The 57,671-nt window shown below is 71.0% G+C and carries 48 protein-coding genes (2 of these 48 running past the window's edge); 27 read left to right on the plus strand and 21 right to left on the minus strand.

Annotation, left to right across the window (positions count from 1 at the left end):
• The 5 genes from AC1QRC_RS12045 to gltB form a co-directional block, all read right to left on the minus strand.
• Nucleotides 1-196: the beginning of a branched-chain amino acid ABC transporter permease gene (locus tag AC1QRC_RS12045; protein WP_484203537.1), read on the minus strand. 674 nt of this gene lie to the left of the window's left edge; the window shows 196 of its 870 coding nt (coding positions 1-196); the start codon lies at nucleotides 194-196; its stop codon lies off the left edge, out of view.
• A gap of 3 nt (nucleotides 197-199) precedes the next feature.
• On the minus strand, nucleotides 200-1,396 hold the full coding sequence (locus tag AC1QRC_RS12050) for an ABC transporter substrate-binding protein (protein ID WP_484203538.1): 1,197 nt from the start codon (nucleotides 1,394-1,396) through the stop codon (nucleotides 200-202).
• A 231-nt stretch (nucleotides 1,397-1,627) separates the two neighbouring features.
• Nucleotides 1,628-2,779, minus strand: a complete 1,152-nt coding sequence (locus AC1QRC_RS12055; protein ID WP_484203539.1) for an endonuclease/exonuclease/phosphatase family protein — start codon at nucleotides 2,777-2,779, stop codon at nucleotides 1,628-1,630.
• A gap of 188 nt (nucleotides 2,780-2,967) precedes the next feature.
• Entirely contained in the window at nucleotides 2,968-4,428 is a 1,461-nt protein-coding gene (locus tag AC1QRC_RS12060; protein ID WP_484203540.1) for a glutamate synthase subunit beta, read from the minus strand.
• Nucleotides 4,421-8,995: a glutamate synthase large subunit gene (gene gltB, locus AC1QRC_RS12065; RefSeq protein WP_484203541.1), complete on the minus strand. Its 4,575-nt coding sequence runs from the start codon at nucleotides 8,993-8,995 to the stop codon at nucleotides 4,421-4,423. The genes AC1QRC_RS12060 and gltB overlap by 8 nt, the downstream gene beginning before the upstream one ends.
• Nucleotides 8,996-9,191: 196 nt before the next feature.
• Here gltB and uvrA point away from each other — a divergent pair, with 196 nt between their 5' ends.
• The 10 genes from uvrA (at nucleotide 9,192) to AC1QRC_RS12115 (ending at nucleotide 20,896) form a co-directional block, all read left to right on the plus strand.
• Entirely contained in the window at nucleotides 9,192-12,131 is a 2,940-nt protein-coding gene (uvrA, locus tag AC1QRC_RS12070; protein ID WP_484203542.1) for an excinuclease ABC subunit UvrA, read from the plus strand.
• Complete coding sequence (gene uvrC, locus AC1QRC_RS12075) at nucleotides 12,128-14,044, plus strand: excinuclease ABC subunit UvrC (protein ID WP_484203543.1); 1,917 nt, start codon at nucleotides 12,128-12,130, stop codon at nucleotides 14,042-14,044. Before uvrA ends, uvrC begins: the two co-directional genes overlap by 4 nt.
• Nucleotides 14,045-14,053: 9 nt before the next feature.
• Nucleotides 14,054-14,953 carry an RNase adapter RapZ gene (rapZ, locus tag AC1QRC_RS12080; protein WP_484203544.1) on the plus strand — a complete coding sequence of 300 codons (900 nt, stop codon included), beginning with the start codon at nucleotides 14,054-14,056 and terminating at the stop codon, nucleotides 14,951-14,953.
• A complete protein-coding gene (locus AC1QRC_RS12085) occupies nucleotides 14,950-15,918 on the plus strand; it encodes a gluconeogenesis factor YvcK family protein (RefSeq protein ID WP_484203545.1) in 969 nt (322 codons plus the stop codon). The genes rapZ and AC1QRC_RS12085 overlap by 4 nt, the downstream gene beginning before the upstream one ends.
• Nucleotides 15,919-15,958: 40 nt before the next feature.
• The gene (gene whiA, locus AC1QRC_RS12090) at nucleotides 15,959-16,939 is read left to right on the plus strand and encodes a DNA-binding protein WhiA (RefSeq protein WP_484203546.1); all 981 of its coding nucleotides are present in this window, start codon (nucleotides 15,959-15,961) and stop codon (nucleotides 16,937-16,939) included.
• A gap of 76 nt (nucleotides 16,940-17,015) precedes the next feature.
• Nucleotides 17,016-18,020 carry a type I glyceraldehyde-3-phosphate dehydrogenase gene (gene gap, locus AC1QRC_RS12095; RefSeq protein WP_484203547.1) on the plus strand — a complete coding sequence of 335 codons (1,005 nt, stop codon included), beginning with the start codon at nucleotides 17,016-17,018 and terminating at the stop codon, nucleotides 18,018-18,020.
• Nucleotides 18,021-18,034: 14 nt separating this feature from the next.
• The gene (locus AC1QRC_RS12100) at nucleotides 18,035-19,237 is read left to right on the plus strand and encodes a phosphoglycerate kinase (RefSeq protein WP_484203548.1); all 1,203 of its coding nucleotides are present in this window, start codon (nucleotides 18,035-18,037) and stop codon (nucleotides 19,235-19,237) included.
• 77 nt (nucleotides 19,238-19,314) lie between these two features.
• Entirely contained in the window at nucleotides 19,315-20,112 is a 798-nt protein-coding gene (gene tpiA / locus AC1QRC_RS12105) for a triose-phosphate isomerase (RefSeq protein WP_484203549.1), read from the plus strand.
• 75 nt (nucleotides 20,113-20,187) lie between these two features.
• Nucleotides 20,188-20,430, plus strand: a complete 243-nt coding sequence (secG, locus tag AC1QRC_RS12110; RefSeq protein ID WP_484203550.1) for a preprotein translocase subunit SecG — start codon at nucleotides 20,188-20,190, stop codon at nucleotides 20,428-20,430.
• 97 nt (nucleotides 20,431-20,527) lie between these two features.
• Entirely contained in the window at nucleotides 20,528-20,896 is a 369-nt protein-coding gene (locus tag AC1QRC_RS12115; RefSeq protein WP_484203551.1) for an RNA polymerase-binding protein RbpA, read from the plus strand.
• Between the two features lie 23 nt (nucleotides 20,897-20,919).
• On the opposite strand, the gene pgl is transcribed toward AC1QRC_RS12115, so the two are convergent.
• The 5 genes from pgl to tkt are packed head-to-tail and all read right to left on the minus strand — an operon-like array spanning nucleotide 20,920 to nucleotide 29,348.
• The gene (gene pgl / locus AC1QRC_RS12120) at nucleotides 20,920-22,770 is read right to left on the minus strand and encodes a 6-phosphogluconolactonase (RefSeq protein WP_484203552.1); all 1,851 of its coding nucleotides are present in this window, start codon (nucleotides 22,768-22,770) and stop codon (nucleotides 20,920-20,922) included.
• Nucleotides 22,767-24,317: a glucose-6-phosphate dehydrogenase gene (gene zwf / locus AC1QRC_RS12125; protein WP_484203553.1), complete on the minus strand. Its 1,551-nt coding sequence runs from the start codon at nucleotides 24,315-24,317 to the stop codon at nucleotides 22,767-22,769. The genes pgl and zwf overlap by 4 nt, the downstream gene beginning before the upstream one ends.
• Nucleotides 24,314-25,966 carry a glucose-6-phosphate isomerase gene (locus AC1QRC_RS12130; RefSeq protein ID WP_484203554.1) on the minus strand — a complete coding sequence of 551 codons (1,653 nt, stop codon included), beginning with the start codon at nucleotides 25,964-25,966 and terminating at the stop codon, nucleotides 24,314-24,316. Before AC1QRC_RS12130 ends, zwf begins: the two co-directional genes overlap by 4 nt.
• The gene (gene tal, locus AC1QRC_RS12135; RefSeq protein ID WP_484203555.1) at nucleotides 25,963-27,093 is read right to left on the minus strand and encodes a transaldolase; all 1,131 of its coding nucleotides are present in this window, start codon (nucleotides 27,091-27,093) and stop codon (nucleotides 25,963-25,965) included. Before tal ends, AC1QRC_RS12130 begins: the two co-directional genes overlap by 4 nt.
• A 41-nt stretch (nucleotides 27,094-27,134) precedes the next feature.
• The gene (tkt, locus tag AC1QRC_RS12140) at nucleotides 27,135-29,348 is read right to left on the minus strand and encodes a transketolase (RefSeq protein WP_484203556.1); all 2,214 of its coding nucleotides are present in this window, start codon (nucleotides 29,346-29,348) and stop codon (nucleotides 27,135-27,137) included.
• A 170-nt stretch (nucleotides 29,349-29,518) separates the two neighbouring features.
• On the opposite strand from tkt, the gene AC1QRC_RS12145 reads away from it, so the two are divergent.
• The gene (locus AC1QRC_RS12145; RefSeq protein WP_484203557.1) at nucleotides 29,519-30,475 is read left to right on the plus strand and encodes a heme o synthase; all 957 of its coding nucleotides are present in this window, start codon (nucleotides 29,519-29,521) and stop codon (nucleotides 30,473-30,475) included.
• Nucleotides 30,476-30,526: 51 nt separating this feature from the next.
• Here AC1QRC_RS12145 and AC1QRC_RS12150 read toward each other — a convergent pair whose 3' ends face one another.
• Genes AC1QRC_RS12150 through AC1QRC_RS12160 form a run of 3 tightly spaced genes read right to left on the minus strand, consistent with a single transcriptional unit; the run spans nucleotide 30,527 to nucleotide 32,924 of the window.
• The gene (locus AC1QRC_RS12150) at nucleotides 30,527-31,429 is read right to left on the minus strand and encodes a COX15/CtaA family protein (RefSeq protein ID WP_484203558.1); all 903 of its coding nucleotides are present in this window, start codon (nucleotides 31,427-31,429) and stop codon (nucleotides 30,527-30,529) included.
• Nucleotides 31,430-31,443: 14 nt separating this feature from the next.
• Nucleotides 31,444-32,223, minus strand: coding sequence for an ABC transporter permease (locus AC1QRC_RS12155; RefSeq protein ID WP_484203559.1), 780 nt, complete (start codon nucleotides 32,221-32,223; stop codon nucleotides 31,444-31,446).
• A complete protein-coding gene (locus AC1QRC_RS12160) occupies nucleotides 32,220-32,924 on the minus strand; it encodes an ABC transporter ATP-binding protein (protein ID WP_484203560.1) in 705 nt (234 codons plus the stop codon). The genes AC1QRC_RS12155 and AC1QRC_RS12160 overlap by 4 nt, the downstream gene beginning before the upstream one ends.
• Nucleotides 32,925-33,049: 125 nt before the next feature.
• Between AC1QRC_RS12160 and AC1QRC_RS12165 the strand changes: the two genes are divergently transcribed.
• From AC1QRC_RS12165 to AC1QRC_RS12205, 9 genes are read left to right on the plus strand one after another with little or no spacing between them, the layout of a single operon-like run.
• Nucleotides 33,050-33,796 (plus strand): helix-turn-helix transcriptional regulator, encoded by a 747-nt coding sequence (locus AC1QRC_RS12165; RefSeq protein ID WP_484203561.1) that lies wholly within the window; start codon nucleotides 33,050-33,052, stop codon nucleotides 33,794-33,796.
• Entirely contained in the window at nucleotides 33,793-35,214 is a 1,422-nt protein-coding gene (gene sufB / locus AC1QRC_RS12170) for a Fe-S cluster assembly protein SufB (protein WP_484203562.1), read from the plus strand. The genes AC1QRC_RS12165 and sufB overlap by 4 nt, the downstream gene beginning before the upstream one ends.
• Nucleotides 35,214-36,440: a Fe-S cluster assembly protein SufD gene (gene sufD, locus AC1QRC_RS12175; protein WP_484203563.1), complete on the plus strand. Its 1,227-nt coding sequence runs from the start codon at nucleotides 35,214-35,216 to the stop codon at nucleotides 36,438-36,440. The genes sufB and sufD overlap by 1 nt, the downstream gene beginning before the upstream one ends.
• Nucleotides 36,437-36,772 carry a non-heme iron oxygenase ferredoxin subunit gene (locus AC1QRC_RS12180; RefSeq protein WP_484203564.1) on the plus strand — a complete coding sequence of 112 codons (336 nt, stop codon included), beginning with the start codon at nucleotides 36,437-36,439 and terminating at the stop codon, nucleotides 36,770-36,772. Before sufD ends, AC1QRC_RS12180 begins: the two co-directional genes overlap by 4 nt.
• Nucleotides 36,773-36,818: 46 nt before the next feature.
• Nucleotides 36,819-37,577: a Fe-S cluster assembly ATPase SufC gene (sufC, locus tag AC1QRC_RS12185; protein ID WP_484203565.1), complete on the plus strand. Its 759-nt coding sequence runs from the start codon at nucleotides 36,819-36,821 to the stop codon at nucleotides 37,575-37,577.
• 3 nt (nucleotides 37,578-37,580) lie between these two features.
• Complete coding sequence (locus AC1QRC_RS12190; protein ID WP_484203566.1) at nucleotides 37,581-38,894, plus strand: SufS family cysteine desulfurase; 1,314 nt, start codon at nucleotides 37,581-37,583, stop codon at nucleotides 38,892-38,894.
• Nucleotides 38,894-39,355, plus strand: coding sequence for a Fe-S cluster assembly sulfur transfer protein SufU (gene sufU / locus AC1QRC_RS12195; protein WP_484203567.1), 462 nt, complete (start codon nucleotides 38,894-38,896; stop codon nucleotides 39,353-39,355). Before AC1QRC_RS12190 ends, sufU begins: the two co-directional genes overlap by 1 nt.
• A 31-nt stretch (nucleotides 39,356-39,386) precedes the next feature.
• On the plus strand, nucleotides 39,387-39,713 hold the full coding sequence (locus tag AC1QRC_RS12200) for a metal-sulfur cluster assembly factor (RefSeq protein ID WP_484203568.1): 327 nt from the start codon (nucleotides 39,387-39,389) through the stop codon (nucleotides 39,711-39,713).
• A gap of 42 nt (nucleotides 39,714-39,755) precedes the next feature.
• Entirely contained in the window at nucleotides 39,756-40,379 is a 624-nt protein-coding gene (locus AC1QRC_RS12205; protein ID WP_484203569.1) for an acVLRF1 family peptidyl-tRNA hydrolase, read from the plus strand.
• Nucleotides 40,380-40,425: 46 nt separating this feature from the next.
• On the opposite strand, the gene ypfJ is transcribed toward AC1QRC_RS12205, so the two are convergent.
• Nucleotides 40,426-41,346 (minus strand): KPN_02809 family neutral zinc metallopeptidase, encoded by a 921-nt coding sequence (gene ypfJ / locus AC1QRC_RS12210; RefSeq protein ID WP_484203570.1) that lies wholly within the window; start codon nucleotides 41,344-41,346, stop codon nucleotides 40,426-40,428.
• A 124-nt stretch (nucleotides 41,347-41,470) separates the two neighbouring features.
• On the opposite strand from ypfJ, the gene AC1QRC_RS12215 reads away from it, so the two are divergent.
• Together AC1QRC_RS12215 and AC1QRC_RS12220 are read left to right on the plus strand one after the other, a co-directional pair.
• Entirely contained in the window at nucleotides 41,471-43,069 is a 1,599-nt protein-coding gene (locus AC1QRC_RS12215; protein WP_484203571.1) for an ABC-F family ATP-binding cassette domain-containing protein, read from the plus strand.
• An 84-nt stretch (nucleotides 43,070-43,153) separates the two neighbouring features.
• On the plus strand, nucleotides 43,154-45,034 hold the full coding sequence (locus AC1QRC_RS12220) for an ABC transporter ATP-binding protein (protein ID WP_484203572.1): 1,881 nt from the start codon (nucleotides 43,154-43,156) through the stop codon (nucleotides 45,032-45,034).
• Nucleotides 45,035-45,046: 12 nt separating this feature from the next.
• Here AC1QRC_RS12220 and AC1QRC_RS12225 read toward each other — a convergent pair whose 3' ends face one another.
• Genes AC1QRC_RS12225 through AC1QRC_RS12235 form a run of 3 tightly spaced genes read right to left on the minus strand, consistent with a single transcriptional unit; the run spans nucleotide 45,047 to nucleotide 46,386 of the window.
• Entirely contained in the window at nucleotides 45,047-45,865 is an 819-nt protein-coding gene (locus AC1QRC_RS12225) for an SURF1 family cytochrome oxidase biogenesis protein (RefSeq protein WP_484203573.1), read from the minus strand.
• 3 nt (nucleotides 45,866-45,868) lie between these two features.
• On the minus strand, nucleotides 45,869-46,096 hold the full coding sequence (locus tag AC1QRC_RS12230; protein WP_484203574.1) for a hypothetical protein: 228 nt from the start codon (nucleotides 46,094-46,096) through the stop codon (nucleotides 45,869-45,871).
• On the minus strand, nucleotides 46,096-46,386 hold the full coding sequence (locus AC1QRC_RS12235; protein WP_484203575.1) for a DUF3099 domain-containing protein: 291 nt from the start codon (nucleotides 46,384-46,386) through the stop codon (nucleotides 46,096-46,098). Before AC1QRC_RS12235 ends, AC1QRC_RS12230 begins: the two co-directional genes overlap by 1 nt.
• A gap of 29 nt (nucleotides 46,387-46,415) precedes the next feature.
• Between AC1QRC_RS12235 and AC1QRC_RS12240 the strand changes: the two genes are divergently transcribed.
• Genes AC1QRC_RS12240 through AC1QRC_RS12250 form a run of 3 tightly spaced genes read left to right on the plus strand, consistent with a single transcriptional unit; the run spans nucleotide 46,416 to nucleotide 50,174 of the window.
• Complete coding sequence (locus AC1QRC_RS12240) at nucleotides 46,416-47,147, plus strand: beta-ketoacyl-ACP reductase (protein ID WP_484203576.1); 732 nt, start codon at nucleotides 46,416-46,418, stop codon at nucleotides 47,145-47,147.
• A 30-nt stretch (nucleotides 47,148-47,177) separates the two neighbouring features.
• Entirely contained in the window at nucleotides 47,178-47,933 is a 756-nt protein-coding gene (fabI, locus tag AC1QRC_RS12245) for an enoyl-ACP reductase FabI (protein WP_484203577.1), read from the plus strand.
• Nucleotides 47,934-50,174, plus strand: a complete 2,241-nt coding sequence (locus AC1QRC_RS12250; RefSeq protein ID WP_484203578.1) for a tetratricopeptide repeat protein — start codon at nucleotides 47,934-47,936, stop codon at nucleotides 50,172-50,174.
• Between the two features lie 29 nt (nucleotides 50,175-50,203).
• On the opposite strand, the gene cphA is transcribed toward AC1QRC_RS12250, so the two are convergent.
• From cphA to glgC, 3 genes are read right to left on the minus strand one after another with little or no spacing between them, the layout of a single operon-like run.
• Nucleotides 50,204-53,074: a cyanophycin synthetase gene (gene cphA, locus AC1QRC_RS12255; RefSeq protein ID WP_484203579.1), complete on the minus strand. Its 2,871-nt coding sequence runs from the start codon at nucleotides 53,072-53,074 to the stop codon at nucleotides 50,204-50,206.
• 42 nt (nucleotides 53,075-53,116) lie between these two features.
• Nucleotides 53,117-54,034 (minus strand): cyanophycinase, encoded by a 918-nt coding sequence (locus AC1QRC_RS12260; protein WP_484203580.1) that lies wholly within the window; start codon nucleotides 54,032-54,034, stop codon nucleotides 53,117-53,119.
• A gap of 43 nt (nucleotides 54,035-54,077) precedes the next feature.
• Nucleotides 54,078-55,334, minus strand: a complete 1,257-nt coding sequence (gene glgC / locus AC1QRC_RS12265) for a glucose-1-phosphate adenylyltransferase (protein ID WP_484203581.1) — start codon at nucleotides 55,332-55,334, stop codon at nucleotides 54,078-54,080.
• A 65-nt stretch (nucleotides 55,335-55,399) separates the two neighbouring features.
• Between glgC and glgA the strand changes: the two genes are divergently transcribed.
• The gene (gene glgA, locus AC1QRC_RS12270) at nucleotides 55,400-56,614 is read left to right on the plus strand and encodes a glycogen synthase (RefSeq protein WP_484203582.1); all 1,215 of its coding nucleotides are present in this window, start codon (nucleotides 55,400-55,402) and stop codon (nucleotides 56,612-56,614) included.
• 126 nt (nucleotides 56,615-56,740) lie between these two features.
• Here the strand turns inward: glgA and AC1QRC_RS12275 are convergent, their stop codons facing one another.
• On the minus strand, nucleotides 56,741-57,490 hold the full coding sequence (locus AC1QRC_RS12275) for a hypothetical protein (RefSeq protein WP_484203583.1): 750 nt from the start codon (nucleotides 57,488-57,490) through the stop codon (nucleotides 56,741-56,743).
• A gap of 76 nt (nucleotides 57,491-57,566) precedes the next feature.
• Between AC1QRC_RS12275 and AC1QRC_RS12280 the strand changes: the two genes are divergently transcribed.
• On the plus strand, nucleotides 57,567-57,671 hold the beginning of the coding sequence (locus AC1QRC_RS12280) for an ABC transporter ATP-binding protein (RefSeq protein WP_484203584.1). The gene runs 687 nt beyond the window's last position; only the first 105 of its 792 coding nucleotides appear in the window; it begins with the start codon at nucleotides 57,567-57,569; its stop codon lies beyond the right edge, outside the window.

Raw genomic sequence — 57,671 nt, forward strand, 5'->3', positions numbered from 1 at the left:
CGAGGATGGCCACCAGGAGCGGGAGCCCGGCGGCGACACCGCTGATCGCGGCCAGACCCGCCAGGGCGGTGTACTCGCCCTGGGCCAGGTTGACGATCTCGCGCACCGAGAAGATCGCGACGAAGCCCAGTGCGACCAGCCCGTACACCGAGCCCTGGGCGAGCCCGGAGAAGACGAGCTGCAGGAAGTCGGTCATCGACTACTGGCCCTCGGCCAGCTGCCACTGACCGTCCTGGACCTCCACGATCACCAGCGCGTCCTTGGTCAGCCCGGAGTGGTCCTCGGGCGTCATCGTGAAGACACCGGACACGCCGGGCCACTCGCTGATGCCGTTCTCCAGGTGGTCCCGGAGCGCCTCCGGGTCCGTGCCCACGGCCTCGATCGCGTCGACGGCGATCATGAACCCGTCGTAGGCGTGACCGGCGAAGGTCGAGGGCGCCTTGTCGTAGGCCTCGGTGTAGTCGGCGATGAAGGTCTGCACGACCGCCTTCTGCGGGTCGTCGTCGGCCAGCTGGTCGGCGATCAGCATCCGGCCCAGCGGTGCCAGCAGCCCGTCGGCGTTGGCGCCGGCCTCGTCCAGGAACACCTGGTTGCCGATGCCGTGGGACTGGTAGACGGGGGCCCCGACGTCCAGTTGCACGTAGGCGTTCTGCGCCAGGGCCGCGGCCGGCGGGATGCCCCAGATCACGACGGCGTCGGCGTCGGCGTTGCGCAGGTTCACCATCTGGGCCGTGAAGTCGGTCGCGTCGGGGGCGAAGCTCTCCTGGGCCACGACCTCGATCCCGGCCTCCTCACCGATCTCGACGAGCATCTCCGGGATGCCCTCGCCGAACCCGGAGGCGTCGCGGGCGATGGCCACCTTGGTGTAGCCCTTGGCCGACATGTCGTCGACCATCTTCTCCAGCACGACACGGTCGTTCTGGGCGGTCTTGAAGACCCACTCGGAGCCGTCGATGATCGCCTGGTTGGCGGCCAGCGAGATCATCGGGATCTCGGCCTCCTCGGCCAGCGGGCGCATAGCGAGGCTCGGGCCGGTCCGGGAGGCACCGATGAGGATGTCGACCTCCTGGGTCGACAGCAGCGAGCTGGTGACCTTGGCCGCGCCGTCCTCGGTGGACTGGTTGTCCTCGATCAGGACCTCGACCTCGCGGCCGTTGATCCCGCCGTCCTCGTTCACCTGGTCGGCCAGCATCTCGATGGTCTCGCGCTCGGCCACGCCGAGGCTCGCCCCGGCGCCGGTGATGTCCAGCACCACCCCGATCTTGATCGGCCCCGACTCGTCGCCGCCCCCTCCGGTGGAGCCGTCCCCGTCGCCTCCCTCGTCCTCCGCGCAGCCGGCGGCGGTGACCGCCAGTGCAGTGACCATGAGCAGGGTCCAGACCTTGCGGTTCCGCATGGGTTCTCCTCGGGGGCGTCGTTGACCTGGGGCAGTCGAGGTCTGGACACATCTGGCAGCCCGGGCGCGCCCGGTGCGTTCGGTATGCGGACAGGAGGCCCCGATAGCGGGTCCAACTTAGGGTGGACCCCCGCCGATGACAACCCTTCGCCGCGGCGTTTCCTCCCCGGGTGCGTTGGAACGCCCCGCACGGTTGGGAAGCGGCGCTCCTACACAGGACCTAGACCTCGACTAGAGGTCGAAGGTTGCGGTGACGGCGGCGTGGTCCGAGGCCTGGTGGATGCCAGCGGTCATCTCGGGGTAGGTCTCCCACGCAGTGGGGCGGGTCTTGCGCTGGCCCCACAGCCCGGCCCGGTGGACGGTGCCGCGGCGGAAGGCACGGGCCAGCGTGGTGGAGTAGAGCAGGTAGTCGAGCCGGTTGCGGATGCTGCAGGTGTCGAAGGTTCCCGGACGTGGCCCGACGTCGAACTCGGGGTGGTCGAAGCAGGACCGTAGCGGCCCGTCGGGATCGAACAGCGGCGCCAGGTTCGCCGCCGGCGTCTGTTCGTCCGGTTGCCCCTCGTTCAGGTCACCCAGCACGATCACCCGCTCCCCGGCATACACCAGGTCGTCGGCGATGGCGCGCACCGCCTCGGCCTGCCTGCGCCGCGTCGCTCCGCCGCCGCCGGACTGGCTCTTGAAGTGGTTCACGGCCAGGTGGACGGCGCCGCCCGGGGTGATCACCCGAAAGACCGGGCAGTCCCGGCTGAAGACCTGCCCCCGGGCGTCGGTCAGGTCCACGTGGGAGCGGATCGAGCGGATCTCGAAGCCTGGTTTGGTCAGCAGGCCCACGTCGATGCCGCGGGCGTCGTTGCCGTCCACCAGCATGACGTGGCGGTACATCCCCGCGAGGAACTCGGTGTTGAACCGTTGCAGCGAGGGTCGGTCCTCAGCCTCGACGATGGCCAGGATGTCTGCGTCGATGTCCCGGATCACCCGGGCCGTCATGGCGATCCCGATCTCGTCGCTGACGGATGTCGCCAGCTCCACCCAGCCGATCCAGTCGCCGCGACCGGCTGCCACGATCTGCACGTCCTGCGTCGGGTCCGCGGGCTCGCGGTCGAAGCTGCCGCGGTTCTTGCGCAGCCAGGCCCACGGTGGATCGGCGCTGAACCGGCGGCGGATGGCTCCGTGGCAGTTGCGGTAGTAGATCTCCAGCACGAGCAACAGCTCCCGCAGGCGTGTCCGGTCCGCGTCGTCATACGTGGTCTTCGCGCTGAGGTCGGTGAACTCGCGGTAGGCGGCGAGGACGGGCTCGCCGACCGACCAGTCGGAGGTGTCGAACGCCTTGGGCCGGGCGAACAGGTTCTCCACGTTGAAGGTGCCGACCGTCACGGTGCCCATGGGTCCATCATGCCCACCGTGCGCCCGCGGCGACAGGGTTGCAGCACCTCCCTGTATGCCGTGTGGTCGCCAGACGACCCGTCCGGTGCCGGCTGGGACCGCCAGACGACGCGTCCGGTGCGGGCTGGGACCGCCAGACGACGCGTCCGGTCGAGGGTGGGGTGGGGGTGGGGGGTGGGGGGGTGGGGCTAGACCGAGATGGGCTGGTCGCTGGGGCGGACGGGGAAGGGCAGGGAGGTGCTGCCGATGAGGTACTCATCGACCGCGGCGGCGCAGGCGCGGCCCTCGGCGATGGCCCACACGATGAGTGACTGACCGCGCCCGGCGTCGCCGGTCACGAAGACGCCGTCGTGGGCGGTGGCGTACCGCTCGTCCCGGGCGAAGTTGCCGCGGGAGGTGCGCTCCAGCTCGAGGTCGCCGGCGACCTCGGGCTCGGGGCCGGTGAAGCCCAGCGCCACCAGGACCAACTGCGCGGGCAGGTCCCGCTCGGTGCCCGCATACGGGTCGAACCGGCGGTCGATGCGTTCGCCGTCGACGACCCGGACCCCGCTGACCCGGCCGTTGCCGTCGTCGTGCAGCTCCAGGGTGTTGACGCCGAAGACCCGTTCGCCCCCCTCCTCGTGGGAGTCGCCCACGCGGTGGATCAACGGGTACATGGGCCACGGGTGGTGCTCCGGCCGGTCGGTCGGCGGCTGCGGCCTGATGTCCAACTGTGTGACGCTCCGGGCGCCCTGCCGGATCGCTGTGCCGTAGCAGTCGGCGCCGGTGTCGCCCCCGCCGATGATCACGACATCTAGGCCCTCGGCGCTCGGGCCCGGCTCGCCGCCGAGCGCCTCGCGGTTGGCAGGGACGAGGTACTCCATCGCGGGCATGACGCCGGCCAGGTGTTCGCCGGGGGTGCCGACCGGGCGGGGGACGGTGGAGCCGGTGGCGAGCACGACCGCGTCGAACCGCTCCTGCAGGTCGGTCAGGGACATGTCGTCCGGGCCGTCCCCGCCGATGGCCACGCCGGTCTTGAACCGGATGCCCTCCCCGCGCAGCTGGACCAGCCGCCGGTCCAGCACCGCCTTCTCCATCTTGAACTCCGGGATGCCGTAGCGCAGCAGCCCGCCGACCGCATCGTCCCGCTCGAAGACGACCACGGTGTGACCGGCACGTCCCAGCTGCTGGGCGGCCGCCAGGCCCGCCGGGCCCGAGCCGACGACGGCCACCGTCTTGCCGCTGAGCCAGTCCGGCTCCTCCGGGGTGACCAGGCCGTTGTCGAAGGCCCGGTCGATGATCGAGACCTCGACCTGCTTGATCGTCACGGGCGGCTGGCTGATCCCCAGCACGCAAGCAGTCTCGCAGGGCGCCGGGCAGAGCCGGCCGGTGAACTCCGGGAAGTTGTTGGTGGCATGCAGTCGCTCGATGGCCTCCCGGAAGTTGCCCCGCCGGGTCAGGTCGTTCCACTCCGGGATCAGGTTGCCCAGGGGGCAGCCCTGGTGGCAGAACGGGATGCCGCAGTCCATGCAGCGCGATGCCTGTCCGCGCAGGACGCGGTCCTCCTGGGAGGTGTGGACCTCGTGCCAGTCCTGGATCCGGATGGGGACCGGTCGGGACGGCTGCTCGGAACGGTCGCGGTGCTTCAGGAAGCCCTTCGGGTCAGCCATGGGACTCCTCCAGGATCAGCTGCCAGGCGTGCGGACCGTCCGGGTCCTCGCCGCGTTCGCGGACCTGCTCACGGATCCGGGTGACGCTGGCGTACTGGCGCGGGGTGACGTGGGTGAACCGGCTGGCCCAGGCGGCCTCGCCCATGTCGAGCAGGGCCTGGGCGACGGTGGACCCGGTGAGCTGCACGTGCCCCTCGAGCAGCTCGCGCACGGTGGCGGCCTCGGCGGAGCCGGGCTCCACCTCGAGCAGCAGCAGGTCACCGCCCAGTGCCTGCGGGTTCACCCGGTCGCGGTCCAAGTCGAGCACGTATGCCGTGCCGCCGGACATCCCTGCGCCGAGGTTGCGACCGGTCGGCCCGAGGACGACGACGGTGCCCCCGGTCATGTACTCGAGCGCGTGGTCGCCCACGCCCTCCACGACGGCGATGGCGCCGGAGTTGCGCACGCAGAACCGTTCGCCGACGACGCCGCGCAGGTTGAGCTGGCCGGACGTGGCCCCGTAGGCGATGACGTTGCCGGCGACCACCTGGGCCTCGGCGCCGTCCTGGGTGAGGAACCCGGCCCCGTCGGCCGGGCGGACCACGATGCTGCCGCCGGACAGGCCCTTGCCGACATAGTCGTTGGCATCGCCCACGAGGCGCAGCGTCACGCCGCGGGGCAGGAAGGCGCCGAAGGACTGGCCAGCGGACCCGGTCAGGGTGAAGTCGATCGTCCCGTCGGGCAGCCCCTCCGGGCCGGCGGCGCGGGTCACCCGGTTGCCGAGCATCGTGCCGACGGTCCGGTTGACGTTGCGCACCGCGAACTGTGCGGTGACGGGGGTGCGGTCGATCAGGGCCGGCTCCGCGGCGGCGATCAGCTGGTGGTCCAGCGCCCGGTCCAGGCCGTGGTCCTGCCCCGTGGTCCGGCGGCGGGACGCGCCGTCGGAGAGCTCGGGCAGGTGCAGCAGCGGCGTGAGGTCCAGGCCGTCGGCCTTCCAGTGGTTCACGGCGCGCACGGCGTTGAGCAGGTCGGTCCGGCCGATGACCTCGTCGAGCGTGCGGTACCCGAGCCCGGCGAGCAGCTCCCGCACCTGCTCGGCGATGAACTCGAAGAAGGTGACCACGTGATCGGCCTTGCCCTGGTAGCGCTCCCGCAGCTCCGGGTTCTGGGTGGCGACCCCGACGGGACAGGTGTCGAGGTGGCACACCCGCATCATCACGCAGCCGGAGACCACCAGGGGAGCGGTGGCGAAGCCGAACTCCTCCCCGCCGAGCAGCGCGGCGATCAGCACGTCGCGGCCGGTCTTCAGCTGGCCGTCCACCTGGACCGTGATCCGGTCCCGCAGGCCGTTGGCCAGCAGGGTCTGCTGGGTCTCTGCCAGGCCCAGCTCCCACGGGGTCCCGGCATGCTTCAGCGAGGTGAGGGGACTGGCCCCGGTGCCGCCGTCGTGCCCGGAGATGAGGACGACGTCCGCGTGTGCCTTGGAGACACCGGCGGCGACGGTCCCGACGCCGACCTGGCTGACCAGCTTCACGTGCACCCTGGCGTCCGGGTTGGCGTTCTTCAGGTCGTGGATCAGCTGGGCCAGGTCCTCGATCGAGTAGATGTCGTGGTGCGGGGGAGGGGAGATCAGGCCCACCCCGGCGGTGGAGTGCCGGGTCGCCGCCACCCACGGGTAGACCTTGCCGGGCGGCAGTTGTCCGCCCTCGCCCGGCTTGGCTCCCTGGGCCACCTTGATCTGGATGTCGTCGGCGTGCACCAGGTAGGCGCTGGTCACGCCGAACCGCCCGGAGGCCACCTGCTTGATCGCGGAGCGGCGCTCCGGGTCCAGCAACCGGTCGACGTCCTCGCCGCCCTCACCGGTGTTGGAACGGCCGCCGAGCCGGTTCATCGCGATGGCAAGGGTCTCGTGGGCCTCCCGGGAGATGGACCCGTAGCTCATCGCGCCGGTGGAGAAGCGGGCGACGATGGCCGATACCGGCTCGACCTCCTCCAGCGGCACGGGCTCCCGGTCGGGGCTCAGCTGGAGCAGGCCGCGCAGGGTCATCAGGTGCTCGGACTGGTCGTCGACCAGGTCGGTGTACTGCCGGAAGATGTCGTAGCGCGCCGTCCGCGTCGAGTGCTGCAGGCGGAACACCGTCTCGGGGTTGAACAGGTGCGGCGGTCCCTCACGGCGCCACTGGTACTCCCCGCCGATCTCCAGGTCACGGTGGTAGGGCGCGATGCCGGACAGGGGGTAGGCGACGGAGTGCCGCCGCGCTACCTCCTCGGCGATGACGGACAGGTCCGCGCCGCCCAGCTGGCTGGAAGTGCCGGTGAACCAGCGGTTGACCAGGTCCTGGGCCAGGCCGACCGCCTCGAAGGTCTGGGCGCCCCGGTAGGAGGAGACCGTGGAGATGCCCATCTTGCTCATCACCTTCAGCACACCCTTGCCGAGTGCCTTGATGAGGTTGGCGATGGCCACGTCGGGGTCCAGACCATCCAGTTGGCGGCCCGAGCGGCAGAGGTCCTCGACGGACTCCATCGCCAGGTAGGGGTTGACCGCGGCGGCGCCGTAGGAGACCAGGGTGGCGACGTGGTGCACCTCCCGCACGTCGCCGGCCTCGACCAGCAGCCCCACCCGGGTGCGGGTGCGCTCGCGGACCAGGTGGTGGTGCACCGCGCTGGTCAGCAGGAGCGAGGGGATCGGGGCGTGCTCCCGGTCGGAGTGGCGGTCGGAGAGGACGACGAAGAACGCGCCGCGCTCCACCGCCTCCGACACCTGGGCGCAGATCTCCGCGAGTCGCTCGGCCAGGGCCCGCGCACCACCGTCGACCCGGTAGAGGCCGCGGACCACCACGGGGGCCAGGTCGGGGTGCAACCCCTCGAGGTTGATGTGGCGGAGCTGGGCGAGCTGGTCGTTGTCGATGACCGGGAAGTCGAGCACCACCTGGCGCGCGTGCTCCGGGGACTCGTCAAGAACATTCAACTCGGGTCCGGTGGAGGAAGCGAGCGAGGTCACGACCTCCTCGCGGATGGCGTCCAGCGGCGGGTTGGTCACCTGGGCGAAGGCCTGCACGAAGTAGTCGAACAGGAGGCGGGGGCGGTCCGAGAGCGCCGCGATGGGGGTGTCGGAGCCCATGGCGCCGAGCGGTTCGGTGCCGGACTGCGCCATCGGGGCGAGCATGACGCGCAGCTCTTCCTCGGTGTAGCCGAAGATCTGCTGGCGCCGGGTGACCGAGGAGTGCGTGTGCCGCACGTGCGCTCGCTCGGGCAGGTCGGACAACCGCACCAGGTGATCGTCGAGCCACTCCCGGTAGGGCTGGGCCGCGGCGAGCTCCGCCTTCAGCGCGCGGTCGTCGACGACCTCGCCGGCCTCGGTGTCGACCAGGAACATGCGGCCCGGCTTCACCCGCCCCTTGCGGACGACCCGATCCTCGGGCAGGTCCAGCACACCCGACTCGCTGCCCAGCACGACCAGGCCGTCGTCGGTGATCCAGTAGCGCGACGGGCGCAACCCGTTACGGTCCAGCACCCCGCCCACCGAGGTGCCGTCGGTGAAGACCAGGTTCATCGGGCCGTCCCATGGCTCCATCAGGATGGAGTGGAACTCGTAGAAGGCCCGCAGCTGCGGGTCCATCGCCTCGTCGTTCTCCCACGACTCCGGCACCATCATCAGCACCGCGTGCGGCAGCGAACGGCCCCCTAGGTGGAGTAGCTCAAGGACCTCGTCGAAGGTCGCGGAGTCGCTCGCCCCCGGAGTGCAGATGGGCAGGACGGAGGAGAGGTCGGCGGGGAAGTCGTCGCCCGCCAGGTTGCTCTCCCGGGCGTTCATCCAGTTGCGGTTGCCCCGCACGGTGTTGATCTCCCCGTTGTGCGCGATCACCCGGTACGGGTGAGCCAACGGCCACGACGGGAAGGTATTCGTGGAGAACCGGGAGTGCACCACGGCCAGGGTGCTGGCGAACCGTTCGTCGTGCAGGTCGGGGAAGAACGCGGGCAACTGGTCGGTGGTCAGCATCCCCTTGTAGGTGATGGTCCGGGAGGACAACGACACCGGGTATGCCGTGGTGGCCCGCTCGATCCGCTTCCGGGCCACCCAGGCGCGGCGCTCCAGCGCCAGGCCGCTCTCACCTCTCTGCGAGGCCACGAACAGCTGGCGCATCACCGGCATGGTGCTGCGGGCGATGGGGCCGAGCGGCTCCGGGTTGACCGGCACCTCGCGCCAGGCCACCACCGTCAGCCCGGACTCGTCGATGATCTGCTCGATCGCCTCGGTCAGCTGCGCCACGTCCGAGCCGACCGGGAAGAACACCGTCCCCACGGCATACCGCCCCGCCTCCGGCAGGTCGACGGGCAGGACCCCGCGGAAGAAGTCGTCCGGGACCTGCGTGAGGATGCCGGCCCCGTCGCCGCTCGCCGGCTCCGCCCCGACGGCACCCCGGTGGTCCAGGTTGTGCAGCGCCGTGAGGGCGTGCTGCACGATGTCGTGACCGGGGGTGCCGCGCAGCGTCGCGACGAACGCGACACCGCAGGCGTCGTGCTCGTACGTGCGGTCATAGAGCCCCTGGTCGGGGGCCTGCGCAGGAGCGGGCGTCAGAGAGGTCATAGCACCGTCCAGGTCGTGGGTTGGGGGCGCCAAAGCGCGCGAGGAGGCACGGGACGGCGTCGGCCCGACGAGTTGCGTGATGATACCGATAACGCTCGGTCATCGGGAAACCCCACCCACCGGGGCGCCGGGCCGGCGCGTTGTCGAGGGGCGGCGATCGGCGTTCGTGCGGCCTCTGTCGGTGGCGGCACCTACCATGCTGTACGTGCCGTCCAAGTCCCAGACCAGCCCCGCCGTCCTCGGCCGCCCGCGCCACGACCGTCTGGTCGTGCGGGGTGCCCGCGAGCACAACCTGAAGGACATTTCGGTCGATGTGCCGCGTGACGCGCTCGTGGTCTTCACCGGCCTCTCCGGCTCCGGCAAATCCTCGTTGGCGTTCGACACGATCTTCGCCGAGGGGCAACGGCGCTACGTCGAATCGTTGTCCGCCTACGCCCGGCAGTTCCTGGGGCAGATGGACAAGCCGGACGTCGACTTCATCGAGGGGCTGTCCCCGGCGGTGTCGATCGACCAGAAGTCGACCAACCGCAACCCGCGCTCGACCGTCGGCACCATCACCGAGGTCTACGACTACCTGCGTCTGCTGTATGCCCGGGCCGGCAGGCCGCACTGCCCGGTGTGCATGGAGCCGGTGACCCGGCAGACCCCGCAGCAGATCGTCGACCGGCTGCTGGAGCTGCCGGACCGCACCCGCTTCCAGGTGCTGGCGCCGGTCGTGCGGTCGCGCAAGGGTGAGTTCGTCGAGCTCTTCACCGAGCTCCAGGCCAAGGGCTTCGCCCGAGCCCGGGTGGACGGTGACGTGGTCGCGCTCACCGACCCGCCCGAGCTGGAGAAGCAGAAGAAGCACACCATCGAGGTGGTGGTGGACCGGTTGGTCGCCAAGGGGCCGGACGACGCGGGCGCACGGCGCCGCCTCACCGACTCGGTGGAGACCGCGCTCGGACTGGCCGGGGGCATGCTGGTCGTCGACTTCGTGGACGTCTCGGCGGAGGGTGCGGGGGAGTTGCCGCCGGAGCGCCGCTTCTCCGAGCGCATGGCCTGCCCCAACGACCACCCGCTGGCACTGGACGAGGTGGAGCCGCGGTCGTTCTCGTTCAACAGCCCGTTCGGCGCGTGTCCGGCCTGCACCGGGATCGGAGTGGAGCTGGAGGTCGACCCCGAGCTGGTCATCCAGGACCCCGATCGCAGCATCCTGGAGGGCGCGATCGCCCCCTGGTCCAACGCCCAGGGCATCACCGACTACTACCTGCGGGTGCTGGGCGGCCTGGGGGAGGACCTGAAGTTCTCCCTCGATTCCCCGTGGCGCTCGCTGCCGGGCCGGGCCCGGGACGCCATCCTGCAGGGCTACAAGCACAAGGTGCATGTGCGCTACCGCAACCGGTTCGGCCGGGAACGGTCCTACTCGACCGGGTTCGAGGGGGTCATCCCCTACGTCAAGCGCAAGCACGCCGAGACCGACTCGGACTCCAGCCGGGAGCGCTACGAGGCCTACATGCGCGAGGTCCCGTGCCCCACGTGCCAGGGTGCCCGGCTCAAGCCGGAGATCCTGGCGGTGTTGCTGGGCGGACGCAGCATCGCCGAGGTGTGCTCCCTGCCGATCGACCAGTGCCGCGACTTCCTGGCCACGGTGGAGTTCACCGAGCGGGAGCGGCAGATCGCCGAGCGGGTGATCAAGGAGATCGACTCCCGGCTCGGCTTCCTGCTGGACGTCGGCCTGGACTACCTGGCGCTGAGTCGACCCGCCGCCACCCTGTCCGGCGGTGAGGCGCAGCGGATCCGGCTGGCCACCCAGATCGGGTCGGGGCTCGTCGGCGTCCTCTACGTGCTGGACGAGCCGTCGATCGGGTTGCACCAGCGGGACAACCACCGGTTGATCGAGACCCTGACCCGGCTGCGCGACCTCGGCAACACGCTGATCGTGGTGGAGCACGACGAGGACACCATCGCCGCGTCCGACTGGGTCGTCGACATCGGGCCGGGCGCCGGCGAGCACGGCGGCCAGGTGGTGCACTCCGGCACGGTGCAGGACCTCCTGGCGCACCCCGACTCGATCACGGGGGAGTACCTCTCCGGGAGGCGCGTCATCCAGACTCCTGCCGAGCGGCGCCCCCAGGACGGTCGCGCCGTCACCGTGATCGGGGGCCGGGAGAACAACCTCGACAACGTCACGGTGTCCTTCCCGCTGGGCAACCTCATCGCGGTCACCGGCGTGTCCGGCTCCGGCAAGTCGACGCTGGTCAACGACATCCTCTACACGGTCATGGCCAACCAGCTCAACGGTGCCCGGAGGGTCCCGGGGCGGCACACCCGGGTCGAGGGACTCGGCGAGCTGGACAAGGTCGTGCACGTCGACCAGAGCCCCATCGGGCGGACCCCGCGGAGCAACGCCGCGACCTACACGGGCGTGTTCGACCACATCCGCAAGCTCTTCGCCGAGACGACCGAGGCCAAGATCCGCGGCTACCTGCCCGGGCGCTTCTCGTTCAACGTCAAAGGCGGGCGCTGTGAGTCGTGCTCCGGCGACGGCACGCTCAAGATCGAGATGAACTTCCTGCCCGACGTCTACGTCCCCTGCGAGGTCTGCCACGGGGCGCGCTACAACCGCGAGACCCTCGAGGTGCACTTCAAGGGGCGCACCATCGCCGAGGTGCTGGACATGCCGATCGAGGAGGCCGCGGAGTTCTTCGCCGCCGTCCCGGCCATCGCGCGTCACCTCAAGACGCTGGTCGCCGTGGGCCTGGGCTACGTGCGGCTCGGGCAGCCCGCCCCGACCCTGTCCGGCGGCGAGGCGCAACGGGTCAAGCTGGCAGCCGAGCTGCAGAAGCGGTCCTCCGGGCGCACCAGCTACGTGCTCGACGAGCCGACGACCGGCCTGCACTTCGAGGACATCCGCAAGTTGTTGGGGGTGCTGCAGGGACTGGTCGACAAGGGCAACACCGTCATCGTCATCGAGCACAACCTCGATGTCATCAAGAGCGCCGACTGGGTTATCGACCTGGGGCCCGAGGGCGGAGTCGGAGGTGGCCGCGTGATCGCCGAGGGCACCCCGGAGCAGGTGGCGCAGCAGGCCAACAGCTACACCGGTCGCTTCCTCGCGCCCCTGCTGGCGCGGACCCGCCGCTCCTCCTCGGCATGACCGACCCCTCCAGCTACCGGCCGAAGCCCGGGGAGATCCCCACCGACGCGGGCGTCTACCGGTTCCGCGACCAGCACGGCCGGGTGATCTACGTCGGCAAGGCCAAGTCGCTGCGGCCCCGGCTGAGCTCCTACTTCCAGGACCTGTCGGCACTGCACCCGCGCACCCGGTCCATGGTGCTCACCGGGGCCAGCGTCGAGTGGACCGTGGTGCGCAACGAGGTCGAGGCGTTGCAGCTGGAGTACTCCTGGATCAAGGAGTTCGACCCGCGCTTCAACGTCAAGTACCGCGATGACAAGTCCTACCCCTACCTGGCGGTCACGATGGGCGAGGAGTTTCCCCGCGCCCAGGTGATGCGGGGGGCGAAGAAGCCGGGCACCCGCTACTTCGGGCCCTACGCCCACGCCTGGGCCATCCGCGAGACCCTGGACCTGCTGCTGCGCGTGTTCCCGCTCCGCACCTGCAGCAAGGGTGTCTTCCGGCGGGCCGGCCAAGTGGGGCGCCCGTGCCTGCTGGGCTACATCGACAAGTGCGCCGCCCCGTGCGTGGGCACGGTCAGCGCCGAGGAGCACCGGGCCATCGCCGCAGAGTTCTGCGACTTCATGGCGGGCGACACGGGCCGGTTCGTCAAGCGCCTCGAGCAGCGGATGAAGGCCGCCAGCGCCGAGCTGGACTTCGAGCAGGCGGCCCGGCTGCGGGATGACATCGCCGCGCTGCAGAAGGCCCTGGAGAAGTCCGCGGTCGTGCTCCCCGACGCGACCGACGCCGACGTGTTCGCCCTCGCCGAGGACGAGTTGGAGGTCGCCGTCCAGGTCTTTCACGTGCGCGGCGGCCGGGTGCGTGGGCAACGGGGCTGGGTCAGCGAGAAGGGCGCCGAGGACACCGCCGAGGTCATGGAGCACCTGCTGCAGCAGGTTTACGGCGGGGAGTCTCCCGAGGCGGTGCCCCGGGAGGTCCTCGTCCCCATCCTGCCCGCAGGCGTCGACAACCTCGTGGCGTGGCTCGGGGGCCTGCGGAGTGCACGGGTCGACCTGCGGGTGCCGCGGCGCGGCCCGAAGCGGACCCTGCTGGAGACGGTGGGACGCAACGCCCAGCAGTCCCTGGCTCGGCACAAGGTGGCCCGCTCCGGTGACCTCACGCTGCGCAGCCAGGCCCTGCAGGAGCTGCAGGACGTGCTCGAGCTCGACGAGGCGCCGCTGCGGATCGAGTCCTTCGACATCAGCCACGTGCAGGGCACCGACGTCGTGGGTTCGATGGTGGTCTTCGAGGACGGTCTGGCCCGCAAGTCCGAGTACCGGCGTTTCATCGTGCGCGAGGGCGACTCCGACGACACGGCCGCGATGCATGAGGTGCTGACCCGGCGCTTCCGGCACCTGGCCGAACCGCAGGACCAGACCGGGGACGACGGTCGCCCCGCACGGTTCGCCTACCCGCCCAACCTGGTGGTGGTGGACGGTGGCCTGCCCCAGGTGAACGCCGCGCAGGCGGCGATGACCGAGGTGGGCGTGACGGACGTCTCGGTGATCGGGTTGGCCAAGCGGCTGGAGGAGGTGTGGTTGCCCGGGCAGGAGTTCCCGGTCGTCCTACCCCGCACCAGCGAGGGGCTCTACCTGCTGCAACGCGTGCGGGACGAGGCCCACCGGTTCGCCAACACCTTCCACCGGCAACGACGCTCCAAGAGCATGACGGCGAGCCAGCTCGACGGCATCCCGGGCCTCGGGCCGGCCCGCCGGAAGGCGCTGCTGCGCCGGTTCGGCTCGGTGAAACGGATCCGGCAGGCCCGGGCCGAGGACCTCGTGGAGGTGCCGGGGATCGGGCCGGCCCTGGCGGAGGCCATCCTGGTCAAGCTGAGCGCGGACTCGGAGACTGCCGTCCCCGCCGTTAACCTGACCACTGGCGAAGTTGTCGACTGAGGAGGGCGCATGGACCGGGCCACGACCACAGGCAGCGGCGAGGCCGGGCCGACGCACCAGTTCGTCCTGCTCACCGGGATGAGCGGAGCCGGTCGCACCACAGCCGCCAACCTGCTGGAGGACCGCGGCTGGTATGTCGTGGACAACCTGCCGCTGCGGATGCTGCTGCCGCTGGTCGAGCTGATCGGTGAGGACCCCCGCGAGCAGAACGTCGCCGCGGTGATCGACGCCCGCAGCCGCGACTTCTCGACCGAGCTGCAGGGCACTGTCCGGGAATTGCGGTCCCGCGGGTGGAATCCCCGGATCGTCTTCGTGGACAGCTCCGACGAAGCGCTGGTCCGGCGGTTCGAGTCGGTGCGCCGCCCCCACCCGTTGCAGGGCGACGGGCTGTTGCTGGACGGCATCCAGCGCGAGCGCAGTGTGCTCGGGGACATGCGCTCGATGGCTGACGTCGTGGTCGACACCACCGGCTACAACGTGCACCAGCTCACCGCCAAGGTCGACGACCTGCTCAACGCGGACGCGAGCGTCCGGCTCCGGCTGGTGGTGCTCTCCTTCGGCTTCAAGTACGGCATCCCCCTGGACGCCGACATCGTCTTCGACCTGCGGTTCCTGCCCAACCCGTACTGGGATCCGGAGCTGCGGCCCTACAACGGCAAGGACCCGCAGGTCCGCGACTTCGTGCTCTCCCGCCCGGGCGCTGCCGAGTTCGTCGAGACCGCCTGCCGGATGCTGGACATCGCCACGGCCGGCTACCTCGCCGAGGGCCGCCGGTACGTCACCATCGCGGTCGGGTGCACCGGCGGCAAGCACCGCTCGGTGGCCGTCTCCGAGGCCATCGTCGCGCAGATGAACCTGCCCGAGGGGGTCGCCGTGACCGCCCTCCACCGTGACCTGGGGCGGGAATGAGCACCAGCGTGCAGGGGCCGCAACGCGTCGTCGCCCTGGGCGGTGGCCACGGGCTCTCGGCATCGTTGCAGGCGCTGCGACACATCACCGAGGCGATCACCGCGGTCGTCACCGTGGCCGACGACGGCGGGTCCAGCGGCCGACTCCGACGGGAGTTCGACATCCTGCCGCCCGGGGACCTGCGGATGGCATTGGCCGCGCTCTGCGAAGACACCGTCTGGGGCCACCAGTGGAGCGCCGTGCTGCAACACCGGCTGTCCGGCCAGTCCGACCTGGCCGGACACCCCATCGGCAACCTGCTGATCATGGGGCTGTGGGAGCTCCTGGACGACGACCCGGTGCGCGGCCTCGACCTGGTCGGCCGGTTGCTGAACACCCGGGGCCGGGTGCTGCCCGTGTCCTCCATCCCGCTCGACATCGAGGCCACCGTGGCCGGCCTCGGCGACACCGAGGACGACGAGGACCTGACGGTGGTGCGCGGCCAGTCGACCGTGGCCAAGACCTCCGGTCGGGTGGTCAGCGTCCGCCTGCTCCCGGAGGATCCGCCCGCCTGCGCCGAGGCGGTGGAGGCCGTCAAACTGGCCGACTGGGTGATCCTCGGGCCCGGTTCGTGGTTCACTTCCGTGATGCCCCACCTCCTGGTCCCCGACATGCAGCAGGCGCTGGTCGACACCCCGGCGCGCCGGATCCTGACCCTGAACGTGGGCACCGACGACGACGAGACCCATGGCTTCTCGGCGGCCGAGCACCTGGAGGTGCTCTCCGCCCACGCGCCCGACCTGCAGCTCGACTATGTGGTGGTCGACCCCACGGTGGTGCGGTCCGACGACCGCGTCCTGCGTGAGGTCGCGGCCGGGGTCGGGGCCGACCTGATGGTCGCGCCGGTCCGCAAGATGCGGTCCCGGGCCGAGCACGACACCCTGCGCCTCGCCGCTGCCTACCGGGACGTGATCCTGGGTGGCTGAACCAGTCTCGGGTCGCACACGCAACGGGAGGATGACGGCGATGGCGATGACCGCCAAGGTCAAGGACGAGTTGAGTCGGCTGCCGGTCACCAAGACCTGCTGCCGCAAGGCCGAGGTCTCCACGATCCTGCGCTTCGCCGGGGGACTGCACATCATCGGGGGCCGCATCGTGATCGAGGCCGAGGTGGACACGGCCCAGGCAGCCCGGCGGCTGCGTGCCTTCATGGGGGACGTCTACGGCGCGACCAGCGAGCTGGTGGTGATGAGCCCCGGCGGGTTGCGCAAGGGCACGCGGTACGTCGTGCGGGCCACCTCCGACGGGGAGGCGCTGGCCCGACAGACGGGACTGATCGATCATCGGGGCCGGCCCGTGCGGGGATTGCCGCCACGCATCGTGGGCGCCTCCGTGTGCGACGCCGAGGCGGCTTGGCGCGGCGCCTTCCTGGCGCACGGCTCGATCACCGAACCGGGCCGTTCGTCGGCCCTGGAGATCACCTGCCCCGGTGCCGAGTCGGCGCTGGCGCTGGTCGGGGCGGCGCGCCGCCTGGGGATCGCCGCCAAGGCCCGCGAGGTCCGCGGGGTGGACCGTGTCGTCATCCGGGACGGCGACGCTATCGGGGCCATGCTGACGCGGCTGGGCGCCCACGACGCGGTCCTGGCCTGGGAGGAGCGCCGGATGCGCCGCGAGGTGCGGGCCACGGCCAACCGGCTGGCGAACTTCGACGACGCGAACCTGCGCCGCTCGGCCCGCGCTGCGGTCGCGGCGGGCGCCCGTGTCGAGCGGGCCCTGGAGATCCTGGCCGACGAGGTCCCCGAGCACCTGCGGGTCGCCGGGATGCTGCGGGTGCAGCACAAGCAGGCCAGTCTGGAGGAGCTGGGGCAGCTGGCCGACCCGCCGATGACCAAGGACGCCGTCGCGGGTCGGATCCGCAGGCTGCTCGCCATGGCCGACCGGCGGGCGGAGGACCTGGGCATCGATGGCACCGACGCCAACCTGACCCCGGAGATGTTCGACGACTGATCCATCCCCTAGGTTTGGACCAGGACGACCCATTCCACCGCGGCTCCGGCCGCACCCACTGCCACGGGAGGCAACCATGACCGTTCGTGTTGGTATCAACGGCTTCGGCCGGATCGGCCGGAACTACGCTCGGGCCGTCCTGGCCTCGGGGGCCGATGTCGAGATCGTGGGGGTCAACGATCTCACCGACAACGCCACGCTGGCGCACCTGCTGAAGTACGACTCCATCCTGGGGCGGCTGGAGGAGGAGGTGACCTCCACCGACGACGAGATCAAGGTCGGCGGCCAGTCCTTCAAGGCCTTCGCCGAGAAGGACCCGGCGGCCCTGCCGTGGGGCGACCTGGGCGCCGACGTGGTGGTGGAGTCCACCGGGATCTTCACCGACGCCACGAAGGCGAAGGCACACATCGACGGCGGGGCCAAGAAGGTCATCATCTCCGCCCCCGGCAAGAACGAGGACCTCACGGTGGTGCTCGGGGTCAACGACAGCGAGTACGACCCGGCGCAGCACCACATCATCTCCAACGCCTCCTGCACCACGAACTGCCTGGGCCCGATGGCCAAGGTGCTGCACGAGGAGTTCGGCATCGTCAAGGGCCTGATGACCACCATCCACGCCTACACGGCCGACCAGAACCTGCAGGACGGGCCGCACAAGGACCTGCGTCGCGCGCGGGCCGCGGCGCTCAACATCGTGCCGACCTCCACCGGGGCCGCCAAGGCCATCGGCCTGGTGCTGCCCGACCTGGTCGGCAAGCTGGACGGCTACGCCCTCCGCGTCCCGGTGCCGACCGGCTCCGCGACCGACCTGACCTTCGAGGCGGGCCGCGAGACCACCGTCGAGGAGGTCAACGCGGCGGTCAAGGCGGCCGCCGAGGGTGCGCTGCAGGGGATTCTGCGCTACACCGAGGACCCGATCGTGTCCAAGGACATCGAGACCGACCCGGCCTCCTGCATCTTCGACGCCGGCCTGACCAAGGTGATCGGCAACCAGGTCAAGGTGGTCGGGTGGTACGACAACGAGTGGGGCTACTCCAACCGCCTGGTGGACCTCACCGCCCTCGTGGGCGCCTCCCTCTGAGGCGGACGGGAGCCATGAAGACCGTCGAGGACCTGGGAGACCTGCGCGGCCGTCGCGTCCTGGTCCGCAGCGACCTGAACGTTCCGCTGGACGAATCCGGCACGATCACCGACGACGGCCGGGTCCGGGCCTCCGTCCCGACGGTGCAGGCACTGGCCGAGGCCGGGGCCCGGGTCATCGTCTGTGCCCACCTGGGCCGCCCCAAGGGCGTGCCGGAGGCGCGCTACTCGCTGCGGCCCGTAGCGAGCCGGCTCTCCGAGCTGCTGGGCGCCCCGGTGGCCTTTGCCGACGACACCGTCGGCAACTCGGCGCGGGACCTGGCCGCGAGCCTCCAGGACGGGCAGGTGCTGCTCCTGGAGAACCTCCGCTTCAACGCGGGCGAGACCGCCAAGGACGACGACGAGCGCGGCGCGTTCGCCGACGAGTTGGCCGCCCTGGCCGACGTCTTCGTCAGCGACGGCTTCGGTGTCGTGCATCGCAAGCAGGCCAGCGTCTATGACATCGCGCAGCGTCTGCCACACGCCGCCGGTGGCCTGGTAGGCACCGAGGTGGACGTGCTGCGTCGCCTCACGCAGGATCCGGAACGCCCGTATGCCGTGGTGCTGGGCGGGGCCAAGGTCAGCGACAAACTCGGGGTGATCGAGAACCTGCTGGGCACGGCCGACCGCATCCTGGTCGGTGGCGGCATGGTGTTCACCTTCCTCAAGGCCCAGGGCCATGAGGTGGGCACGAGCCTGCTCGAGGCCGACCAGGTGGACACGGTGCGGGGCTACCTCGAGACGGCGCAGCAGCGCGGGGTCGAGATCGTGCTGCCCACGGACGTCGTCGCGGCGACGGAGTTCTCCGCCGATGCCGACCACGAGGTGGTGCCGGTGGAGAACATCCCGGCGGACCGGATGGGCCTGGACATCGGGCCCGACTCGGCCCGGGCGTTCGCCGAGCGTCTCGCGGACACCCGCACGGTGTTCTGGAACGGGCCGATGGGCGCCTTCGAGATGGCCCCGTTCGCCGCGGGCACCGAGGCCGTCGCTCGTGCCCTGGTGGTCATCACCGCGGACGGTGCCCTCACCGTCGTCGGTGGCGGGGACAGCGCCGCCGCCGTGCGCCAGCTGGGGTTCTCCGACGAGGACTTCGGGCACATCTCGACCGGGGGCGGCGCCTCCCTGGAGTTCCTGGAGGGCAAGGAACTGCCCGGCCTCACCGTGCTGGAGGACTGAGGCCCCGGACCACACCATGCCCCGGCGTCGCCGCCGGGCCCGACTGACGACATACGCGAGAAGAGAGCCGAGGACCGATGGCCGAGCGCACCCCGCTGCTGGCGGGCAACTGGAAGATGAACCTGGACCACCTCCAGGCCACGCACCTGGTGCAGAAGCTGGACTGGGGGCTGCGGGACGGCAAGCACGACTTCGGTGCGGTGGAGGTCGCCGTGCTGCCGCCGTTCACCGACCTGCGCTCGGTCCAGACCATCGTGCAGGGCGACAAGCTCGAGCTCCGCTACGGCGGTCAGGACCTCTCCCAGCACGACGCCGGGGCCTACACGGGGGAGATCTCCGGGGCGTTCCTGGCCAAGCTGGGATGCACGTATGTCGTGGTGGGACACAGCGAGCGCCGTGCGCTGCACGGGGAGGACGATGCGACGGTCGCGGCCAAGGTGCGGGCGGCGCTGCGGCACGGGCTCAGCCCGATCCTGTGTGTCGGGGAGGCGCTGGAGGTGCGCCAGGCCGGTGAGCAGGTGCCCCACGTCCTGGCCCAGCTGGACGCCGCGCTGGAAGGACTCTCCGCCGAGGAGGTCGCCACGATCGTCGTGGCCTACGAGCCGGTCTGGGCGATCGGGACCGGCGAGGTGGCCACGCCGGCCGACGCCCAGGAGGTGTGCGGCGCAATCCGGACCCGGCTCGCGGAGCTGACGAGCGGTGACACCGCCGACGCCGTGCGGGTCCTGTACGGCGGGTCGGTCAAGCCCGGCAACGTCGCGGCCATCATGGCCGAGGAGGACGTGGACGGTGCGCTCGTGGGCGGCGCCTCGATCGAGGTGGAGGACTTCGTCTCCATCTGCCGCTACCGGGACCACCACGGCGGGCAGGGGTGACACGGAGACCCCGTCCTCGTGGGTTACCCTGTTCTTCGCGCTCGTTCTGATTCCGTCCCTACGTAAGGTGTTGCAGTGACCGCTGTCCGGATCTTCCTCGATGTGCTGCTCGCACTGAGCAGCATCTTCCTGGTGCTGCTGATCCTCATGCACAAGGGTCGGGGCGGCGGTATGTCCGACATGTTCGGCGGGGGCATGTCCAGCAGCCTCGGCGGCTCCTCCGTCGCGGAGCGCAACCTGAACCGCATCACCGTCGCGGTCTCGGTCATCTGGGTCGCTTCCATCGTGGGCATCGGCCTGCTGATCCGCTTCGCCTGACCGACGCGTGCGCCACTCCGGGTGCCCGGAGACCCTTCAAACCCGCAGGTCACTGGGGTAGTGTGCCCACACAACCCCTGTGACGTGAGGAGCAACGGTGGTCGGGACGAACGCCATCAGAGGGAGCCGGGTCGGAGCCGGACCGATGGGGGAGGCCGAGCGCGGTGAGACCGCGCCCCGTGTCGTCATCTCCTATTGGTGCGCCAACGGCCACGAGACGCGGCCGAGCTTCGCCAACGACGAGGCCCTGGAGGTCCCGGAGGAGTGGGACTGCCCGCGGTGCGGGTTCCCGGCCGGCCAGGACGAGCAGAACCCGCCCGCGCCGCCGCGCACCGAGCCATACAAGACGCACCTGGCCTACGTGAAGGAGCGCCGCTCCGAGCAGGCGGGGGCGGAACTGCTCGAGGAGGCGCTGCGCACCATGCGGTCCCGCGGGGTCGGGCAGGGGAGCCGCGCCCGGGACTGACCCGGTCCGCCACCTTCAGGGAGTCAGTCGATGGCCTCGGCGATGGCGCGGTCCAACCACCACACCGTCTCCAGGGTGCCCTGGGGCCAGGACGCGGGCACCTGAGGGTCCTCCCTGACCTCCCGCGCGGCACGGACGGCGTCGGCCTTGTCGGCCCCTGCGACGGTGAACCACACCCGCCGCGCCGCCCGGATCGCCGGAACCGTGAGGGAGACCCGCAACGGCGGGGGCTTGGGCGACCCCGAGACCGGCACCGTCGTCCGGTCGGCCACCAGCAGTTCCTCACGGCCCGGGAAGAGGGAGGCGACGTGGGAGTCCGGTCCCACCCCGAGCAACAGCACGTCGAACTCGGGGACCGGGACCACCGCGTCGGAGGGTGCGTGCTCGGCCAGCGACACGGCATACGCCAGGGCCGCCTGCGGCAGGTCGGACTCGCTGTCCCCGGCCGGGACGGCGTGGACCTGGTCCGCGGGGACCGGGAGACGTCCCAGCCCCGCGTCGAGGGACTGCTGGACGTTGCGGTCCTCGTGCCCCTCGGGCACGAACCTCTCGTCGCCCCACCAGAGGTGCACCTGCTGCCAGACGTCGGGGTCAGGATCGAGGTCGGCCAGTGCGGCCACCGTGGCGATCCCCAGGGAACCACCGGTCAGGACCAGATGGGCGACGCCGCGCTCGGCCACTGCCTCACGCACCACCCGGTCCACCTCCCGCGCCACCTCGGCCGCCACCGCCGGTGCGTCCTCGCCCACCCGCACGCGACCGCGGTCGAATCCCGCCAGGCCCTGGCGGATCCGCTGCTGGAGGGCATCGCCCTGCACCCGGTCGCTCGGGGCGGGCGCGTTCTCGAGGGACTCGGGCGCCAGGTCGGGGCGATCGCTTTCGGCCACCGGCGCGGGCCCCTCGGGGGCGTGGCCCCGGCGGATGGCCTCGCTGCGGGTGGTGGGTTTGCCGACCCGTGGCAGGCCCTCCCCGAGCGCGCGGGCGTAGACCTCGTCGGCGTCCAGCCTGCGCAGCTCGGCCGCCAGGAGCTGGGGCAGGGGAGCGTCGGGCAACGGCACCTGGCGGGTGGGTTGGCCGGGCTGGCTCAGCGTGCCCACGCGCTGTCCAGTGCGTGAGCCGTCCGCGACCACCAGGTCGACCGGTCCGCCGGGGCGCTCCAGCCGGACCGAGACCAGGCCTGTCCCGGGGGTGCTGCGCGCCCGGCGCACCGGGACCCCGAGGGCCGCAGCGAGCCAGCCGCCCATCAGGTCGGTGCTGGGGCTGTCCGGCTCGCCGGTGACGGTCGCGGCGGTGATGTCGTCGTAGGGCGGTTGGTCCAGTGCGGCCGCCAGCACCCCGCGCCAGCGGGTCAACCGGGTCCAGGCCAGGTCCGTGTCCCCGGGCCGGTAGTGCTTGGCCCGGCGGCGCAGCTCGGTGCGCGGGCTGCTGCCCCCCGCCGCATCGGTGATCCTCCGGTGCGCGATCTGGCCCAGGGCACTGCCGGCGACATCTTGCGGCGGATCCTGCGGCCACCACCCCACGATGGGGGAGTCCGGGAGGAGCAGGGCCGTGACGACCGACTCGGAGTGGTCGGCGAGCTGGCCATAGAGGCGCAGCACCACGATCTCACTGGCACCGGCGTCGCCGCCCACCCGGACCTGCGCGTCCAGGCGGTTCGAGCCGCGGCGGTTCGCCCGGACCACGACGATGATCCGCGCCGGATGCTGGCGGGTGGCATCGTTGGCCGCGCGGATCGCCGCGTCGGCCCCGGTGTCGTCGGTGACGACCAGCAGCGTCAGCACCCGGCCCATCGCCATGGCGCCGACCTCGTTGCGCAACTGGAGCAGCTTCTTGCTGATGTCCTTCGTCGTGGTGCTGGGCAGGTCGACGATCACGGCAGCCTCCACTCGCGCCCGTCCCGGCGCATCATCTCGTCGGCGCCCGCCGGCCCCCAGGTCCCGGCCCGGTACTCCTCCGGTGGCGTCTTGCTGCGGCGCCAGTAGTCGATGACCGGGTCGAGGATCTTCCAGGAGAGCTCGACCTCCTCGTGCCGTGGGAACAGTGGCGGGTCACCCAGCAGGACGTCCAGGATGAGGCGCTCGTAGGCCTCGGGGCTGGACTCGGTGAAGGACGCCCCGTAGCCGAAGTCCATGGTCACGTCGCGGACCTCCATCTGGCTCCCGGGGACCTTGGAACCGAACCGCATCGTGACACCCTCGTCGGGCTGCACCCGGATGACGACGGCGTTCTTGCCCAGCTCCTCGGTGGAGGTGCTGGAGAACGGCAGGTGCGGGGCCCGTTTGAAAACCACCGCGATCTCGGTGACGCGCTTGCCCAACCGTTTGCCAGCCCGCAGGTAGAACGGGACACCCGCCCAGCGGCGGGTGTCCACCTCGAGCTTCAGTGCGGCATACGTCTCCGTGCGGGAATCCGCGGCCACCCCGTCCTCGCCGAGATAGCCGACCACCCGCTCACCGCCCTGCCAGCCCGCGGCGTATTGGGCCCGGCTGGTGGCGTGGCGCAGGTCGTCCGGCAGTCGCAGCGAGGTGAGCACCTTCTCCTTCTCGGCGCGCACGGCGTGGGCGGTGAAGGACACCGGCTCCTCCATGGCGGTGAGCGCCAGCAGCTGGAGCAGGTGGTTCTGGATGACGTCCCGTGCGGCCCCGACGTCGTCGTAGTATCCGGCGCGGCCGCCGATGCCGATGTCCTCGGCCATCGTGATCTGCACGTGGTCGACGTAGTTGGCGTTCCAGATGGGCTCGAAGAGCTGGTTGGCGAAGCGCAGCGCCAGGAGGTTCTGCACCGTCTCCTTGCCCAGGTAGTGGTCGATCCGGAAGATCGAGTCGGCGGGAAACACCGACTCGACGATCTCGTTGAGCTCCTGGGCGCTGCGCAGGTCGTGGCCGAACGGCTTCTCGATCACCACCCGGCGCCAGGTGCCCGGCTGGGGGTCGCTCAGCCCGGAGGTCTTGAGCTGGTCGCAGACCGGGGCGAACCAGTCGGGCGGGATCGAGAGGTAGAACGCGTGGTTGCCCCCGGTGCCGCGTTCCTCGTCCAGTGCCCGGACCGTGCGCGCCAGGAGTCGGAAGGCCGCGGGGTCGTCGAAGGCACCGGGGACGAACCGGAACCCCTCGGCCAGGCTGCGCCAGACCTCCTCACGGAAGGGGGTGCGGGCATGCTCCCGGACCGAGTCGTGCACCACCTTGCTGAAGTCCTGGTCCGCCCAGTCCCGTCGGGCGAACCCCACGAGCGAGAAGCCGGGGGGCAGCAGCCCCCTGTTGGCCAGGTCGTAGATGGCCGGCATCAGCTTCTTGCGGGCCAGGTCTCCGGTCACCCCGAACATGACCATGCTGCAGGGGCCGGCGATCCGGGGCAGCCGTTTGTCGCCCGGGTCGCGCAGCGGGTTGTGGTCGGCGCTGACCCGTGCGGCGGCCGCGCTCACTGGCCGGCCAGGGCCTGACGCACCTGGGCCAGGCCGGCGTCCTGGTCGGTCAGGTGCAGCCGCAGCACCGGTCGGCCGTGTCCGGCAAGCACCTGGGCGTCCCCGGCGGCCTGCGCCGCAATGAACGACCCGAACGTGTAGTCCTTGCCCGGCACGGGGTAGTCGGCCGCGGGTGTGCCGGTCACCTGGAGGTAGGCGCCGACGGCCGGTCCGCCCTTGTGGAACTGCCCGGTGCTGTGCAGGAAGCGTGGACCCCAGCCGAAGGTCACGGGCCGACGCAGCGAGCTCGTCAACGGGTCGACGACGTCGGCCAGGTCGGCGTGGGTGAGCCGGTCCAGGTAGACCATGATCGACAGGTATCCCTGGTGGGGGTCCAGGCTGTCCAGCAGCGCAGCCACGGCCTGTCCAAGGCCGCCTCCGACGGACTCCGGGTCAAGGTTCGCCGCGCGGATCTCCAGGGCACCGTCGACGGCCAACGGGGCGTCCTGGGCGCCGCCGCCTGCCGCCATCACCTCGCGTGCGGCCTGCTTGGCGCTCTCCACGTCGGGCTGGTCGAAGGGGTTGATCCCCAGGACCCGGCCCGCGACCGCCGTGGCTACCTCCCACAGCAACAGCTGGGCACCCAGCGGGCCGCCCACCCGGACCAGCGAGGCTGCTCCGGTCGGCTCGTCCCAGTCGGCAGACTCGTCGTCGCCGTCCTCACCGTCGTCGCCGTCGGCCACCAGGTGCACCACGGTGACGTCCGCCGCGTCCTGCAGGACGGTCTCGGCCGTCGGGTCGGCCACCACCGGGAGCAGCCCGGTGCCCTCCTTGCCGGTGCTCTCGGCGATGAGTTGCTCGGCCCAGTCGGGGAATCCCACGATGCCGGAGCCACGGTCGACCAGGAGCACCTTGTCCCGCAGCGGGGTGCTTCCCGCCAGGGCAGCTCCCAGCACCAGGCCCGGGTTGTTGCGGTCGTCCTCCGACAGCAGGTCGACGATTTCCTCGGCCTCGTCGAGCAGGCCACCGATGTCGACGCCGGCCAGCCCGGAGGGGACCAGACCGAACGCGGTGAGGGCCGAGTAGCGCCCCCCGACGTCCGGATCGGCGTTCACGACCCGATAGCCGTCGGCGCGGGACTGTTGGTCCAGCGGGCTGCCCGGGTCGGTGACCACCACGATCCGCTCCGTGGGGTCGATCCCCGCGTCGGTGAACGCGCCGACGAACGCCCGGCGCTGACTGTCCGTCTCCACCGTCGAGCCGGACTTGGAGGAGACCACGACGGCGGTCCGCTCCAGGCCCTCCTCGACTGCGGCCCGGACCATGTCGGGGTCGGAGGAGTCCAGCACCACCAGGTCGACCCCGGCGGTGGCACAGATGACCTCGGGGGCCAGGGAGGACCCGCCCATGCCACACAGCACGATGCGGTCCACCCCGCGGGAGCGCAACTCCTCGCGCAGGGCCTCGACCTCGCCGACGAGCGGTCGGGAGGTGCGGTGCAGGGTCACCCAGGACAGCCGCTTGCCGGCCTCCTCCTCGGCGGCTTCACCCCAGAGGGTGGGATCCTGGGCGAACAGGCGGGAGGCGAAACGGTCCTCGACCAGCCCCGGGACGACCGCGTCCAGGGCCTGTGCCGCGGCGCGCGAGGCCTGGAGCAGGAGTGCGCTCACGGTGCCTCCCCGGAGAACCGGTCCAGCTCCTGCTGCACGTCGGACAACAGCTCCTCCCAGGACTTCTCGAACTTGTCGAGCCCCTCGGTCTCCAGGGTCTCCACCACCTGGACGTAGGACACCCCCGCCTGCTCCAAGTCATCGAGCACCTGCTGCGCCTCGGCATACCCGCCCGTGACGGTGTCACCGGAGATCTGGCCGTGGTCGGCCGTCGCCTGCAACGTCTTGGCGGGCATCGTGTTCACCGTGTCGGGGGCCACCAGCTCGGTCACGTAGAGGGTGTCGGGGTAGTCGGGGTTCTTCACCCCGGTGGAGGCCCACAGCGGGCGCTGCCGGTGCGCGCCGTCGTCGGCGAGGTTCTGCCAGCGGGGGGTGCTGAAGACCTCCTCGAACGCCTGGTAGGCCAGCCGAGCGTTCGCCACCCCGGCCTTGCCCTTCAGCGCGGTCGCGGCCTCGCTGCCCAGCGCGTCCAGCTGCGCGTCGATCTCGGTGTCTACCCGGGAGACGAAGAAGGAGGCCACCGAGTGGATGGTGGACAGGTCGTGCCCATTCTGGCGGGCCTGCTCCAACCCGGTGAGGAAGGCGTTCATCACACCCCGGTAGCGGTCCAGGGAGAAGATCAGGGTCACGTTGACGCTGATGCCCTCGGCCAGGGTCTGGCTGATCGCGGGCAGACCCTCCACCGTGGCGGGGATCTTGATGAACAGGTTGGGGCGGTCGATCTCGGCCCACAGTCGCTTGGCCATCTCCACCGTGGCGTCGGTGTCCGCGGCCAACCGGGGATCGACCTCGATCGACACCCGACCGTCCACCCCGCCGGTGCGGTCGTAGACGGGCCGCATGACGTCGCAGGCGTTACGCACGTCGGTCGTGGTGAGGGCGAACACCGCCGCGTCCAGGTCGGCGCCCGCCGCCGCCAGCTCCTTGACCTGGTCGGTGTAGGCCTCCCCGCCGGAGAGGGCGTTGGCGAAGATCGTGGGATTGGTGGTGACCCCCACGACGTACTTCTCATCGATCAGGGACTGCAGGTCACCGCCGGTGATCATCGGCCGGTTCAGGTCGTCGAGCCAGATCGAGACCCCCGCCTCGGACAGGGCTGCCAGGGGGTTGCTGTGCTGCTGGGTCATCGGTGTCTCCTTGGGCGAGTCAGGTCGTGGGGGTGCCCGGATCAGGCGTCCCCGAGGGTTGCTTCGCTGCCGGTGGGGTCGGGCGGGGTGCTCTGCGCCGGGGCTTCGTCCCCACGCGCTGCGGCGATCGAGTCCCGTGCCGCGGCGGCAACCGCCTCGGCGGTGATCCCGAACTCGGCAAACAGGCGTTGGTAGTCGGCCGAGGCGCCGAAGTGCTCCAGGCTCACGATCCGGCCGGCGTCCCCGACCAGCTCGCGCCATCCCTGCGCGATGCCGGCCTCGACGCTGACCCGGGCCCGGACCTGCGGGGGGAGCACCTCGTTGCGGTAGGACTGGTCCTGGGCGTCGAACCACTCGCGGCAGGGGAGCGAGACGACCCGGGCGGCGACTCCCTCGTCGGCGAGCAGTCGGCGGGCCTCGACCGCCAGCTGGACCTCCGAGCCGGTGCCGATCAGGACGACGTCCGGGGAGTCGCCGTCGGCCTCGGCCAGGACGTACCCGCCCCGGGCCACCCCGTCTACCGAGCCGAACTCGTCCCGGTCGAAGGTGGGGACGTTCTGGCGGGTGAGGACCAGTGCGGTGGGGCTCTCGGTGTGCTCCAGCGCGGCCTTCCAGGCGGCTGCGGTCTCGTTGGCGTCGGCGGGCCGGACCACATCGAGGCCCGGGATGGCCCGCAGCGCCGCGAGGTGCTCGACCGGCTGGTGCGTCGGGCCGTCCTCGCCGAGCCCGATCGAGTCGTGGGTCCACACGTAGATGACCGGGAGCTGCTGCAGCGCCGCGAGCCGCACGGCCGGGCGCATGTAGTCCGAGAACACCAGGAAGGTGCCGCCGTAGGGACGGGTGAGCCCCTCCAGCGCGATGCCGTTGAGGATCATCCCCATGCCGTGCTCGCGGATGCCGAAGTGGAGGGTCCTGCCGTGCAGGTCGCCGGGGAACTCCTTGGTGGCCTTCGCCGGCGGCACGAAGCTGGGCTGCCCCTTCATCGTGGTGTTGTTGGACCCGGCCAGGTCCGCAGATCCGCCCCACAGCTCGGGCAGGACATCGGCCAGAGCGGTCAGCACGTCACCGGATGCAGCCCTGGTGGCCTTGCCCTTCTCGTCGGCCGGGAAGACGGGCAGTGCCTCATCGAGGTTGTCCGGCAGCCTGCGCTCGACCAGCCGGTCCAGCAGCGCCGCGCGCTCCGGGTTGGCGTCCCTCCACCCCTGGTATCGCGGCTCCCACTCGGCGTGGGCCTCCTGGCCCCGCTGCACGACAGTGCGGGCGTGGGCCAGTACCTCCGGCTCCTCCGGGAAGTGCACCTCCGGGTCGAAGCCCAGGAGCTTCTTGGTGGCCGCCACCTCCTCGTCGCCGAGGGCGGACCCATGGGACCCTCCGGTGTCCTGCTTGGTGGGCGCCGGCCACGCGATGACGGTGCGCAGGATCACCATCGTCGGGCGGTCCACGCTCGCGCGGCTCTCCTCCAGGGCTGCCAGCAGCGCGTCGACGTCCTCGGTGTAGGGCTCGGTGGCCCGCCAGTCGACGGTCTTGACCTCCCAGCCGTAGGACTCGTAGCGCTTCGCGACGTCCTCGGAGAAGGAGATGTCGGTGTCGTCCTCGATCGAGATGTAGTTCTGGTCGTAGACGACGGTCAGGTTGCCCAGCTCCTGGTGGCCGGCCAACGAGCTGGCCTCCGAGCTCACGCCCTCCATCAGGTCACCGTCGGAGGCGATCACCCACACGTGGTGGTCGAAGGGGGAGTCGCCCGCCGGGGCGTCCGGGTCCAGGAGGCTGCGCTGGCGCCGCTGCGCCATCGCCATCCCCACCGCCGACGCCATCCCCGAGCCCAGCGGACCGGTGGTGATCTCGACGCCGGTCGTGTGGTGCACCTCCGGGTGACCGGGGGTCTTGGACCCCCAGGTCCGCAGCGCCTTGAGGTCCTCCATCTCCAGGCCGTAGCCAGACAGGTAGAGCTGGATGTACTGCGTCAGGCTGGAGTGTCCCGCGGAGAGCACGAAGCGGTCGCGGCCCAGCCAGTGGGGGTCGCTGGGGTCGTGCCGCATCACCTGCTGGTAGAGCAGGTAGGCCAGCGGGGCCAGGCTCATCGCCGTCCCCGGGTGGCCGTTGCCGGTGTTCTGGACGGCATCGGCGGCCAGGATCCGTACCGTGTCGACCGCCCGGACATCGAGGTCCGACCAGCCGGCGTTGGTGGCCACCGGCCGGGTCAGACCCTCGTCACGACCTCCGGTCACCTGGGCATCGACTACGTGATCGGACATCGGGACTCCTTGCTCCGTGGGCCGGATACGCGGCGGTGCCGGGCAGCACCTCGTACGGTGTCGACTCTAGTGCGCGGGCCCGGCCGACGCAGCACCCCGGTGCGGGTACCATCGAGTCGCACGCCCCGGCATACCGCCAGACCCAACCCGACCCACCGCGAAGGGACACCGTGACCGCCTTGGACCGCCGCCCTTCGACCGTCGGGGAGCAGGCGCCGGGACGCCCGTTCAGGCAGGTCGTGGGCGACTACGTCTCACTCACCAAGCCGCGGATCATCGAGCTGCTCCTGGTGACCACGTTCCCGGTGATGTTCCTGGCCGAACGCGGCGTCCCCTCGGTGTGGCTCATCCTCGCCACCCTGGTCGGGGGATCGCTGGCCGCCGGGTCGGCCAACACGCTGAACTGCTACCTGGACCGCGACATCGACGCGCGGATGCACCGCACGGAGAACCGCCCGCTGGTCACCGGAGCGATCAGTCCCCGCAACGCACTCATCTTCGGCGTCACGCTGGGGGCGGCGTCCGTGGCCTGGCTCGGGCTGCTGGTGAACTGGCTGTCCGCGTGGCTGGGGCTGGCCGCGATCGTGCTCTACGTCGGGTTCTACACGGTGGTCCTCAAGCGACGCACGAGCCAGAACATCGTCTGGGGCGGGGTTGCCGGGTGTATGCCGGTGCTCATCGGCTGGTCCGCGGTCACCAACAGCCTCGACTGGCCGGCGCTCGTGCTGTTCCTCGTCGTCTTCTTCTGGACCCCGCCGCACTACTGGCCGCTGTCCATGCGTTTCAAGGAGGACTACGCCAACGCCGGCGTGCCGATGCTGCCCGTGGTCGCCGAGGACATCGCCGTGGGTCGCCAGGTCGTGGCCTACTCCTGGGCGACGGTCCTGGTGTCGCTGGCGCTGGTGCCGGTCGGGGGGATGGGCTGGGTGTATGCCGTGACCGCCGTGGTCGCCGGCGGGGTCTTCCTGGTCGAGGCGCACGCGCTGCTGTCGCGCGCCCGGCGTGGCGTCACCGGGACCGGGCTGCGTGCGATGCGCCTGTTCCACTACTCGATCAGCTACCTGACGCTGCTCTTCCTCGGCGTCGCCGTCGATCCGCTGCTGCACTGGGCGCTTCCCCTGGCCTGACGTCTCGCTCGCTCGCGCCGAATGGACCTGTTTGTCGCGCTTCCGGGAAGGTCAGGCGCTGAGGTCAGGGGTGGGGCGGCGCGTCGACAGGGTCAGCACGCCGAGGGTGACTGCCACCGTGAGGAGGGCGGCGCCGAGCATGTGGATGAGGACGAGGGCCTCGGGGAGCCCCGCGAGGTACTGGGTGTAGCCGACCAGGCCCTGGGCCAGCGAGATCAGCATGACGTAGCCCCAGACCTCCCGGGAGCGGGAGGCCCCCTTGACGAGGCTGGTCGCCACCAGCATGGCCAAGACCAGGCCGATGAAGAGCATGACCGAGTCGGCGTGCAGCCAGGAGATCGTCCGCGGGTCGAACCCGAACCGGGCCGGCTGCTCGGCGTCCCCGGAGTGGGGACCGGAGCCGGTCACGACGGTTCCCAGGACCAGCACGGCGGCCAGGACTGCCGCAGTGAACAGGGCGAGACGCCGCACGATCGGCGGGACCAGGTGCTCGACCGGGCCGTCGTGCTGACGCTCCCGCCAGACGAGGGCGGTGCTGATCGCCACCAGGGTCATCGAGATCAGGAAGTGCGCCATCACGGTGGTCGGGTGCAGCCCGGTGCGGACGGTGATGCCCCCGAGCACCCCCTGGGTGACCGTCAGCGCCAGCACCGTCCCGGACAGCAGCAGCATCGGCGGGCGGGCCCGGGCCCACCGGAAGACGGCGACGACGGTAGCCAGCGCCGCGAACCCCACGAGGATGCTGAGCAGGCGGTTCCCGAACTCGATGTAGGGGTGGTAGCTCGCCGAGTCCTCCAACACAGGGGTGTAGGAGCCCGGGTGGCACTCCGGCCACGTCGGACACCCCAGCCCGCTGCCGGTGAGCCGCACCAGGCCGCCGGTGACCACGATCAACACCTGCAGGGTCAGGTTGGCGAGCAGGATCCGGCGGAGCCAGGGGGAGGGGTGGGTCACTCCGTCAGGATAGGTCAGTCGCTCCAGCGCAACACACGGGTCACCAGCGCCGCCGCGGCGGCCGCCCAGACCGCCAGGACCAGGACGGCGACGAGGTCGAGCCGGCCCTCCACCAGGGCGGCACGCATCCCGTCCCCGAGCGCGCCGGAGGGAAGGAGTCGGGCGAGGCCCGGGAGCGGTCCCGGCAGCTGCTCCGTCGGCACGAGGACGCCACCACCGGCCACCAGCAGGATCCAGACGAGGTTCGCCAGGGCGAGCACCCCCTCGGCTCGCAGGGTGCCGCCGAGCAGCAGCGCCAGGGCGGCGAAGCACGCGGTGCCGAGCAGCCCGAGGACCACGGCCAGCGGGACCCCGAGCGGGTCAGGACGCCAGCCCAGGGCCAGCGCCACCGTGCCGAGCACGAGCACCTGCACCGCGAGGACCACCAGGACCGAGATCGCCTTCCCCGCCAGCAGGCCGGACCGTCCGAGCGGGGTCGTGCCCAGCAGGCGGAGTACTCCGTAGCGGCGTTCGAACGCGAGCAGGATCGCCTGGCCGGTGAACGCGGTCGAGAGGATGGCCATGGCGGCCACACCGGCGGTGACCACGTCGATGCGACGGCCCTCGCCCAGGTCCGGGGTCGAGCTGATGGCCAGGCCGACGAGCGCCAGGAGCGGCAGCGCGACCGAGACCAGGAGCTGTTCGCCGTGGCGGAGCAGGCCCAGGGCCTCGAAGCGCGCCTGGGCCAGCACGCGCTGGTGCGAGGTCGCGGGACCGGCGTGGTCGGAGCGTGCGGTGTCGGCGCCCGCGCTCATCCCGTGCCCTCCAACTCGGTCAGCGCGAAGTAGGCGTCCTCGAGGGTCCCGGCACCTGCCACCTCGGCCACGCTCCCCTCGGCGACGGCGCGGCCCGAGGTGACGACCACGACACGGTCGGCGAGGCGGCCTGCCTCCTCGAAGGAGTGGGTGGTCACCAGGACGGTGACCCCGTCCTCGGCGGCGCGACGGACCAGGGCCCACACGTCGCGCCGCACGTGCGGGTCGAGCCCGGCCGTCGGCTCGTCCAGGAAGAGCACGTCCGGCCGGCCGACCAGGGCTGCCGCGAGGGCGACCCGTTGGCGCTGCCCACCGGAGAGCCGGCGGATCGTGGTGCCGGCGAATTCGGGGATGCGCAGGGTCTCGGCGAGGTCGGCGACGTCGGCCGGCCGCGAGTAGAACGAGGCGAGGTGCTGCAGCAGCGCCATCGGTCGCACCTGCTGGGGGAGCCCCCCGTCCTGGAGCATGACGCCGACCCGGGACCGGTGTGCGGCGTCCGCCCGCCAGGGATCGCGACCCAGCACCTCGACCCGGCCGGAGTCGGCCTGCTGCAGGCCCTCGGCGATCTCGACCGACGTCGTCTTGCCGGCGCCGTTCGGGCCCAGCAGCGTGGTGACCTGGCCGGGTTCGGCCGTCCACGACATACCGTCGAGGGCACGCACCGCACCGAAGTGGCGCGTCACCTCGTGCAAGCGGATCACGAGGGGTCACTGTAGGCGACCGACGGGCAACCGCAGGCACCGGATCGGCCCACACGATGCCCGTGAGGTTAGGCTTCCCTGGCTTTGTGGCAGGTCAGCAAATAGGTCACACTGATCTTGTGTTTATGGCCGACGGTGCTGCCGAGTCCCGGACCAGGGACCGCGTCCGTCGTGCGATCGGTGAACAGGGCCCCGTGTCGGCCCGCGATCTTGCCAAGGTTCTCGGGCTGACCCCCGCCGCCGTGCGGCGCCACCTCGACGCGTTGTGCGAGGCCGGGATGATCGCCGAGCACGAGGCCGTCCGACCGGCCGGCACCCGAGGTCGGGGCCGTCCGGCCCGCAGTTTCGTGCTCACCGACGTGGGCCAGGAGCAGTTCGAGACCACCTACGACGGCATCGCCACCGCCGCGCTGCGCTTCCTGGGCACGCACGCGGGGGAGGATGCCGTTGCCGCGTTCGCCGAGGAGCAGATCGCCGAGCTCGAGGAGCGGCTCGTCGCGGCGGTGGAGGCCGCCGGGGACGACGTCGCGGCGCGCACCGAGGCGTTGGCCGGCGCACTGTCGGCCGAGGGCTTCGCAGCCAGCACCCGCCCCGTGGGGCAGGGAACAGGATTGACCGGCCTACAGTTGTGCCAAGGGCACTGCCCGGTGCGCAACGTGGCCACCGAGTTCCGCCAGATCTGTGACGCGGAGACCGAAGCGTTCTCCCGCCTGCTGGGCGTGCACGTGCAGCGCCTGGCCACGCTCGCTGGCGGCGAGCACGTCTGCACCACATTCGTCCCCACCGGCGCGCTGGCACACGCCCAGTCCGCTGGTCCCGTCCAGGAGCCACCGGCCACCGACTCGACTCACGAAGGAAGGTCCTCGCGATGAGCACCAACATTGAAGAGCTGAACCCAGGTCTGAAGGACCTGGGCCGATACGAGTACGGCTGGGCCGACAGTGATGTCGCCGGCGCCACCGCCCGCCGCGGCCTCAGCGAGGACGTGGTGACCGAGATCTCGGCGCTGAAGAACGAGCCGGAGTGGATGCTCAAGGAGCGCCTCAAGGGACTGCGTCTCTTTGAGAAGAAGCCGATGCCGACCTGGGGTTCGGACCTGTCCGACATCGAGTTCGACAACATCAAGTACTTCGTCCGTTCGACCGAGAAGCAGGCGACCACCTGGGACGAGCTCCCCGAGGACATCAAGAACACCTACGACCGGCTGGGCATCCCCGAGGCCGAGAAGCAGCGGCTTATCGCCGGCGTAGCCGCGCAGTACGAGTCCGAGGTGGTCTACCACCAGATCCGCGAGGACCTGGAGGAGAAGGGCGTGCTCTTCCTCGACACCGACACGGCACTGCGCGAGCACGAGGACCTCTTCCGGGAGTACTTCGGCTCGGTCATCCCCGTCGGTGACAACAAGTTCGCCGCGCTCAATACCTCCGTGTGGAGTGGCGGCAGCTTCATCTACGTGCCGCCGGGCGTCCACGTGGACATCCCGCTGCAGGCCTACTTCCGGATCAACACCGAGAACATGGGTCAGTTCGAGCGGACCCTGATCATCGCCGACGAGGGCTCCTCGGTGCACTACGTCGAGGGCTGCACCGCCCCGATCTACCAGTCCGACAGCCTGCACTCGGCCGTCGTGGAGATCGTGGTGAAGAAGAACGCCCACGTGCGCTACACGACGATCCAGAACTGGTCGAACAACGTGTACAACCTGGTCACCAAGCGCGCCACCTGCGCCGAGGGCGCCACCATGGAGTGGATCGACGGCAACATCGGGTCCAAGGTCACCATGAAGTACCCGGCCGTCTACCTGCTCGGCGAGCACTCCAAGGGCGAGACCCTGTCCGTCGCCTTCGCCGGCGAGGGCCAGCACCAGGACGCCGGCGCCAAGATGGTGCACGCCGCCCCGCACACCTCCTCGACGATCGTGTCCAAGTCGGTCGCCCGCGGTGGCGGTCGGACCTCCTACCGGGGCCTGGTGCAGGTCCTCGCGGGCGCGGCCCACAGCAAGTCGAGCGTCGTGTGCGACGCGTTGCTGGTCGACCAGATCTCCCGGTCCGACACCTACCCCTACGTCGACGTCCGCGAGGACGACGTCCAGATGGGTCACGAGGCCACCGTCTCCAAGGTGTCCGAGGACCAGATGTTCTACCTGATGTCCCGCGGGATGTCCGAGACCGAGGCCATGGCCATGATCGTGCGCGGGTTCGTCGAGCCCATCGCCCGTGAGCTGCCGATGGAGTACGCCCTCGAGCTGAACCGCCTGATCGAGCTGCAGATGGAAGGAGCCGTCGGCTGATGACCCTGGTCACCGACACCACAACCCCGTCCTCCGGGACGGACCACACTGACCCGCAGTCCCAGGTGGGGCGGGTCCCGGACGAGTCGCGGGCAGCCCGGACCCGTTCCTTCGACGTGGCCGAGTTCCCCGTCCCGAGTGGTCGCGAGGAGGAGTGGCGATTCACTCCTGTCGACCGGCTCGGCGGTGTGTTCGCCGACGAGGCCACCGACGACCGTCCCGGTGACAACGCCGCGGACTTCGACGTGCAGGCCCCCGCGGACGTGACCGTGGGCACCCTGGCCCAGGGCCAGGCCCCCCGCGGCAGCGTCCTGGTCCCCGAGGACCGCGGCGCCGCCGTCGCCTCGGCGAACACGGCAGAGGCGCTGCACCTGGCGGTTGCTGCGGACGCCGAGGTCGCCGAGCCGGTGCGGGTCGCCGTGCACGGCAACGGCGCGGGCCGCCGCAGCAACGCCCACTACGTCCTGGAGACCGGGGCGCACAGCAAGGCGCTGGTCGTGCTGGACCACACCGGCAGCGCCGACCACACCGGCAACCTCGAGGTCGTCGTCGGCGATGGATCCGACCTGACGGTCGTCAGCCTGCAGCGCTGGGAGGACGACGCGGTGCACCTGGGCCAGCACGAGGCCCGGGTCGGACGCGACGCCACCTACAAGCACATCGCGGTCACCCTCGGTGGCGCGATCGTGCGGGTGAACAGCAACGTCAGCTACGCGGGCAACGGCGGTGACGCCACCCTGCTGGGTGTCTACTTCGCCGACGCCGGGCAGCACCTGGAGCACCGCTCCTTCATCGACCACAACGCGCCGCGGTGCGACTCCCTGGTCACCTACAAGGGTGCCCTGCAGGGGGAGACCGCGCGGACCGTGTGGGTCGGTGACGTGCTGATCCGCAAGGAGGCCGAGGGGATCAACACCTACGAGCTGAACCGCAACCTGGTCCTCACCGACGGCGCCCGCGCCGACTCGGTGCCGAACCTGGAGATTGAGACCGGCGACATCGCCGGCGCCGGTCACGCCAGCTCCACCGGCCGGTTCGACGACGAGCAACTGTTCTACCTGATGTCCCGCGGGATCGACGAGACCGAGGCACGGCGCCTGGTGGTGCGCGGCTTCTTCGCCGACATCATCGCCAAGATCGGCGTGCCCGAGGTGGTCGACACCCTGATGACGGCCATCGAGGAGGAGCTCGCCAAGGACATGGGCAGCCAGGAACAGCCTGCATGAGCGCCGTGCCCGAGGACCAGGGATACGTGCGGGTGTGCACGTTGGCGGACCTGCCGGAGACCGGCGCCGTGCGCGCCGACTTCGACGGCCGCATGGTGACGATCGCGAGGGACTCCCACGGGAGCGTCCACGCCTTCGACGACACCTGCACCCACGAGAACATCTCCCTGTCCGAGGGCGAGGTGGAGGACTCCACCATCGAGTGCTGGTTGCACGGCTCCCGGTTCGACATGGTCACCGGCCGCGCGCTCAGCCTGCCGGCGACTCAACCGGTCGTCGTGCACACCGTCAAGATCCAGGGCGACGACGTCTACGTCGCCATCAACGACTGAAGACCTGCCGCGACACGGCATACCGACACACGAGGACGAAGAAGACATGACCACTCTTGAGATCCGTGACCTGCACGTCAGCGTCGAGACCGAGGCCGGCCCCAAGCCGATCCTCAAGGGCGTCGACCTGACCGTGCACTCCGGTGAGACCCACGCCCTGATGGGCCCCAACGGCTCGGGCAAGTCCACGCTGGCCTACTCGATCGCCGGCCACCCCAAGTACACCGTGACCAGCGGCACCGTCACCCTCGACGGTGAGGACGTGCTGGAGATGGGGGTCGACGAGCGCGCCCAGGCCGGGTTGTTCCTGGCCATGCAGTACCCCGTCGAGGTGCCCGGCGTGACCGTCTCCAACTTCCTGCGGTCGGCCAAGACCGCGATCGACGGCGAGGCCCCCAAGTTGCGCACCTGGGTCAAGGACGTCAAGGGCGCCATGGAGCAGCTGCGCATGGACACCACGTTCGCCGAGCGCAACGTCAACGAGGGCTTCTCCGGTGGTGAGAAGAAGCGGCACGAGATCCTGCAGATGGAGCTCCTGCAGCCCAAGATCGCCATCCTGGACGAGACCGACTCCGGCCTGGACGTCGACGCGCTCAAGGTCGTGTCCGAGGGCGTGAACCGGGTCAAGGAGACCACCGGGCTGGGCGTCATGCTGATCACCCACTACACCCGGATCCTGCGCTACATCCAGGCCGACTACGTGCACGTCTTCATCGAGGGCCGGATCGCCGAGTCCGGTGGCCGCGAGCTGGCCGACCGTCTTGAGGAAGAGGGCTACGACCGCTACCAGACGGTGCAGGCCTGAGCAGTGACGGCCTTCACGGATGTGGAGTTGGCCCGGATCCGGGCCGACTTCCCCATCCTGTCCCGGACGGTCCGTGACGGTCGCCCGCTGGTCTACCTGGACAGCGGCGCGACCTCACAGAAGCCGTTGTGCGTCCTGGACGCCGAGCGGGAGTACTACCTGACGCACAACGCCGCGGTGCACCGCGGGGCGCACCAGCTCGCGGAGGAGGCCACCGACGCCTTCGAGCAGGCCCGGGCGACGGTCGCCGGCTTCATCGGTGGACGGCCCGAGGAGGTCGTCTTCACCAAGAACGGCACCGAGGCCATCAATCTGGTGGCCTATGCGATGAGCAACGCCGGGGCGCCGGGGGCCATCGAGGGGGCAGACCCCGAGGTGGCGGCCCGGCTCCGGCTGGGACCGGGTGACGAGATCGTGGTCACCGAGATGGAGCACCACGCCAACCTGGTGCCCTGGCAGGAGTTGGCACGCCGGACGGGGGCGACCCTGCGCTGGATCGGGTTCGCCGACGACGGCACCCTGCTGGACCCCACGGAGGTGATCGGCCCGCGCACCAAGGTGCTGGCCTTCACCCACGTGTCCAACGTGCTCGGCACGGTGAACGACGTCGCCGCCCTGGTGGCGGCGGCCCGTGCCGTGGGAGCGCTGACGGTGCTGGACGCCTGCCAGTCCGTCCCGCACCTGCCCGTGGACGTTCGGGCCTTCGGCCCGGGCGGAGTGGACAACGGTCCTGATTTCGTAGTCTTCACGGGGCACAAGGTGCTCGGCCCCTCGGGCGTGGGGGTGCTCTGGGGACGACCCGAACTGCTGGCGGCGATGCCGCCGTTCCTGACGGGCGGCTCCATGATCGAGCTGGTCCGGATGGAGGGGTCGACCTACGCCCCGCCGCCGCAACGGTTCGAGGCCGGGGTGCCGATGACGGCCCAGGCCGTGGGGCTGGCGGCGGCGTGTGACTACCTCGCCGAGCTCGGGATGGAGCGGGTCGCCCAGCACGACCGTGACCTCACGGCATACACCCTTGAGCGCCTGGCCGAGCGGGCGTGGGTCCGCCCCATCGGTCCGACCGACCCGGCGCTGCGGGCCGGCGCGGTGGCCTTCACCGTGGACGGGGTGCACCCGCACGACGTGGGCCAGATCCTGGACGAGCACGGCATCGCCGTGCGGACCGGTCACCACTGCGCGTGGCCGCTGCACCGGCGGCTGGGGATCCCGGCCACGACCCGCGCCAGCTTCCACGTCTACAGCACGACCGCGGACGTCGACGCTTTCGTCGCCGCGCTTGACCGGGTCCCCGAGGTCTTCGGGGTGAGCGCCTGATGGAGCTGTATGCCGAGCTGATCCTCGAGCACTCCAAGCGCCCCCAGCACGCGGGCCTGCGGGAGCCGTACGCCGCCGAGGTGCACCACATCAACCCGACCTGCGGCGACGAGGTGACCCTGCGCGTCACGCTGGACGGCGACACCGTGCGCGACGTCTCCTACGACGCCGTGGGGTGCGCCATCTCGATCGCCTCCACCTCGGTGCTCGCCGAGGAGACCATCGGCCACAGCGTCGAGGAGGCGCTGGCCACCTACCGCGCGATGCGGGCGATGCTGACCAGCAAGGGCCAGGACGCCGGTGACCCCGAGGAGATCGGGGACGGCGTCGCGTTCGCCGGCGTCGCCAGCTACCCGGCCCGGGTCAAGTGCGCCCTGCTGGGGTGGTCCGCCTTCACCGATGCCCTCACCCGGGCGGGCGTGCCGGAGGCCACCGCCGTGACCGCCGACGTGAGACCCTGAGAGCAGTAGTACCTCGTCCTGAGGAGGAGCGATGAGCCAGACCGCAACCCCGCCCAACGTCGCGGATGTCGAGGAGGCGATGCGTGACGTCGTGGACCCCGAGCTCGGGATCAACGTCGTCGACCTCGGCCTGGTCTACGGGGTGACCGTGGACGCCCAGTCGCACGCGGTCATCGACATGACCCTGACCAGCGCGGCCTGCCCGCTGACCGACGTCATCGAGGAACAGACCGACCAGGCGCTCGAGGGGCTGGTCAGCGGCTACCGGATCAACTGGGTCTGGATGCCGCCGTGGGGTCCGGACAAGATCACCCCCGAGGGTCGCGAGCAGTTGCGCGCCCTCGGCTTCAACGTCTGAGCCCTGGACCGCTCGGAGGGGGCACCGCCCCGGCTCATCGAGGTGGACCAGCACCGCCTGGGACGGTGGGTCGACGGGTTCGCCGACCGGCACGGCCCGTTGCGCTGGCCCGACGACGACGTGAGCGCGGACGGGACTCCGACGCTGCGGCTCGTGGCCGCCGACGGCTCAGTCGCCGACCTTGAGACCTGGCCCGTCGAGGGCGCGGTCCCCGTGCCCGTGAATCGGCGCGGGTTGGTCGGGTGGGGCGCCCCGCCGGCGCGGCTCGCGCTGGTGCTCGTCCGCAGGGGAGGGTATGCCGTGGGGTCGGCCGAGGGGGACCGGCTCACCGACCACAAGTGCGGCACCCGCTACGTGCAGTCGCGGACCGCCGCGGGCGGATGGTCCCAGCAACGGTTCTCTCGCCGGCGGGGCAATCAGGCCGATGCCCTGGCCGCCACCGTCGCGGGCCTCGCGGCCGACCGGGTGCTGCGTCCCCGTCCCGGCGGCCTGGTCGTGGGGGGCGACCGGGCGCTGGTGCGGCAGGTGCTGGGCGAGCCGCGACTCGCCCCCCTGTCGGCCCTGCCACGGCGAGAACTCTATGACATCCCCGACCCGCGGCTCAGCGTGCTGGAGACCGCGCTGCGCCGAGGGCGAGCGGTGCGGATCCGGCTGCGCGAGGCCTGACCCCGGTGGCCTGTCCCCGGCCCGAGGTGCTGGGCCCGCCCGCTGCTCAGCCCAGGTCGTCGGTCCCGAAGGTATCGCACGTGTTGGGGTCACCGGACTCATAGCCGGTCATGAACCAGTGCTGCCGCTGTGCAGACGATCCGTGCGTCCAGTTCTCGGGGGTCACCCGGCCCTGGGCCTGCTCCTGGATCCGGTCGTCACCCACCGCCTCCGCGGCCGAGAGGGCCGAGTTGATCTGGTCCCGGGTCACCGGCTCCAGCATGGCTTCCGACTCCGAGCCGGTCCGGGTGCCGTCGGCGTGCGCCACCCACACCCCGGCGAAGCAGTCGGCCTGCAGCTCGACCCGGACCGCCCCGGACTCCGGCCCCTGCGGGTCCTGCTGGGCCCGGGAGAGGGCACCGGTGTGGTTCTGCACGTGGTGCCCGTACTCGTGGGCGACGACGTACATCTGCGCCAGGGCGCCGCCGTCGGCACCCATCGCCTCCAACTGCTCGAAGAAGCTGACGTCGATGTAGATCTGTTGGTCGAGCGGGCAATAGAACGGGCCGACCTGGCTGTTGGCGGTGCCGCACCCGGTGTCGACGACGCCGGAGAACAGGATCGTCCGGGTCGGCTGGTAGCCCTCGAGGGCTCCGCGCCAGTACTGCTGGACGCTGTTGACCGTGCCGATCATCCGGCAGTCCGTGTGCTCATTGGCGTCCGCCCCCGTCTGGCAGTGCGAGAAGTCCTCCGTCGCGCCCTCCTGGGCGTCGGAGACCTGCATGGGGCTGTAGTTCCACGGCGAGCCGCTGCTGCCCGTGCCGCCACCCCCGTCCCCGCCCAGGCCCTGCAGCAGCATGTAGAGGATCACCAGCAGCAGGCCACCGACGCCACCACCCACGGCGATGCCCCCGCCGCCGCGGCCGCCTCCCCGGCCGCCCCCGCCGACCTGGGACGTGTCCAGCCGGGCATTCTCCTTGAACGTCATCCTGCCTCCGTGAGGTCTCGTCCGCGGCACCGGCGCCCCGGAAAGGTTGCGACAGCATCCTCCTGTCCCGCGTAGACTAGTCAAACGACCCGTTCTGGACACGATGTTGAGGAGTTGCGTTTCGGTGATCGTGGCGACGGGTGTGGAACTTCGCGCGGGCTCGCGCCTGCTGATGGAGGACGTGAACTTCCGGGTGGGGCCGGGTGACCGGGTGGGTCTGGTCGGCCGCAACGGCGCGGGAAAGACCACCCTGACCAAGGTGCTGGCGGGGGAGGCGCTGCCCGCCGCAGGAGGGGTGACCCGGTCCGGTGAGGTCGGCTACCTGCCGCAGGACCCGCGCACCGGGGACCTTCAGGTGCTCGCCCGGGACCGGATCCTGTCGGCCAGGGGGCTGGACGGCATCCTGCGGGACCTGCGCCAGGCCGAGGCGACGATGGCCAGCGGTGAGGACACCGTCCGGGAGAAGGCGATGAACCGGTACGCCCGGCTGGACGCGGAGTTCACCGCGCGGGGTGGGTACGCCGCCGAGTCCGAGGCCGCCACGATCGCCTCGAGCCTGGGCCTTCCGGACCGGGTGCTGGGGCAGCCGCTGCAGACCCTCTCCGGTGGACAGCGACGCCGGGTGGAGCTGGCCAGGATCCTGTTCTCCGGCGCCGGCACGCTGCTGCTGGACGAGCCGACCAACCACCTGGACGCCGACTCCATCGTCTGGCTGCGGGATTACCTGCGGACCTACCCCGGCGCGTTGTTGGTGATCTCGCACGACGTCGCGCTGATCGAGACCATCGTCAACCGGGTCTTCCACCTGGACGCCAACCGGGCCGAGATCGACCAGTACAACATGGGGTGGAGGCAGTACCTCACGCAGCGGGAGACCGACGAGCGCCGCCGCAAGCGGGAGCGGGTCAATGCCGAGAAGAAGGCCGGGGCCCTGCTCGCCCAGGCCGACAAGATGCGTGCCAAGGCGACGAAGGCGGTCGCCGCACAGAACATGGCGCGCCGGGCCGAGCGGCTGCTGGCCTCCGTCGAGGGGGATCGGGCGCAGGACCGCGTTGCCAAACTGCGCTTCCCGACCCCGGCGTCCTGCGGCCGGACCCCCCTCACCGCCCAGGGGCTGTCCCGCTCCTACGGGTCGCTGGAGGTGTTCACCGACGTCGACCTGGCCATCGACCGTGGCTCCAAGGTGGTCGTGTTGGGGCTCAACGGGGCCGGCAAGACGACGCTGCTGCGGATCCTGGCCGGGTTGGACGACCCGGACACCGGCGAGGTGACCCCCGGCCACGGGCTCAAGCTGGGCTACTACGCCCAGGAGCACGAGACCCTCGACGTGGAGCGGACCGTCCTGGAGAACATGAAGTCGGCCGCTCCGGACCTCGGGGAGACCGAGACCCGCAAGGTGCTCGGGTCGTTCCTGTTCTCCGGCGACGACGTGGAGAAGTCCGCCGGCGTGCTGTCCGGCGGAGAGAAGACCCGGCTGGCGCTTGCCATCCTGGTGGTGTCGGCCGCCAACGTGCTGCTGCTGGACGAGCCCACCAACAACCTGGACCCGGCCAGCCGCGAGGAGGTGCTGGCTGCGCTGCGGTCCTACGCCGGGGCCGTCGTCCTCGTCAGCCACGACGAGGGGGCGGTCGCGGCACTGGAGCCCGAGCGGGTGCTGCTGCTCCCGGACGGGGTGGAGGACCACTGGGGTCCGGACTACCTGGACCTGATCGCCCTCGCCTGAGATGCGTGGTGCGACCTCTCGGCTCCGGAATGGCACACCCCTGATCGGGGTTGGTAGGGCAGTGGCCGGCGAGAGGAGGACTCCGTGACGCTGGGGCGCGGGCCGGGGGCGACAGTCCGGGGCTTCACCAAGGACCGCACGGTGACCGAGCACCGGCTGCAGCCGGGCACGGTCCGGCGCGTGTCGGCATACGGCCGTGCCTTCCTGCCCCAGATCACGGTGTTCCTGGTGCTCACCGTGCTGGGGGCCGCCCTGATCACGGCCGTGCCGCTGGTGCTGCGCGCGATCATCGACGACGGGGTGGTCCCCGGCAACCGGGGACTGGTGATGGTGCTCGGTGGGGTCGTCGCGGTCCTCGCCATGCTGGAGGCGCTGCTCACGGTGGCGACCCGTCTGTATTCCGCGCGGATCGGCGAGGGGTTGATCCTGGACCTGCGCACCGAGGTCTTCGCCCATGTGCTGCGCCAGCCCATCGCGTTCTTCACCCGGGCCCAGACCGGCGCGCTGGTCAACCGGCTGAACACCGACGTCATCGGGGCCCAGCAGGCGTTCACCAGCATCCTGTCGGGGCTGGTCAGCAACCTGGTCGCGCTCGCGCTGACGCTCGCCGTCCTGATGACGATGTCCTGGCAGATCACGCTGTTGGCGTTGCTGCTGCTGCCGGTCTTCCTGGTCCCCGCGAAGCTGATGGGGGACCGGCTCTCCGCGCTCACCCGCCGGCAGATGAACCTCAACGCCGACCTGGCCACCCGGATGACCGAGCGGTTCAACGTGGCGGGGGCACTGCTGGTGCGGCTGTTCGGCCGCCCGGAGCAGGAGAACAGGGAGTATGCCGAGCGCGCGGCGGGGGTGCGTGATGCCGGCGTCTCGATCGCGCTGAACCGGGCGGTCTTCACGGCCGGTCTGGCGCTGGTGGCCTCGCTGGCGACGGCGCTCGTCTACGGCATGGGCGGCCTGATGGCGGTGGCCGGCGAGCTCTCGGTGGGGACGCTGGTCGCGATGGCCGCACTGATCGGGCGGGTCTATGGCCCGTTGACCGCGCTGTCCAACGCACGCGTGGACGTGATGACTGCGCTGGTCTCCTTCGAGCGCATTTTCGAGGTGCTCGACCTGGCGCCGCTGGTCACGCAGGCTGCCGAGCCGCGGGACATCCCGGACGGGCCCGTGGGGATCGAGCTGAAGGGCGTGACCTTCGCCTACCCCCGGGCCGAGGAGGTCTCCGTCGCCTCGCTGGAGCAACGGCCCGGTGTGGAGCACGAGGACGGTCGCGCGGTGCTGCAGGAGGTCACCGCGCGGATCGAGCCCGGTCAGATGGTCGCCCTCGTGGGCCCCAGCGGCGCCGGCAAGACCACGCTCACCAGCCTGGTGTCCCGCCTCTACGATCCCGTCGAGGGGACGGTGCGCGTCGGAGGTGTGGACCTCCGGGAGGTCCGGATGAGCTCGCTGCGCGAGACCGTGGGAGTGGTGACCCAGGAGGCCCACCTGTTCAACGACAGCATCCTGGCGAACCTGCTCTACGCCGACCCCGGCGCCTCCGAGGAGCAGGTGTGGGCGGCGTTGCGGGCTGCGCAGGTGGAGGACCTCGTGGCGGGGCTCCCGGACGGACTGGACACCGTCGTGGGCGACCGGGGCCACCGCCTCTCCGGCGGCGAGAAGCAACGCCTGGCCCTGGCCCGGTTGCTGCTGCGGTCGCCTCGGGTGGTCGTCCTCGACGAGGCGACCGCCCACCTGGACAGCGAGTCCGAGGCGGCCGTGCAACGTGCCCTGGAGACGGCGCTGCAGGGCAGGACGTCACTGGTGATCGCGCACCGCCTCTCCACCGTGCGGGACGCCGACCAGATCCTGGTGATCGACGGGGGACGGGTCGTCCAGCAGGGGAGCCACGAGCAGCTGCTCGCCGAGGGCGGGGTCTACCGGGTGCTCTACGAGACGCAGTTCCGGGAGGGCGGGACGGACTCCGACTGAGTGTCGACGGAGTCAGCCGTCCTCCTCGTCCCAGATGCGCACCTTCTTGGGCCGCGGCGGCCGCGCGGTCGCGTCCCGGGTCCAGTCGCCGTCCCCGCCGGCCGCCAGCGCGTCCAGGTGGTCGCGGCGCACGAAGACGTAGACCAGGACGAAGCCGACGGGCGAGGTGAGCCACCACTGGAGGGCGTAGGCGAAGTGCGGGCCGAGATCGGTGCGCGGGCTGGCCAGCGGCCTGGGACGCTCCGCCTCGGGATCCTCCTCGCCGAGCACCAGGTAGCCGCCCAGCAGCGTGGTGTCGTCGGGCATCGCGGCCTGCGCCTCGGGGACGTTGATGGAGGCGAGTTGGCCCTGCGGGAGGGAACGACCCAGGCTGGGCTCGCCGGGCCGCAGCCACCCCGTGACGGTGACCTGGTCCTCCGGTGGGGCTGGCACGTCGGGCAGGGTGGCCGCGTCCTCGGCGTTGGGCACCCACCCGCGGTTCACCAGGACGGCGGGGGAGCCGTCGTCGGGAGCCAGCGGCACCAGGACCTCGTAGCCGAAGGTGCCGTCGTAGGGCCGGTTGCGGACCATGAGCTGCTCGTCGGTCAGGTAGCGTCCCGCCACGCTCACCCGGGTCCACTCCTGCTCCTCGGTCAGGTCTCGGTCGGTGGTGAGGACGTCCTGGAGCGCCACGGGGGCGGCGTCGTAGTGCGCCTCCACCCGGTCCCGGTTGGCGACGCGCTCGACGTGCTTGGAGTACTGCCAGTTGCCGAGCAGGACCGCCGCGACGGCGAAGACCAGGGCGAGGACCAGCGCGCCGGCCCAGGCCCGGCTGAAGAGACGACGCAGCACCGCTCAGCCGTCCCCGGGACCCAGGTCCTCGACCGGCAGCACCTCGATCAGGAACCCGCGCAACGACAGGAACGCGGCAAGCGACTCCCGGTGCTCCCCGCAGGCCAGCCAGACCTTGCGGCGCTCGGGTCGGTGCACCGAGGGGTTGTTCCACACCACGCCGTATGCCGCGCGGTCACGACAGGCGCGCGCGCTGCAGACGAGCTCGTGGGCGGGTCCGGCGGCCGTCATCACTGCGCGGGCGGCAGGGATCGCAGGGGCGACTCCACCGGGCCCGCGGGCCTACGCCGCTGGTCGACCGCGTTGGCCAGCATCACGGCCAGGGACGGCATCACGACGGCGACGATGCCCAGGATCCACCCCGCCACCACCCAACCGCTGACCAGCGCCCAGACCGCGAGGGGGAAGCAGACGGTCCGGAAGGCCATCGCGACCAGGTAGGTGCGCATCCGCTTGCGACGGTCCTCCGCGGGAGAGGAGCCGACACTCGTGACGGACTGGGGGGAGTGAGACCTGCGCACCACTCCACGATACGACTACCGTGTGCGGTGTGAGCACCCAGCAGCCTGAAGACAATGCCCGGACGGTCCTGGTCACCGGCGGCAACCGCGGGATCGGCCTGTCGATCGCCCGCGAGTTCGCCGCCGCGGGGGACGAGGTCGTGATCACGCACCGCAGTGGTGAGCCACCGGAGGGGTTGCGCGGTGTGATCGCCGACGTGACCGACTCCGAGAGCGTCGACGCCGCCTTCACCGCCGCCGAGGAGATCTTCGGCCGTCCGGTCGAGGTCCTCGTGGCCAATGCGGGGATCACCAAGGACACCCTCTTGATGCGGATGAGCGACGAGGACTTCGGGGCCGTCGTGGACACCAACCTCACCGGGGCCTTCCGCTGCGCCCGGCGGGCCGCCAAGGGGATGATCCGGGCCCGGAACGGCAGGATCATCCTGATCTCCTCCGTGGTCGGCCTCTACGGGTCGCCCGGGCAGGCCAACTACGCCGCCTCCAAGTCGGCGCTGGTGGGGCTGGCCCGCTCCATCACCCGGGAGCTGGGCGGACGCAACATCACCGCCAACGTGGTGGCACCCGGCTACATCGACACGGAGATGACCGGGGAACTGCCCGAGGACCGCAAGAAGCAGTACCTCTCGGCCATCCCGGCGGGCCGCTTCGCCGCGCCCGAGGAGGTCGCGCGTGTGGTGCGGTTCCTGGCCGGTCCGGATGCGGCATACATCTCCGGTGCCGTGATCCCGGTCGACGGCGGCCTCGGCATGGGTCACTGACACGTGGGCCAACCCGACTATCCTTCCCCCATGCTCCTCGACGGCAAGAAGCTTCTCATCACCGGTGTCCTGATGGAATCCTCCATCGCCTTCCACGTGGCCAAGCTGGCCCAGGAACAGGGCGCGGAGGTGGTCCTGACCTCCTTCGGCCGGACCTTCCGGATCACCCAGTCCATCGCCAAGCGGCTGCCCCGACCCGCCCCGGTCGTCGAGCTCGACGTGGCGGACCAGGAGCACCTGGACACCCTCGCCGAGCGGGTGGGCGAGCACGTCGACCAGCTCGACGGGGTGCTGCACTCGATCGGTTTCGCCCCCCAGGGCGCGTTCAACTTCCTGGACGCCACGTGGGACGACGCCGCGACCGCGCTGCACGTGTCGGCCTACTCGCTCAAGGCGCTGGCCGTGGCGGCGTTGCCGCTGATGAAGGAGGGCGGGTCCGTCGTCGGGCTCACCCTGGACGCCAGTTACGCCTGGCCGGTCTACGACTGGATGGGGGTGGCCAAGGCCGCGTTCGAGTCCACCAGTCGCTACCTGGCGCGGGATCTGGGCCCGAAGGGCATCCGCTGCAACCTGGTGTCGGCGGGGCCGATCGCCACCACGGCCGCCAAGTCCATCCCGATGTTCGACCAGTTCGCCCGGTGGGGCGAGCACGCCCCGCTGGGCTGGGACATCAAGGACCCGGTGCCCGCGGCGCAGGCCTGCGCCGCGCTCCTGTCGGACTGGTTCCCCGCCACGACCGGTGAGATCGTGCACGTCGACGGCGGCTTCCACGCGATGGGCTTCTGAGTGTCCGAGCTGCACGAGGAGGGCACCGCCCCGGCCCCGGTCACGGTGCGCGAGGTCCGGCTGCTGGAGGGGCCCAACCTCTACTTCCCGCGCCCGACCGTCAAGGTCAGCATCGACGTCCCGGGCTACCAGGGCGCCAGCCGTGAGGTCGTCCAGGCCCTGGCGGACAGCCTGGGGCTGCGCCGGGTCGCGCCCGGCAAACCGCACACCGAGCAGCGGCACCGGTTCCTGGTGCGCCTGGTCAGCACCGTGGTGCGTCGGGTGGCCGAGGCCAGCGGGACCCGCCTGGGAGTCCGCGGTCGTCCTGCGGCCGACCTGGACAGCATTGTCGTGGCCTTCCCGTGGCGGCACCGCGGCCGGGCCACGGCGATGGGGGAGTCGCTGGAGCCCGCGCTGACCCGGCTGCTCGCGGGGGACCCACCCGAGGACGCGGTCGCGGAGGCTGTCGCCGCCGTCACGGAGGCGGAACCGGGGGAGCGCCCGACCCTGGTCCGACCCCGCATCCCGGTCGTCTCGGTCACCGGCACCAACGGCAAGACCTCCACCACCCGGCTGCTCGCCCACATGGCCATGACCTGTGGCAATCGGACCGGCTGGAGCTCGACCGAGGGCGTCTTCATCCAGGGCGACCAGGTGGTCGCGGGTGACTACTCCGGCCCCTCGGGCGGGCGGCACGTGCTGAGTGACCGCAGCGTCGAGGTGGGCATTCTGGAGACCGCCCGCGGCGGCTTGCTGCTCAAGGGCATGGGGGTGGCGCACAACAACGTCTCGGTCGTCACCAACGTCACGGCTGACCACCTGGGCACCCAGGGGATCGACACCGTCGACCAGCTGGCCGAGGTCAAGAGCATCATCACCCGGGTCACCCGCAAGGACGGCTGGGTCGTGCTGAACGGTGACGACCCCCGGGTCCGGTCGATGGCCAGCACCGCCAGCGGGCGGATCTGGATGTTCAGCCTGCACCCGGACTCGCCGGCCCTGCGCGAGACCCTGGACCGCGGCGGGCGCGGCATCACCATCCTTGAGGGTGCCATCGTCATCCTGCGCCGGGACGCCGACCCCGACCGGCTGATCCGAATCCTGGACGTCCCGATGACCCTGTCGGGACTCAGCGAGCACAACATCGCCAACACCCTGGCCGCGACCGCCGCGGGGCTGGGCATCGGGTTGCCCCGCGAGGGCGTCGTGGAGGCGCTGCGCACCTTCACCCCCGACCTGCAGCACAACCCCGGCCGGATGAACGTGTGGACCATCCCGGTGCCCGGCGGAGGCGAGGGCACCGTCATCGTCGACCTGGCGCACAACGAGGCTGGCCTGGAAGCACTGTTCGACGTTGCGGAGGGCCTGCGTCCCCCCGGCTCCAGGATCCACCTGGGGCTGGGCGGGGTCGGGGACCGGACCGACGAGATCCTGGGCGGCCTCGGGGAGATCGCCGGCCGGCGGGCTGACCGCGTGCAGATCACCCACAAGGGGCACTACCTGCGGGGCCGCTCCCTGGAGAACCTGGAGGAGCAGTTCGTCCGCGGGCTGGCCTCGGTCGGCGCGGTCGCCAGCGGATCCTCGGCCACGGAGGTCGAGGGCCTGGCGGCGATGGTCGAGTCGATGACCGACGGCGACGTGGTCGCCCTGATGTGCCACGCCGAGCGCGGCGCCGTCGTCGCGTGGCTGGAGGAGCACGGGGCGACCCCCGACGGCGGTCGTGCCATCCGCAAGAAGGTCGTGGCCGCCCGCGGGGAGCACGAGCTGGAGGCGGTGCTCAACGCGATCGGGGAGCGTCCCGCGGCCGAGCGGATCGAGGCCACCCGCACGCTGCTCGACCAGGCCCCCGGCGACCCGAGGTTGGTCTACGAGCTGGCCTCCGCCCTCGACAACGCGGGCGAGGAGAGCCAGGCCGTGGCGCACTACCGGAAGGCGCTGGCCGACGGGCTGCGGGAGCCGCACCGGTTCCGCGCCCAGGTGGGGCTGGCGTCCTCGCTGCGCAACCTGGACCAGCGGGCTGAGGCCGCCGACCTGCTGGAGGAACTGGCCGCCATCCGCCCCGACAGTGCGGTCGTGGTGGTGCTGCAGTCGCTGGTCGACGCGGACGAGGACCGTCCCCGCGTGGGCGTGGCCCGGCTCGTGGAGTACGTCATGCAGCACTCCACCGGGGCCGACGACAGCGGATACCGCCGGGCGATGCGCAACTACGCCCAGGAGCTGGAGCGGTTCACCGCGCAGCTGCGCGGCGAAGAGACGCCGTAGCGCCGGGCTCAGCCCTCAGCCAGCAGCCCTCAGCCCTCAGTCTCTCCGCCCTCGGGCAGGTCCACCTCGGTGTAGTCGGTCTTCGCCTCCTCGGCCGACGCCTCCGCCGCCTCGTGCAGCTCCACCGGGTCCAGGTCGGGGTCGCCGGGTCGGTCCTCGTCGGCGCGGGCGCCGGCATACGCGGAGTGGCCGAGCTCCTCGAGCTCGTTGAGCACCCGGGCGTGCTTGTCGACACACATCACCACCAGGTCACCCGCGTTGGCCAGCACCATGGCGTGTCGCACGGCCGCGACCTCGTCGGGGACGATCTCCACCACCCGGCACCGTGCGCCCTCGTCCATCCGCTGCCGGATGCCCTGGGCGACCAGTTCGGCGGCAGCACCGGGAGCCCGGCCCCGGGTGTTGTCGTCCTCCCGCACGACGATGACGTCGAAGAAGTCCGCGGCGACGGCGCCGAGTTCGACGATGTCCTCGTCCCGCCGGTCACCGGCTGCGCCGACCAGCCCGATCCGGCTGACCCGGGTGGCGTCGGCCTGGGCGGCACGCTGCTCGGCGTAGTTGTCCACGAAGGTGCCCAGCGCCCGCATGCCCGCGGGGTTGTGGCAGTAGTCGACGAAGACGGTCGTGCCGCGGACGTCGAGCATGTTGAGGCGTCCGGGGGACAGGTAGTACGTCGTGGTGAAGGTGCGCAGTCCCTGGCGGATGTCGTGCAGCGGCGCATTGGCCGCGTACGCGGCCCCGGTCGCCGCCATGGCGTTGGCGACGTTGAACCGGGCGGCCCCTCCGAAGGTGGCGGGCAGCAGGTGGGTCCAGGCCAACTGCATACTGCGCCGTCCGTGCCGGATGACGATCATCTCGCCGCGGTCCGTCGGCTCCAGCACGACGGCCCGGCCGCCGCGCCGCAGGCGGGCCTCGATGAACTCCCGCTCCGGCGAGCCGGGGGGCTGCAGCGAGAACCAGACGATGCTGCCCGCGCAGTGCTTGCGCATCTCCCGGACGTGCGGGTCGTCGGCGTTGAGCACCGCGAAGCCGTCCCGCGGGACGGCCTCCACGACGACGCGCTTGACGGCCGCCAGCTCCTCCACGGTGTCGATGCCGCGCAGGCCCAGGTGGTCGGCCGCCACGTTGGTCACGACCGCGATGTCGTTGCGGTCATAACCCAGTCCCTCACGCAGGATGCCGCCGCGGGCGACCTCCATGACCGCGAAGTCCACCCGCGGGTTCTGCAGCACCATCCGGGCGGACTTGGGGCCCGAGGCGTCCGAGCGCTTGACCAGGCGCTCGTCGATGACGATGCCGTCGGTCGAGGTCATGCCGACCTGGCGGCCGAGTCCCTTCATGATGTGGGCGACCATCCGGGAGGTGGTGGTCTTGCCGTTGGTGCCGGTGACGGCCACGATCGGCACCCGGGACGGCGTGCCGGGCGGGAACAGCAGGTCGACGACGGGCTTGGCGATGAACTGCGGCTCGCCCACCGTGGGGTGGGTGTGCATCCGGAAGCCGGGGGCGGCGTTCACCTCGCAGATCGCGCCGCCGGTCTCCCGGACCGGGGCGGAGATGTCGGGGCAGATGAAGTCGATGCCGGCGACGTCGAGCCCGATCATCCGGGCCGCCTCCTCGGCGATCTCGACGTTCTCGGGGTGGGCGTCGAAGGTCCGGTCGACCGAGATGCCGCCAGTGGACATGTTGCCGGTGAGCGCCAGCTTGACCATCTCGCCCTCCGGGGGCACCGAGTCCATCTCCAGGCCCTGCATCCGGACCAGCTCGATCGCCTGCTCGTTCACCGCGATGCGGGTGAGCACCTTCTCGTGGCCCACGCCCCGGCGTGGGTCGGCGTTGGTGATCTCGACCAGCTCGCTCACCGTGTGGGTGCCGTCCCCGATCACATGGGCCGGCACCCGCTCGGCGATGGCCTGCATCCGGCCGCCCACGATGAGGCAGCGGTAGTCGTTGCCGGTGATGTAGGACTCCACGATCATCACGCCGCGCCGGGACTGTGCGGCCGCCACCGGGAAGTGGGCCCGCACGTCTGCCTCGTCGGCGAGGTTGATCCCGACCCCGCGGCCGTGGTTGCCGTCCAGGGGCTTGACCACCACGGGATAGCCGATCCGGGCAGCGGCCGCCACCGCCCCGTCCTCGGTGCGCACGGTCTCGGCGAGAGGCACCGGCAGACCGGCGGAGCTGAGCAGGGTGTTGGTGAGCGACTTGTCGCTGGCGATGTCGACCGCCAGGGCGCCGGTCCCGGACGTCATGGTCGCGCGGATCCGCTGGGCGTGCACCCCCTGCCCGAGCTGGACCAGGGACGCGGTGTTCAACCGGATGAACGGGATGTCCCGGCTCACGGCCTCCTCAAGGATGGCGGCCGTCGAGGGCCCGAAGGCGGTGCGCTGGGCCAGCCGCAGGAAGTCATCCAGCTCCTCGGAGAAGTCGAAGGACTCGTCCCGCTCGACGAGGTCGTTGACCATCCGCACGGCCAGGGCGCCCGCCGCAAGCCCGACCCGCTCGTCGACGAAGCCGAAAATCACGTTGTAGCGCCCCGGCTGGCCCTTGACCTGGCGGGTCTTGCCGCGACGCAGCTCGTGACCGGCCTCGTTCTGCAGCTCCAGGGCGATGTGCTCGGCGATGTGGCCCATCCAGGTGCCCTCGTGCAGCCGCTCCACGAACCCGCCGTGCCGGCCCCGCGAGCAGACGTGGCGGGACAGCCCGGGCAGCCACTCCAGGAGCCGCTCGGTGAACTCCGGGATCGTGTTGGAGGGGTACTGCTCCAGCACACCCAGGTCCACGACCAGGTGGATCGCCTGCTCGTAGCTCCACACGTTGGGGCCGCGGTAGACGCGCTTCTCCACGATGCGCAGCTCCCGTGCGGCGGGACGGTCAGGGGTCGCCTGGGTCTGGCTCACGGACGTTCTCCTGTATCTCTGCTGGTGGTGCGTGTCTGCTGCTCAGCGACGCAGCGCTGCGGCGACGTTGGCGGTGTCGTGCACGTCGGTGGGGGAGGTCATGACGGCGACCTCGGCATGCCGTTCGACGAAGTCGGTCAACGAGGCGGAGGCGAGGTCGAAGGTCGCCCCGTAGGGCAGGGAGTGGACCACGGCCCCGGAGACCAGGAGCGGGGCGTCACGGCGGGCCTCGTGGGCGTCGCTGACCGCCTGCCGGGCGTCCACGACATACACCGCTCCGGAGCCGACCACGGTGAGTTCGTTCTCGTCCACGATCTCGGCGGCGGTGTCCTCGTCGATCCCCATCCCCAACAGGCTGGGGGAGGCGGCCACCAGGGAGAGCAGCCGGGCGTAGCGGGTGCGCTGGTCGAAGTGCTGGTCGAGGATGACGCCGGGCAGCAGCCCGAGGCCCGCAGTCAGCTGGCTGCTGCGCTGCCGCGGCACGATGCCCTCCTCGCCCATGGAGATCATGAACTGACTCAGGACCGAGGCCCCGGCGGAGGTGCCGCCCACGACGGCGCCCCGCTCGTAGGCCCGCCGCAGGGCGTCGTGCAAGGGCGTGCCGACGATGAGCTGACCTAGTTTGAGTTGGTTGCCGCCGGTGATGAACACGCCGGTGGCCGCGTCGATCCGCTCGATGAGCTCGGTGTCGGAGGACTCGGCCCGGGTCTGGGGGTTGACCTCGGTCACCTCCGGGGCATGCAGTCGACCGAACACGTTGCTATAGACCTCGACAGCCTCCGCCGACATCGAGGAGGCGGTGGGGATCACCACGATGCGGGAGTCACGGCCGCCGGCGAGGCGGACGAAACGTCGCAGCACCACCAGTCGCCGGCGCTTGTCCTCGGCGCCGCCGATGATGAAGAGGGTGCGCTGCCCCTCGGGGACAGGCTGGAACGGATGCGGGACCGCGTCAGACATGGGAGCACTCTATTGGGTCCCCGGGCCAGTCCCGTGCACCTGATCAGCCCGGGATGACCGTGCCCTTCCCGATGACGACCAGCCCGGAGTCGGTGACGGTGAATCCCCTGGCACGGTCCTCGTCGTGGTTGACCCCGATGCTGACGCCTGGGGGGATCACGACGTTCTTGTCGATGATCGCCCGGTGGATCTGGCAGCTGCGGCCCACGTCGACACCGTCCATCAGCACCGACTGCGACACCGCGCTGAAGCTGTGCACCCGCACCCGGGGCGAGAGCACCGACCCGCTGATGGAGGCGCCGCTGACCACGACGCCCGGCGACACGGCGGAGTTGACCGCGTTGCCGATCCGGTCCTGGGAACCGTGCACGAACTTGGCCGGCGGGTGGTAGCCGTAGTTGGTGTAGATCGGCCACTCGTCGTTGTAGAGGTTGAAGACGGGGTGCACCGACACCAGGTCCATGTGTGCGTCGTAGTAGGAGTCAATGGTGCCGACGTCGCGCCAGTAGCCCCGGTCGCGGTCGGTCGTGCCCGCGACCTCGTTGTCCTTGAAGTCGTAGACGTGGGCGCCCCCGGAGCGGACGAAGGCCGGCACGATGTCCCCGCCCATGTCGTGCTTGGAGGACGGGTCGTCCGCGTCCGCGGTCACGGCCTCCTCGAGGGTCTTGGCGTCGAAGACGTAGTTGCCCATGGACGCCAGCACCTCCTGAGGGTTGTCGGCCAGGCCCTTGGGGTCCTTGGGCTTCTCCAGGAACTCCTCGATCTTGGTGCCGTGGTCCTCGTCGACCTGGATGACGCCGAACTGGTCGGCCAGCGAGATGGGCTGCCGGATGGCGGCGACGGTGACCCCGGCGCCGGTCTCGATGTGCTGGGCCACCATCTGGGAGAAGTCCATCCGGTAGACGTGGTCGGCGCCCACCACGACGACGATGTCGGGTTTCTCGTCGTGGATCAGGTTCATGCTCTGGTAGATCGCGTCTGCGCTGCCCTCAAACCAGCTCTTGCCGCGCCGTTGCTGCGCCGGGACCGGTGCGACGTAGTTGCCCAGCAGGGTGGACATCCGCCAGGTCTTGGTCACGTGCGTGTCCAGGCTCTGTGACTTGTACTGGGTGAGCACTACGATCTTGAGGTAGCCACTGTTCACCACGTTGGACAGGGCGAAGTCGATCAGGCGGTAGATGCCGCCGAACGGCACGGCCGGCTTGGCCCGGTCGGCGGTCAATGGCATGAGTCTCTTGCCCTCACCCCCGGCGAGCACGATCGCCAGGACCTTGGGGCGCGCTGTTCCTCGGGTCACCATGGCCCAAACCTAGGGTAGTTCGCGTCTCTCCTCTAGGGGTTGCGCGTGCCACTAGCGTGGTGTCCGTGAGAATCGACATCCTGACCCGCGAGTACCCGCCGCACATCTACGGAGGCGCCGGGGTCCACGTCGCCGAGCTGACCCGGGCCCTGCGTGGCTTGCCCGACATGCAGGTGCAGGTCCGCGCGTTCGACGACCCCGTCGACGAGCCCGGGACCACCGGCTACGGCGTGCCCGACACGGTGCGGGAGGCCAACGCCGCCCTGCGCACCCTCGGGGTCGACCTGGCGATGGCGGACGATGTCGCCACGTCGGGTGCCGAGCTGGTGCACTCGCACACCTGGTACGCCAACATGGCGGGCCACCTGGGTGGCCTGCTGGGCGGCATCCCGCACGTGCTCACCGCCCACTCGCTGGAGCCGATGCGCCCGTGGAAGGCCGAGCAGCTGGGCGGGGGCTACGCCGTCAGCTCGTATGCCGAGCGCACGGCATACGAGGGTGCCGCCGGCGTGATCGCGGTGTCGGCGGGCATGCGGGCCGACATTCTGGCCAGCTATCCCCAAGTGGACCCCGAGCGGGTGCACGTGGTGCACAACGGGATCGACTCCGAGTTGTGGCAGCGTGACACCAGCGAGGCGGCGCGCGCGGTGCTGGCCGACCACGGGGTTGACCCGGACCGGCCCAGCGCCGTCTTCGTCGGCAGGATCACGCGGCAGAAGGGCCTGCCCTACCTGCTGCGCGCCCTGCGGGAGGCGCCGCCCGAGCTGCAGATCGTGCTGCTGGCCGGGGCGCCGGACACCCCGGAGATCAAGGCCGAGGTGGAGGGCCTGACCGACGAGCTGCGCCGTGAGCGCGGCGCCGATTCCCCCGTGGTGTGGATCGCCGAGATGCTGCCGCGCCAGCAGGTGATCGCCTTCCTGTCCCACGCCACCGTGTTCCTGTGCCCGTCCGTCTACGAGCCCCTGGGGATCGTGAACCTGGAGGCGATGGCCTGTGGCGCGGCCGTCGTCGCCACTGCGACGGGCGGCATCCCGGAGGTGGTCGTCGACGGGGAGACCGGCTGGTTGGTGCCGATCGAGCAGATGACCGACGGCACCGGGACGCCGCTGGACGAGGACCGATTCGTCGCCGACCTCGCGGCGACGATCCGCGAGGCGGTGTCGGACACCGAGCGTGCCGGGCGGATGGGCGAGGCCGGGCGTCAGCGGGCCATCGACCAGTTCTCCTGGACCACGGTCGCCGAGCGCACGGTCGAGGTCTACCGCCACGTCCTTCGCTGAACCCCCCCATTTTCGTAGTGGGTTTGCTGCGCCCACGACAATCTTCGTAGCGGGTTTGCCGCGCACGGCCCGCGCAGATCCACTACGAAAATGCGGGATGGGGCGACAAACTCGCTATGAAAATGGTCAGCGCCAGCCGGCCAGGTGCATCGAGGCGACGTTGGTCGCGGCCACGAGCGCGCGGGCGGCGCGGTCGTGCAGTTCCTGGAGGATGCGCTCGCGCTGCAGCGTGCCGGTTGAGTCCACGCTCTGGAGGCGGCCGTCCAGCCCGATCTCGGCCAGGGAGGTCAGCGAGCCCGCGAGTTCGATCACCCGGACCGCGCGGGAGGGCAGGCCGTCGGGGACGCCCCAGTCCTCGTCGACGGTGCGGCGGGCGAGTCGCTCCAGGTGCTCGCCGCCGATCGGGGTCGCCGCCGTCGCCGCCAGCCGGGCCGTCAGCTCCCCGGTCTCCCGCCGCAGCGCCAACTCCACGTCCGGCAGGGCCACCGCCTGGACGACGTGTGCTGGCACCGGGTCGGCGTCGAAGAACGTCCAGCGCGCCTGCCACCCCCGGTCACCCTCCGGGCCGAACTCCTCGATGCTCGGGACCAGGGCCCCGCCGATGCCGGGCACGAAGACGAGCTCCTCGGCCTCGAGCGCTGCGCCGACCAGCTCCTGGGACCCGCTCGGCAGGCCGGTCAGATCGCCCGGACGAGGGAGCGCCACGAGCAGCACCTGCTCGCCCAGATCGCGCCAGACCTCGAGGCGCTCGGTCAGGCCGGAGCAGTGGTCCAGGTCAGGCATGGCCCGCTCGGCGACCTCGGCCACCGGCACGCGACCGGCGAACGCCGCGCTGGCCCACAACGCGACGCGCACACTCGCTGGGAGGACTGCCACGGCCGCATCGTATGCCGAGTGCCCGGTCGGACCCGGTAGGCGCCGGACACGGGTGGGGCAACTAGTCTTGCGGCCCATGAGCGATGTCCTGGAATTCGCCGGCGTCGGGGTGACCCGCGGGGGTAACGAACTGCTGCAGGACGTCGACTGGTCGGTGGAGGAGGGGGAACGGTGGGTCGTC

It is taken from the genome of Ornithinicoccus sp. (assembly GCF_057176825.1).

What these genes read in the sequence shown, in the direction of transcription:
- AC1QRC_RS12050 (WP_484203538.1), bottom strand. Translation starts at nt 1,396, where the DNA reads ATGCGGAACCGCAAGGTCTGGACCCTGCTCATGGTCACTGCACTGGCG.
- AC1QRC_RS12055 (WP_484203539.1), bottom strand. Translation starts at nt 2,779, where the DNA reads ATGGGCACCGTGACGGTCGGCACCTTCAACGTGGAGAACCTGTTCGCC.
- AC1QRC_RS12060 (WP_484203540.1), bottom strand. Translation starts at nt 4,428, where the DNA reads ATGGCTGACCCGAAGGGCTTCCTGAAGCACCGCGACCGTTCCGAGCAG.
- gltB (WP_484203541.1), bottom strand. Translation starts at nt 8,995, where the DNA reads ATGACCTCTCTGACGCCCGCTCCTGCGCAGGCCCCCGACCAGGGGCTC.
- uvrA (WP_484203542.1), top strand. Translation starts at nt 9,192, where the DNA reads ATGCTGTACGTGCCGTCCAAGTCCCAGACCAGCCCCGCCGTCCTCGGC.
- uvrC (WP_484203543.1), top strand. Translation starts at nt 12,128, where the DNA reads ATGACCGACCCCTCCAGCTACCGGCCGAAGCCCGGGGAGATCCCCACC.
- rapZ (WP_484203544.1), top strand. Translation starts at nt 14,054, where the DNA reads ATGGACCGGGCCACGACCACAGGCAGCGGCGAGGCCGGGCCGACGCAC.
- AC1QRC_RS12085 (WP_484203545.1), top strand. Translation starts at nt 14,950, where the DNA reads ATGAGCACCAGCGTGCAGGGGCCGCAACGCGTCGTCGCCCTGGGCGGT.
- whiA (WP_484203546.1), top strand. Translation starts at nt 15,959, where the DNA reads ATGGCGATGACCGCCAAGGTCAAGGACGAGTTGAGTCGGCTGCCGGTC.
- gap (WP_484203547.1), top strand. Translation starts at nt 17,016, where the DNA reads ATGACCGTTCGTGTTGGTATCAACGGCTTCGGCCGGATCGGCCGGAAC.
- AC1QRC_RS12100 (WP_484203548.1), top strand. Translation starts at nt 18,035, where the DNA reads ATGAAGACCGTCGAGGACCTGGGAGACCTGCGCGGCCGTCGCGTCCTG.
- tpiA (WP_484203549.1), top strand. Translation starts at nt 19,315, where the DNA reads ATGGCCGAGCGCACCCCGCTGCTGGCGGGCAACTGGAAGATGAACCTG.
- tal (WP_484203555.1), bottom strand. Translation starts at nt 27,093, where the DNA reads ATGACCCAGCAGCACAGCAACCCCCTGGCAGCCCTGTCCGAGGCGGGG.
- tkt (WP_484203556.1), bottom strand. Translation starts at nt 29,348, where the DNA reads ATGTCCGATCACGTAGTCGATGCCCAGGTGACCGGAGGTCGTGACGAG.
- AC1QRC_RS12155 (WP_484203559.1), bottom strand. Translation starts at nt 32,223, where the DNA reads ATGAGCGCGGGCGCCGACACCGCACGCTCCGACCACGCCGGTCCCGCG.
- AC1QRC_RS12165 (WP_484203561.1), top strand. Translation starts at nt 33,050, where the DNA reads ATGGCCGACGGTGCTGCCGAGTCCCGGACCAGGGACCGCGTCCGTCGT.
- sufB (WP_484203562.1), top strand. Translation starts at nt 33,793, where the DNA reads ATGAGCACCAACATTGAAGAGCTGAACCCAGGTCTGAAGGACCTGGGC.
- sufD (WP_484203563.1), top strand. Translation starts at nt 35,214, where the DNA reads ATGACCCTGGTCACCGACACCACAACCCCGTCCTCCGGGACGGACCAC.
- AC1QRC_RS12180 (WP_484203564.1), top strand. Translation starts at nt 36,437, where the DNA reads ATGAGCGCCGTGCCCGAGGACCAGGGATACGTGCGGGTGTGCACGTTG.
- sufC (WP_484203565.1), top strand. Translation starts at nt 36,819, where the DNA reads ATGACCACTCTTGAGATCCGTGACCTGCACGTCAGCGTCGAGACCGAG.
- sufU (WP_484203567.1), top strand. Translation starts at nt 38,894, where the DNA reads ATGGAGCTGTATGCCGAGCTGATCCTCGAGCACTCCAAGCGCCCCCAG.
- AC1QRC_RS12200 (WP_484203568.1), top strand. Translation starts at nt 39,387, where the DNA reads ATGAGCCAGACCGCAACCCCGCCCAACGTCGCGGATGTCGAGGAGGCG.
- ypfJ (WP_484203570.1), bottom strand. Translation starts at nt 41,346, where the DNA reads ATGACGTTCAAGGAGAATGCCCGGCTGGACACGTCCCAGGTCGGCGGG.
- AC1QRC_RS12230 (WP_484203574.1), bottom strand. Translation starts at nt 46,096, where the DNA reads ATGACGGCCGCCGGACCCGCCCACGAGCTCGTCTGCAGCGCGCGCGCC.
- fabI (WP_484203577.1), top strand. Translation starts at nt 47,178, where the DNA reads ATGCTCCTCGACGGCAAGAAGCTTCTCATCACCGGTGTCCTGATGGAA.
- AC1QRC_RS12260 (WP_484203580.1), bottom strand. Translation starts at nt 54,034, where the DNA reads ATGTCTGACGCGGTCCCGCATCCGTTCCAGCCTGTCCCCGAGGGGCAG.
- glgC (WP_484203581.1), bottom strand. Translation starts at nt 55,334, where the DNA reads ATGGTGACCCGAGGAACAGCGCGCCCCAAGGTCCTGGCGATCGTGCTC.